Origin of the sequence: Providencia sp. PROV252 (assembly GCF_033676005.1) — a bacterium.
Taxonomy (GTDB): Bacteria; Pseudomonadota; Gammaproteobacteria; order Enterobacterales; family Enterobacteriaceae; genus Providencia; species Providencia vermicola.
Window position 1 is genome coordinate 3,740,838 of record NZ_CP096294.1, and the last position, 57,671, is coordinate 3,798,508.

The window sequence follows — 57,671 nt, forward strand, 5'->3', positions numbered from 1 at the left end:
TTGTGCCCCATCCCCCTTTTAATTCCGATGAAGCCCTGGCCTATAAAATCCAATCAGAGGGGAAAACCGTCGTTATCACGGGTGATATGATTGATAATAAACAAATTACTGAATTTGCCAAAGATGCCGACCTTTTAGTCAGTGAAGTCGTGCTGGTTTCTGGCGTTGAAAACTTAGCAAACCGAATTGGCAATGGCTCGACCCTTGCAAAAGCGATTATTTCCCATCACACCACCGCAGAAGAGGTCGGTAGAATCGCGAAGGAAGCCAATGTAAAACATTTGGTACTCACCCACCTTGTTCCCGCAGATGACCCATCGATTACTGATGAAGTTTGGATCAAGGAGGTTAGAAAGCAATACTCTGGCCCAGTCACCGTAAGTAAAGACTTACAACGGTTTGAATTAAAATAATGTAACCAAAATAGCCACAGGCTACCTTGTGGCTATGATTGGCTCTGATATTAACTCACACAATCGCTGATAAATCCCCTTCTGTTTCTTATATGAAACTAAACAACGCAATAAGCTCGACACACCCCACATTTTGAAACGAATATTTTACATATAGTCAACATTCGATTGACTATTAATCACCCCTACATTTAATCTGGTTTTAAATAATAAACAACGTTTCGTATATGAAACAAAATGTTACTGCGTATTAAGAGGAGAAAAAAATGAGCTGGATTGCTGTGTGCGATGTTTCACAAGTTCAAGAAGAATTTCCCTTTTCAGCCAAAGTTAATAACAACGAAATCGGTATTTTTTTGGTTGAAGACCAATATTACGCTTTAGAAGATGTATGTCCTCACGCTTATGCCCTACTCAGCCAAGGGTTTGTTGAAGATGGAAAAGTTGAGTGTCCCCTACATGAAGCCATCTTTGATATCAAAACAGGAAAATGTCTGCGAGAACCTGGTGGTCGAGATTTAAAAACCTATCAAACTCGCATTCATGAAAACCAAATCGAAATTAGCTTAATTGAGGAGTAAACATGGAACCGATTCAAAATATTAATCCTTACCTCCCGGCAAATAACCAAATTATTCCTGCACGAGAAGGTGGAAAAGGGAGTATTCAAGCACCTGGAAGTGCGCCAAATATTGTCTGGCAAACACGATCGCGACTTCCAGATGAATACGAAACAGCGTTGATCGCCGCATTAGAAAATTTATTTGCATCAGGAACGGAAACTCTCGAAGCCCTCGTTGAAGCTTTAAACCAACAACAATTATTTGACCGGCAAGGTCACGCATGGACATCCAGCAGTTTCCGCGAATTTTTGCTCGTTAATGGATATTAATACTTTGTAATTTATACAAAAATAAAAATAACCTTTGATAATCGGAAGCAAATTATGACAACGAATACACAACCTCAAAACTATCAAGCGTATTTAGATGTGGGGCTACGAGGACAGTGGTACCCCGTATTATCAAGCTGGGAAGTTAGCAGTAATCCCATCGGCATCACTCGCCTTGAAGAGCAAATTGTCTTATGGCGCGATGATAAAGGCCAAATTCATGCCTTAGAAGATAGATGCCCTCACCGCGGTGCACGTTTATCCATGGGCTGGAACCTTGGTGAGCGCATTGCTTGTTGGTACCACGGCGTTGAAGTAGGCGGAGATGGTATTGTCAAGGACGTTCCAGCGGTTAGCCAATGCCCTCTTGAAGGCCAAAAATGCTTAAAAACCTACCCAGTTCAGGAAGTTCACGGTGCGATTTTCCTCTATTTTGCTGTGATTGAAGGGGAAACGCCGCCAGCGCTTGAATTCCCTGAAGAATTAGCCGATAACGAAAACCACAGCCACTTCCTCTGCACTGCATCTTGGAAATGCAACTATCAGTATGCCCTTGAAAACGTGATGGATCCGATGCATGGCACCTATTTACACTCTTCGTCACACTCCATGGCTGAAGGGGATAAACAGTCTGAGATGATCCTTGAAGCCACTCAAACGGGTTTTATTTTTCGTAAGAATGATCAAATTGGTGTCAACTTCGACTGGGTGGAGTTTGCCAGCACAGGTGCAAACTGGCTTCGTTTATCCATCCCATATCAAAAACGTTTTGGACCAGGTGGGCACTTTTGGATCATCGGCATGGTCGTTCCAGAAGATAAAGATCACTGCCGCGTATTCTTCTGGCGAATTCGTAAAGTCAAAGACTGGCAACGCGATCTCTGGCGCTTTATGTACCGTAACCGCTTAGAGGGGCTGCATTGGGATGTGTTAGAGCAAGACCGCATTATTTTAGAAAACCTCGCACCAAATGCACGTAACCATGAGTTTCTCTATCAACACGATGTCGGTTTATCCCGTCTTCGTCGCATCATGCAGCGTGAAGCCAAAAAACAGTTTGAACTGATTTACAGTAAGGAAACTGAAAATGCATAACCTATTGGCGGGAAAACGTATTGTGGTCACTGGCGCAGCAAGGGGGCTGGGTTTTAGCTTTGCCCAAGCCGTCGCAGAACAAGGCGCTAAGGTCATTCTGTGCGACATTCTTGAAGAACGTTTGCAAGAAAGTACCGAAACATTGCGCCGCCAAGGGTTTGATGCACAAAGTTACTGTATCGATCTTGCTGATCCCGCCTCTATTCGCCGAGCCTTTGAACACATCTCCCAACAAGGTGCCATTGATGGGTTGATCAACAATGCGGCTCTTGCGACTGGCGTGGGGGGGAAAGCCTTAGATGAATACGATCTTGAGCTTTGGGATCGCGTCATGACTGTAAATGTCAAAGGAACATGGCTGGTAACAAAAGCGGCGTTACCGCTATTAAAGCAAAGCCAACATGGAAAAATCGTCAATATTGCGTCTGATACTGCCCTTTGGGGGGCGCCAAGGCTAATGGCCTATGTCGCCAGTAAAGGGGCAATTATCAGTATGACTCGCTCAATGGCCCGTGAGTTAGGCCAACACCGCATTTGCGTTAATGCGATCGCGCCAGGGCTGACAAAAGTTGAAGCCACTGAATATGTCCCTGAAGAACGCCACCAGCTTTATGAAAATGGTCGCGCCTTACAAGGGGAGCAATTACCTGAAGATGTCACTGGTACTGCATTGTACTTGCTTTCTGATATGGCTAATTTTGTGACGGGGCAGCTCATCCCCGTCAACGGCGGCTTTGTATTTAACTAATTGATGACCGCGTGGGCGGCGAGGTTAAGGCATTGAATTCAACATGTAAGTACTTGATACCTGGTCTGGAAAAAGGATTGCAACTTCTTCTCTTGCTCGCACAGCAGCACCGCGAGCTCACGTTTGCCGAAATCCTACGCTTAGTCGATATGCCTAAAGCCACGGCTTATCGCGCGATACAAACCTTGGTACATTTGGATTTCCTTGTCCAACACCCGAGAACAGGGGCATTTTCACTTGGTCGCAAAGTACTTAGCCTTGGTCTCGGTTATATCGCCTCTCTTGATTTAACCCAATTAGGCCAACCGATTATTGAACATTTGCGAGACCGAAGCCAGTGCAATAGCCATCTTGTAATTCGCGATGGCCGAGACATTATTTACATCGCTCGCGTCAGCGGTGCGGAATCAAAAATTAACCATGTCAGCGTCGGCACACGCTTATTAGCTCATCGAACATCTTTAGGGCGAATGCTATTAAGCGGGCTTTCTTCTACAGAATTTGATGCTCTTTACCCTGATGAAGAGCTACCTGATAACGCGGGCAGCAAACACGAATTCTGGAACATGATCCAAGCTGACAAACTGCGGGGTTATGTTATCGGTGAATCATTTTATCGCCGTGGCATCTCCTCCATTGTTTATCCTGTTTACAACCAAGACAATGGGGTCGAAGCGGCAATCAGTATCATGGTTCCCATGGACAGCATCCCTGTGCAGGAGCGCCAATATTTGCAAAATGAAGTGCGCAGTGCAGCACAAAAGCTAACTGAATTTATTGGCGGCATCATCCCAGCCAAAGTGATTTAGCGTTAGCGAAAAACTTACCCATTTTTCGGTTTATTGCCATAAGCCTCGGCTTTCCTTTGCCCAAAAAACGTATCAGGCAATAACACCAACCTACAGAGGATTAAGCTATGTCAGTGATTGGAATAGAAAAATTAGAATTTGGCGTTGAAGACCTTAAAGCCTGCCAAAAATTTTTACATGACTTTGGCTTACATGTTTCTAACAATAATCCAAACGTGTTTACCACTCTATCAGGCGCCGAGCTGGCATTATTCCCCCTTGATGATGCTTCCCTTCCTGCACCTTTTGAAACGGGATCAACCTTAAGGCGCATTACATGGGGCGTTGAGAACCTCACTAACCTAAATCAACTTATTGATAATATTCAGGAATGTGATGGATTTGAGCGAACATCTTCTGGCGCACAATGCCGCGATCCTAATGGCATGACTGTCGCTTTTTGCCTTTCACAACAAAAAGACGTCCAACTCGACGTCACAGGTATCAATCAATGGGGAGACATTCGCCGCATTGATGAACCTAGCCCAATTTATGAAAAAGCTACACCTATTAACGTGGGTCATGTTGTTTTCTTTGTTGATAACCTCCTTGAAACAGAAGCATTTTATTGCCAAAAGCTAGGTTTCCAAGTTTCGGATCGCTACATCGATCGCGCCGTTTTCCTACGCGCTCAAATTAATGGCTGCCACCATAATTTGTTCTTACTCAAGTTACCGCATCGCGGCAGTGGCTTGAACCACGTTGCCTTTACTGTTCGGGATATTCACGAGGTGATTGGTGGGGGCTTAGCTATGAACCGCCATCATTGGAGTACCTTTATTGGTCCAGGTCGCCACCCGATTTCGTCCGCTTATTTTTGGTACGTCAATAGCCCAACGGGCGGCGCATTCGAATACTACACCAACGACGACTACCTCACGGAAAAATGGCAGCCAAGGGAACTGGAACACTCACTGGTTTCATTTACCGAATGGGCGGTTGAAGGTGGCTTAGATTATGAAACACGCCGCCAAGTTAAACCCGCCAAGGAGTCATAAGATGAGCACTCTAATTCAAGGCGGTATTGTCATTATTGGCGGTGGCCAAGCTGGTGGCTGGGCTGCAAAAACGCTCAGAGAACAAGGCTATCAAGGCACTATTTCGGTGATCAGTGATGAAAACCACGATTTTTACGAACGTCCTCCACTGTCAAAAGCAGTTCTCACGCAAGAAGACGCTGTTTTATCGCGTTTATTTAGTGAAGATGATACCCGAGCATTGAACCTGCAGTGGTTTCGACCCATTCGAGCCGAGCGAATTGATGCGCAAGCTAAGTGTGTTTATCTCAATGATGGGCGGTTAGTTAGCTTTGATAAACTGCTTATTGCAACAGGTGGCCGTCCTCGTTATCTATCAAAAGCATGGCAACAACACCCTAACGTATTTGCCCTACGCTCATGGGATGATGCCCAAGCACTACGCTCCAGCCTCTTATCCGCAAAAAAAATTGCCATCATTGGCGGTGGATGGATTGGCTTAGAAGTCGCAGCTTCTGCACGGGAAATGGGTCTTGATGTGACGATTTTTGAACGCCAAAACCGTCTGTGTGAGCGCAGTGTTCCGCAAAGTGTCTCCGACGCATTAGCGCAGCGCCATCATGAGGCTGGCGTACAGGTCATTACAGATTGTGGCGATATTCAATTGGTTGATGACAACGACGCTTTACAAATCGGTTGTCAAAAATACCCAACTCAGTCCTTTGACCTTGCCGTTATGGGGATTGGTGTTGAGCTCAACCTTGAGCTCGCAAAAGATGCGGGGTTAACGGTCACACATGGCATCGTGATCGACGCTCAAGGGCAAACCTCCCACCCTGACATCTACGCCGCGGGGGACGTTGCATGCCACCCAACACTTTCTTTATGTTTGCAATCTTGGGCTTATGCGCAAAACCAAGCCATCACCACAGCAAAAGCGATGCTTAACCCGCAATCCGTAGGGTTTAATGAACCCGCTTGGCTTTGGTCTGATCAATACCAAGACAACATACAAATTTTAGGAGTCCCGAGCACACAGACTCTGCAACACATCCAACGCCACAGCGAAAATTCAGAGGTTCACTTTGCATTAAATGAAGCTAACGAATTGGTTCAAATGGTGGCGTTTAATGATGCTCGCGCGATCAAACTGGGTAAACGTTGGTTGCAAAGCCAGCGTAAATTGGTTCCCTCAGAGCTTGCCGACCCCACATTTTCACTAATGTCACTTAAATAGTGCCAGCGAGGAAAAAACATGGCAAATCAAAGTATCACGATACCCGCCAATGAAAATGCACAAAGTACGCAGGATACACCAGAAAAAGTGAACTGGCTGATCCCAATCGGCCTATTTTCCTGCGTTTTACTGGCATTTTTCGACAAAATTAGCATCGCTGCACTGTTTTCAGACGAAAAGTTCCAACAAGCGCTGGGGATCGATTTTGATCCCACTCGTTTAGGCTTATTGATGAGCGCTTTCTTATTCGCGTATGGCGTTTCATCCATGTTACTGAGTGGGATTGGTGACCGCTTTCACCCCACAAAAATGTTGTTATTTATGATCAGCAGTTGGTGCTTCTTAATGATCTTTATGGGATTTACCCACCATTATGGCACCATGGTTTTCCTACGCGTATTACTCGGCATAGCCGAAGGGCCATTGTTAGCCATCGCCTATGCCATTATCCGCCGCACCTTCCCGCCCAAAATGCAGGCTCGAGCCACGATGCTCTGGTTGCTGGGCACTCCGCTAGGTGCAGCACTAGGTTTCCCTATTTCGTTGTATCTATTAAATAATTTTGGCTGGCAAAGTACCTTCTTCGTCATGGCAGCCTTTACCGTGCCCGTGTGGTGGTTGGTGGTCTTCGGAATTCGCCACCCAAATTTGGTCAATCGGAGTGCTCAGTTAAAAACAGCATCAGGGGAAAAACGACCTGAAGAACAAATTGCAGAAATGAAAGCTCATAAAAAACGCCTATTTCAAAATAGCCATTTTTGGATTATCTGCATATTCAACATTGCGTTTTTAGTCTATCTCTGGGGCATGAATGGCTGGTTACCAAGCTACTTAATTAAAGGGAAATCCATTCACTTGGAACACGCAGGGATCCTCTCTTCCCTCCCATTCATTGCCATGCTGTTTGGTGAAGCAATTGGCGCGTGGCTTTCTGACCGCTACGACCGCAGAGCCTTAGTGTGTTTTATCTCGTTGTTGGGTGCCGTGCTTGGTTTGGCGGGCGTGCTGTTCCTCACTGAGACCTACAGCATCATTTTAATGATGGCATTCAGCATGTTTATGTGGGGAGCTGGTGCTCCTAACATTTTCGCATTACTCGCTAAAGCAACACAAAAACAAGTCAGTGCCCTTGCTGGTGGGATATTCAATGGCCTTGGAAACCTTGCTGGCGCTGCCGCACCGCTATTAATGGGTGTGTTGATTACCGTTACCCACACTATGGATAGTGGGCTGTTATTTATCGTCATTATTGGTTTAGTGGGTAGCTTGTTATTGCTCCCCTTACTGAAAAAATACTAAACACTGCCTTTTTAGGAGATAACGCCATGTCACAACCTCAAATCAAACCACAAGGGATCCCAATGGCACAGTGGATTGAATCCCGAGTAGCCCGCCTTGAAGGGCGCAAATACGATTGGAACGCATTGAAATTCCAAGCCGATTACGACCCGAAATATCGCCGCGCACAAATGCGTTATATCGGCACTGGCGCAACAGGAGTCGCAAGCGATGTAAATACTGTTCCTGCAGAAAACTTCACCTTTTCCACCATGGTCTTACCCGCTAAGTGTGAAGGGCCACTGCACTTGCACCCTGACGTTGAAGAAGTTTTTTTCATGCTAAAAGGCACCATCACGCTGTTTATCAAAGACGGTGATGAAGAATATGAAACGGTATTAAAAGAACGTGATTTGATTTCTGTCCCTGCGGGAATTTACCGCGGCTTATTCAATCACGGGGAAGAGGAGGCCTTAATGTGTGTGATGATTGGGACACAAAAACCCGCTATCCCAACATACCCAGAAGACCACCCACTATCAAAAGTGAAACGCGGATAACAGGAGTAATCAGTGATGAATCTGCCAATTGAAAATTTACCCGAGTTACAGCTTGCCAACTTTGGTCAATATCGCCTTAATTGGCGGGAGGCAGGCCAAGGTGAGCCAGTGATCCTCCTCCATGGTATCAGTTCAGGATCGGCCTCATGGATTTCTCAACTGACGGCGTCATCACTGACTCATCACTATCATCTCTATTGTTGGGATGCCCCTGGCTATATGAATAGCCTTGAATTGGCGACAAAAACACCTGTAGCGCTGGATTACGCCGATGCGTTAGAAGCCTTTCTTGATGGACTGGATTTACAGCAAGTGACCCTCGTTGGCCACTCGCTGGGGGCTTTAATGGCCTGTGCTTTTGCCTCTTTGCATCCTCAGCGCGTCAATGGCTTATTTCTCGCTAACCCCGCACAAGGTTATGGAACAAAAAGCCTTGAAGAACGCAACCGCGTGTATGACCAAAGGCACGATATTGTGTTTAGCTCAGGCATCGAGGCTTATGCACAAAACCGCGCGGCAGCCTTACTTTCACCCACTGCTTCACAAGAAAAAATCGAGTGGGTGCAGCAAAATATGAGAAAACTCAACCCACCAGGTTTTTTATCCGCCGCTTGGATGCTGGCTCATGACGATATCAGCCTGTATTTAAAGGCCTATACTGGTGCGCTCGAAATGCTAGTTGGTGAAGAGGACACCATCACTCCGCCTTCGCAAGTCAGCCGATTAGCGCAGCAGAAGCAGTGTCCGCTGTTTTATGTTCCACAAGCGGGTCATGCGAGCTACCTTGACCAACCCGCTGAATTTAACCAGCTCCTAACTCACTTTCTATCGGCCGCTTTGCAAAGGAAAAACGCATGAATTTACAATTAGATAACCGAGTGGCTGTCGTGACTGGCGGAAGCTCTGGCATTGGCTTTGCGACCGTCAAATTATTACTCGACGAAGGGTGCAAAGTGGCCTTTTGTGGTCGAAATAAAGATAAATTACAGGCTGCAACAACAAAATTAATGGCCTTATACCCACAAGGAAATTTTACCGCTGTAATCTGCGATGTATTAGATAAAACCCAAACAGAGGCCTTTGCTGAACAAGTTCGCCAGCAATATGGGCACGTTGATTTACTGATTAACAACGCAGGTCAAGGTTATGTCGCCAGCTTTTCAGATACCCCTGAAGAAGCTTGGCTACATGAAGCCCAACTGAAATTATTTGGGGTGATAAACCCAGTGAATGCATTCTTACCACTCTTAGAACAGTCCAATATCGCATCAATTACCTGCGTGAATTCATTGCTAGCATTGCAACCTGAGCCACACATGGTCGCAACCTCCGCTGCAAGAGCCGCATTATTAAACATGACACTGAATTTATCTAAGACATTGTTACCTAAAGGTATCCGTGTCAATTCCATCTTACTTGGCATGGTGGAATCAGACCAATGGCGACGCCGTTTCGAAAATCGCAGCGATACTGACCTCACATGGGAACAATGGATAGGCAACATCGCCAAAAACCGCGGCATTCCCATGCAGCGCTTGGGTAAACCTGAAGAACCTGCTCGTGCACTGGTTTTCTTAGCATCCCCGATGGCGTCGTTTACCTCAGGTGCCGCTTTGGATGTCTCTGGTGGCTTTGCCCATCAAATTTAAAGGATTGAAATATGAAAACGTTAATGCTAATTGGCTATGGCGCGATGGCAGAAGAGGTGATTACTCGCTTACCTCGTGGAATAACGCTGCGCTGGATTGTGGCACGCGCGCATCACCACGAAGCTATTCTTAAGCGCTTTCATGGGGAGGTCACCCCGATTGAGGATATCAACCAAGTTAATGAAAAACCCTCTCTTGTGTTGGAATGTGCCAGCCATCAAGCCGTTAAACAGTATGCCCCCCTCGTTTTACAAAAGGGCTGGCGACTAGCAATTATTTCAACGGGTGCACTCGCTGACACCACAACGGCACAACATTTAACCGCGTTAGCCAAACAACATCATGGGCAATTAATTCCGCTAACCGGAGCCATTGCAGGGCTTGATGGGCTGCGTGCAGCGAAAGAGGCCAATATTACGCAGGTAACTTATCAATCACGCAAAAGCCCAGCGAGTTGGCGTAATGGCCCCGCCGAACAATTTATCGACTTATCCCAAGTAACTGAAGCGACTGTATTTTTTACGGGTAGTGCTCGGGAGGCCGCACTTAACTTCCCAGCGAATGCCAATGTTGCTGCAACCGTTGCCCTTTACGGAATCGGTATGGATGACACACAAGTACAGTTAATTGTTGACCCAAACACGAGAAAAAATACCCATCGCATTGAAGTACAAGGTGATTTTGGGCAATTTTGCATCGAACTCAATGGCAACCCACTTCCCTCTAACCCTAAAACATCCATGTTGTCAGCACTGAGTGCGGTGGCGATTTGCCGCCATGTTGCTGAACAGGATGCCATTTGACGGAGTACATCATGAATAAAATGGATATTTTTGTCGGCGGAAAATGGCAATTGGGCCGTGGCAAAGAGATGCAATCGCGTTTTCCTGGCGACAACCATATTGTCGCAACCCTAAATAGCGCTAGCCTTGAAGATGTCGAGGATGCGGTTGTAGCCGCAGAAGCCGCATGGCGAGAGCCTTCATGGCGAAATATGCCCGCCCACCAGCGTGCGGCTATTTTATATAAAGTCAGCACCTTAATTGACGAACAGCGCGAAGAATTAACCCACTTACAAACATTAGATAACGGGAAACCCTGGGCTGAAGCCCGTGGCCTTGTGATAAGTGCAGCGGCTACCGCACGTTATTTTGCTGCGGTTTGTGAAGTGTTGGGTGGAGAGCTTCCCCCTCGCCGCCAGACGGATATCATGACAATAAGTACTTACCAACCTATTGGCGTTATTGCAGCGATCACGCCGTGGAACTCACCGATTGCCAGTGATATGCAAAAAATTGCCCCTGCAATTGCCGCAGGAAACGCCGTTATTTTGAAACCTGCGGAGGCAACGCCACTAATTTCGTTAAAACTCGCTGAAATCTTTGAGCAAGCGGGCTTACCTAGCGGCTTGTTAAGCGTACTGCCTGGAAAAGGCTCAATTATCGGGGATGCCCTCGTACGCCACCCTTTAGTACGAAAAATATCCTTCACAGGGGGCACCAATACAGGGCGACAACTGGCGCATATTGCGGCAGATAAACTGATCACCACCTCGTTAGAATTAGGCGGAAAATCCCCGACGATCGTGTTATCCGATGCCGACCTTGACCTTGCTGCTCACGGTGTTTGCTACGGCATTTTTAGTTCGATGGGGCAAGCGTGCATTGCAGGTTCACGTTTATTTGTCGCCCGTGATATCTACGATAAATTTATGGAAAAACTCACCGTATTAACCCAAAACCTAATTATCGGTGACCCTCGCCAAGAACGCGTACACATTGGCCCATTAATTTCCCCTGCTCACCGCGATAGCGTTCAGGCGTACGTTGATCTGGCCATTCAAGAAGGTGGAGAAATTCGTCTTGGCGGGAAAATCCCTTCAGACCCAGCCCTGCAATCGGGGAACTATTATTGCCCCACCATTATTGAAGGCTTAAATAACCAAACACGTGTTTGCCAAGAAGAAATCTTTGGCCCTGTTTTGGTTGTTATCCCCTTTGATAACGAAGATGAACTCATTCAAGAAGCCAATGACTCCGTGTATGGCCTCGCGGCAGGGATTTGGACGCGTGATTATACCCGCGCCTTTAAACTTGCTGATGCTCTTGAAACAGGCACCGTTTGGATCAACACCTACAAAGTTTTTTCTATTTCAACCCCATTTGGTGGCTTCAAGGAAAGTGGTCTTGGTCGCGAAAAAGGTATCGAAAGCCTCAAGGCCTATATGCAACAAAAAAGTCTGTTTCTGGCACTTAACCCACAACCAAACCGTTGGTGTGAATAACCAATCCGTTAAAGGATTATTCAAGCATTTAGGAGAATATAATGTCTGACATGATTACGGTTGGCGAAGCCGTCGCCAGAACATTAGAGCAATACCAAGTCACCACGGTTTACGGTGTCATTTCGATTCATAATTTACCCATTGCTGATGCAATTGGCCGCCGCGGGATCATCGACTTTACCCCAAGCCGTGGCGAAGCGGGCGCGGTGACAATGGCTGATGCCCATAGCCGTTTTCGCGGGTTAGGTGTGGCATTAACCAGTACAGGAGCGGGCGCAGGGAATGCCGTTGGTTCAATGATTGAAGCGATGAATGCGTGTTCACCGATGATCCATATTACGGGTCAGGTGGAAAAAGCCTATTTAGATATGGATGCAGGGTTTATCCATGAAACCCCAGATCAACTCAGCTTCCTGCGAGCAAGTTCCAAGCAAGCTTTTCGCGTACACAGTGCAGAGCAAGCGATCTCCGTCTTACACAAAGCTATCCAAGTCGCTCAAACTGTGCCTTACGGCCCCGTATCTATTGAAATCCCAATCGATATTCAAAGTGCTCAAGTGCCTATTTCCGTATTAAGCCCCCCCGTTGTTCCCTCGGTATTGCCTGCATGCAACGCATCTCACGTCGACACTATTTGGGAGAAACTTCAACAAGCCAAACAGCCATTATTGTGGATTGGCGCAGGGGCATTACAAGCCACTGATGCCGTAAAACGTTTAGCAAATCAAGGTATTGCCGTGATTAGTAGTACCCACGGACGCGGGATTCTGCCCGATGACCACCCTTTTAGCTTACGCGCCTTTCATAATGCAGATTCCATCGATGCCTTAATGCGCAGCTGTGATTTGTCCTTAGTAGTTGGTTCCCGTTTGCGCAGCAATGAAACCAAAACATGGTCATTGCCCTTACCGCGCCCGCTGATCCAACTTGATATTGACCCTCAAGCTGCCAATCGAAATTATATTGCTGATATCAATATTACTGGCGATGCTAAAGCCTTACTGGAAGCACTGGCAGACAAAATGGAGCTCGCCAAGCGCCCTGTTTCTGATTCTTGGAAAAAACAGGTACAAGACGCCGTTCAGCAAGCTGAGCAACAACTACGTGAACAATGCGGTGCTTATAGTGGCCTCAGTGATGCTGTCGAACAAGTTCTACCAAAAGACGGTATTTTTGTGCGCGATATTACGGTCTCAGGGAGCTTATGGGGCAGTCGGTTATTAAAAGCCACTGAGCCAATGCACAATATTCACTCCCTTGCTGGCGCAATTGGCTTGGGTCTCGCAATGTCGATTGGCAGCGCAAAAGCCAACCCAGACACCTCGGTTATTGGCCTTGTCGGTGATGGCGGTTTGATGTTAGGGATTGGCGAACTGGCCACCATGGCACAAGAACAACTTCCTATCGTATTGATTATTATGAATGATAATGGATATGGCGTGATGCGAGGCATTCAGGAAAAATATTTCTCAGGTAGGCAATATTACAATGAATTACTGACGCCTTCATTCAATCAATTAGCTCAATCTATGGGTATTACTGCATTTACCATCGACAAAGCCACTGATTTTAAACCCACTCTCCAGCAAGCTATTGATTTAAAAAAACCTGTCGTGGTCGAGGTTCTCATGGATAAAATCGGCAAAATGAATTTCTCAGGCCCACCACAGAAAAAGTTGTTTTAATTGATTTAGACCCAACCAGAGCAGCTAAAGGCTGCTCTTTTTGTTTGTATGCCAACCCATCAGATACAAAAAAGCCACTTACTAAGAAGTGGCTTAATGCGCTGATTTAACAGCTAAAATTTGGTGGCCCCTACTGGACTTGAACCAGTGACCAATCGATTATGAGTCGACTGCTCTAACCAACTGAGCTAAGGGGCCAAAGTGGGATGGATTATACGTGCAGTTTTATCGTAGGTCTAGTATTTCAAAACCGTATGGCGAAATTGTGTGCAAAACCGTTATCACACTTATATTTCAACGTAATAGCATTCCCCAAACATATCAATCGCACCATGATATTCCTTTTTTTTGCGCCACTGCTAATTTTTATTAAACTGGCTTTTATATATTTTATTTATATTTAGCACTGTTTTATATCAAATTCACTCTATAAATGGCCACATAAAGGCAATCAATTTTATTAAACATCCTTTATTCAATTAATTGATATAGAACAATAATTTTATACCTTAGATCTCTCAATATGATTCATAGATAATTCGCATATAGGACAAAAATGATGAAAAAAGTACGTGCAGTTCAATATGGTTGCGGAAAAATGGGCAAATTTTTAATCCGTTACTTGCAAGAGCATGGCGCTGAAGTTGTCGCGGCTTTTGATATCAACGATGCGGTCATTGGCAAAGATATCGGCGAAATTGCAGGTACTAAGCCGACAGGTGTAAAAGTTCAGCCTCTCCATGAAGCAGATGAGACCCTTGAAACCTTAAAACCTGATGTCGGAATTATTGCAACCCTCAGTACCATGGCTGACTTAGAAGACGCATTCTCATTGTTCGCTCGTCACGGCGTTAACGCAATCTCTACGGGTGAAGAAGCGCTTTATCCTTGGAATTCATCCCCAGAGATCACTCAAAAACTTGATGCATTAGCTAAAGCAAATAATTGTACTTTAGCGGGAAGCGGCTATCCAGATATGTATTGGGGTGTGTTGATTGATACACTGGCAGGATCAATGCACAAACTGGTGAAAATAAAAGGTTCTAGCTGTTATAACGTAGAAGATTACGGGATAGCATTAGCAGTCGGCCACGGTGCAGGGCTCACCGTCGATGAATTTAACCAACAAATTGGTAATTACAATGACTTGCCTTATGACGTCATTTCCCAAAAAATTGAGAGTGGAGAATATGCACCACCTTACATGTGGACACAAAATGGCTGGCTATGCAGTCGCCTTGGTTTAACCATCATCAGCCAAACACAGCGCTGCGTTCCACAAATCGCACAAGCCGATATTTATTCTGACACACTGAAAATGACGGTGAAAAAAGGTGATGTCCTTGGATTATCCGCAGTTGTCATCACACAAACGGCCGAAGGTGTGACCCTCGAAACTGAATGTATTGGTAAAATTTTAACTGCTGATGAGTGTGACAAAAATAGCTGGCAATTAATCGGTGAACCAGATACTGCCATCGAGGTGAATAACCCAGCAACGGTTGAGCTAACCTGTGCGAATTTGGTTAACCGTATCCCAGCGCTGATTAATAGTCCCGCGGGCTATACCACCACGGAAAAAATGCCAAATAATGTCTATATGACTAAACCGATGCATGAATACTTATAGTTAAACGGTAAAGCCCACTTCGACATGTACGAATGAAGTGGGCTTTTTACTCACAAGCGACTTAGCGCGGTTTTACCATCTGCCATTCTAAATGGTGTTTAATGGCAGGCCATTCAGATGCAATAATGCTGTAAACACAGCTATCACGCAGTTCACCCGTTTTGGTTCTCATATGACTACGCAAAATACCATCCAGTTTTGCGCCTAGACGCTCAATGGCTTTACGGCTCTGATGATTTAAAAAATGAGTGCGAAACTCCACCGCAACGCACCCTAACTCTTCAAAGGCATGCTTTAACAATAAGTATTTAGCCTCTGTATTAATTGCAGTGCGCTGAACCTCAACACCGTACCACGTTGCTCCCAGTTCAACCCGTTGCACGGCATTATCCACTTTATTATACGACGTGATGCCAACAGGTTTCCCCGTGCGTTTGTCGATAACCACAAATGGCAAACACTCTTTCTGTGCAAAACGTACAAGACGGCTTTCAACATCTTGAGGGAAATTATCAGGATCGGGAACTAAGGCATACCATAAATTATGCAGCCCATCACGACGGATAATCGCCGCAAGTTCTGCATCATATTGATGAGATAAAGGCTCAAGGCGAACACATTCACCTTCTAAAGTAATAGCTTGGCAAATCTCTTTCATCATGGTTTCCCTATGTGGCTTTTTTGCGATGTGTTTCTACTTTTTTAATCTTTTTATATGACATAAAAATAAAAGGACGTCACTTAACTGTGTTGACTTAGCAATTTAACCTAAAACATATGATAAAAATCACAAAATTTTAACATCTTTACCAATTTACGAGATCATTACGCTACAGTTAACTCATCTGACCTGTTAAATAAATCCCGAATGGGAGCATCATATGAGCAATTTTCCACACCTTTTTACCCCCCTTGATTTGGGGCATACGGTTCTTAAAAATCGGATATTAATGGGCTCTATGCATACTGGGCTCGAAGAACATCCTGAGGGTAGCGAGCGCCTTGCCCATTTTTATCGTTTACGTGCAGAAAATGGTGTCAGCCTGATTATTACAGGAGGCATCGCACCTAACCCTGCAGGTGCGCTAACCGCCCATGGTGCTGTATTGAATAACTCAGCTCAGCTGCCATTTCATCGCACAATTACCGATGCAGTACACCAAGCGGATGGCAAAATCGCCCTACAAATATTACATGCAGGTCGATATGGATTACATCCATTATTAGTGGCTCCAAGTGCTATTCAAGCCGAAATTATTCCATTTGCACCTAGAGCGCTTTCAGAGGATGAGGTTCAAAATACCATTGATGATTTCGTGAATACCGCAAAATTAGCCCAACAAGCAGGCTATGATGGTGTCGAAGTGATGGGCTCTGAAGGGTATTTAATTAATCAATTCATTGCAAAACGCACAAATCATAGAACTGATGAATGGGGTGGCAGCTACGTAAATCGCATTCGTTTTCCTATTGAAATTGTACGGCGCATTCGTGAAGCTGTTGGGGCTAACTTTATTATTATATATCGACTTTCGATGTTAGATTTAGTGGAGGACGGTTCAACGTGGGAAGAAATAGAATACCTTGCTAACGAAATTGAAAAAGCAGGTGCATGTATGATCAATACGGGTATTGGTTGGCATGAAGCCCGCGTCCCAACCATCGCAACACAAGTCCCTCGTCACGCATTCAGTTGGGTCACCCAAAAATTAATGGGCAAAGTGAATATTCCATTGATTACCACAAACCGTATCAATGACCCATTTGTTGCCGAACAAATTCTAGCTAATGGGCAAGCAAATATGGTGTCAATGGCTCGTCCATTCCTTGCAGATGAAGCTTTTGTCCGTAAAGCCGCCGAAAACCGTGCTGACGAAATCAATACCTGCATCGGCTGCAATCAAGCTTGCCTTGATTTGATTTTTAGTGGAAAGCTTGCCAGTTGCCTAGTTAACCCCCAAGCTGTCAGGGAAATGGATTATCCCAATGAAAAAGCGGCTAAAAGTAAGTCTGTTGCAATTGTTGGTGCAGGCCCTGCAGGGCTTTCATGTGCCATTTATGCGGCCAAACGCGGTCATAAAGTGACTTTATTTGAAAAATCGAACCAGATTGGCGGGCAATTTAATTTAGCCAAACAAATTCCTGGCAAAGAAGAGTTCCATGAAACCATCCGCTATTTTTGCCGCCAATTACAGCTGCTAAATGTAGATGTTCGCCTTGAGCAATACGCTGATGCACAAAGCCTCTCAGGGTTTGACGAAGTCATTATTGCCACTGGCGTCACTCCACGTAAAATTCAGCTAGAAGGCGTTGAGCATCACAAAGTGGTTTCCTATATTGACGTTATCACCCACCAGAAAACGGTTGGTAAAAATGTGGCCATTATTGGTGCTGGGGGAATTGGTTTTGACGTAGCAGAACTCTTAACGCAAGAAGGTAAAAGTAGCAGCCTAGATACTTCACTGTTTAATCAAGAGTGGAACATTGACCCAACTATTCATTCAACAGGGGGAATTTACCCGAAGAATAAAAATACCGTAGGGTCGCCTCGCCAGCTCTATTTATTGCAACGAAAAAATAGCAAGGTAGGGGCAGGACTAGGAAAAACAACGGGTTGGGTTCACCGATTGTCACTGATGAAGCGCGGTGTAAAAATGCTCAATGGCGTGGAATACATGCGTGTTGACGATGAGGGTTTGCATATTCGTTATCAAGATAAAACGCAGTGTTTGCCTGTCGATAACGTGGTGTTATGTGCAGGGCAAGAGCCTTATCGCCCATTAAAAATTCAGCTCGCTGAACATGGAATTGATGCCCATGTCATTGGTGGAGCAGATGTGGCCGCAGAGCTGGATGCGCGTAGGGCTATCGAACAAGGCATGAAAATCGCTTATCAGCTTTAACTCTCCCTCCCCCTTTTCCCTCTTGGTTGAATGTATTGAGCAAGAGGGAAAATTTAATACCTATCTCAAAGACCCAGTGCTATTTATATGTTTACCTCACTTCAACGCCACTAATTGTTATGTTATAACATATCTTTTGCATTCTAAATTACTGAGGCTCTATGTCATTGACTACCGAAACACTCACCACCCCACTCGCAGATGCACAACTACAAAGTGATACTCACAGCCAAATAGGGCTTGATTGGGTGGGTATGACAGGGATTGCCTTACCCATCGAGTTAGCAGGTCGCCCTGTTAATGCAAATGTCGATATTGGGATTAATTTCCAAGGACAAAAAGGCATTCATATGTCTCGTCTTTACCAATCCCTAGATGCACTTACCCAAAGTGAATTAACTTGTGATTTGCTAAGGCAAACGTTAGAACAGGCGTTGTCTTCTCATATTCAAACATCCTCTAAAGCTTATCTTCGTATTTATGGTGATATATTGCTATCTCGCCGCTCTTTAGTCTCTAATCAGTTTGGTTGGAAGTCTTATCCTATTGAAATAGATGTTAATTTTAAAAATTCATTCCCTATTATGTTAAAGGTTGGCGTGCCTTATTCTTCTACCTGCCCCAGTTCAACCGCGCTTTGTGCCCAAGTGATGCAACAGCAATTTGCACTGGATTTTGATAACCAAGCGCCCCTATTACCGCAAGCTCAAGTCCTTGATTGGCTGGTTAAGCAAGGCTTGCCTGCAACACCTCATAGCCAAAGAAGCTGGGCGTGGGTTACTGTAACCTTAAACGCCGAGGGGAAAGAACTGCCCGTTATTGAATTGATAAACCGCATCGAAAACATCCTTCTCACACCTGTTCAAACCGTGGTGAAACGCAGTGATGAGCAAGCATTTGCCATCACTAATGGGCAAAACTTAATGTTCTGTGAAGATGCGGCAAGAAGGTTAATCAATGCGTTTAGTCACCAATGCCAATTTGACGAAGTTACCGTTGAAATAGACCACCAAGAAAGTTTGCATGCACACAATGCAGCTGCACGCACAAGCTGGAAACGAGGTGACCATGCTGCGTAAAAACCCATCAGGCCATGTGCCTGTTGTTTCTGAAAAGGCTTACATTGACCCAACAGCGATTATTTGTGGCAAAGTCATTATTGAAGATTACGTGTATGTGGGGCCTTATGCGGTGATCCGCGCAGATGAACTGAATGAAGACGGAGATATGTCACCCATAGTGATAGGCTCGCACTCAAATATTCAAGATGGCGTAGTGATCCACTCCAAGAGTGGTGCTGGCGTACATATCGGGTCACACACGTCTATCGCTCATCGTGCCATTGTCCATGGGCCTTGCGAGATTGCACAGCGAGTTTTTATCGGCTTCAATAGCGTTTTATTTAATTGTGTGATTGGCGAAAACTGTGTAATCCGCTACAACGCGGTGGTTGACGGCCTAACACTTCCCCCTGCTCGCTATATTCCCTCTTGTGTACATGTTAACGGGCACAGTGATTTATCGGGTTTCAAACAAGTTGATCGCGCTTCATTGCAATTTTCGGAGGAAGTCGCGGCAACCAATGTTCAGTTAGTTGAAGGCTATCGCCGATTACGTAATGAATTTTAATTCAAAAACAAAAAAGGCAGAATATCTATTCTGCCTTCTCGTTTATCACATAAAACTATTAGTCGTTATGGGAGAACTGAGCCTCTGAATTTGCGAGTTTTTCATCTTCTGCCAAACAAACTGCTGCCGTAAATAAAACATCAGTGGAAGAGTTCACTGCAGTTTCCGCTGAATCTTGCAGTACACCAATCATCACACCAACAGCAACGACTTGCATCGCAACATCATTTGGAATACCAAACATATTACACGCTAATGGGATCAATAATAATGAACCACCCGCGACACCTGATGCACCACAAGCACACACTGCAGCCACGACACTTAACAATAATGCAGTCGGGATATCCACTGGAATACCTTTGGTGTAAACCGCAGCTAACGTCAGAACAGTAATCGTTACCGCAGCCCCTGCCATATTAATGGCTGCGCCTAATGGAATAGAAACAGAATAAGTGTCTTCATGGAGATTCATGCGACGGCACATTGCCATGTTCACAGGAATATTCGCTGCTGAGCTACGAGTAAAGAATGCGGTAACACCACTTTCACGTAAACACGCGAACACTAATGGATAGGGATTACGCTTTAATTTCCAATATACAATCAACGGGTTGACAACTAAAGCGACAATAATCATACAGCCTAATAAAACAGCTAATACATGGAAATAGCCTTTTAACGCTTCAAAACCCGTTGTCGCAATTGTTGATGACACTAAACCAAAAATACCTAATGGTGCCAATCTAATAATGACTCGAACTAATTGAGTCACACCATTAGAGAAATCAAGTAACAGTGTTTTTGTCGTATCCGTCGCATGTCGAAATGCAATACCTAAACCGATAGCCCACGCTAAGATACCGATATAGTTACCATTAATCAGCGCATCAACGGGGTTAGTAAATACATTGTTTAATAGGCCACTTAAAACTTCAGCAATGTTTCCTGGTGGATTCATTTCTGTTTCACTGCCCGCCAAGGCAAGTGTTGATGGGAATATAAATGAGGCAATTACCGCCACTAATGCAGCGAAGAATGTCCCTAAAATATACAGAACCAAAATTGGTTTAATACTGGTTTTTTGCCCTTGACGATGGTTAGCAATGGAAGACATTACCAATACCCACACCAAGACTGGTGCAACCGCTTTTAACGCGCTCACGAATAAATGACCTAACAGCCCTACGTTTTTTGCTGCCGATGGCCATAACCATGCCAATAAAATACCTGCAACTAAGCCAACCAATATTTGCTTGACCAAGCTACCGTGAGTGATCACTCGCCATAACCCTGTTTTATTTGTATCCATAGTAGACCTATATTATTTATCTTTATTAGGAATTAAATGTGTTTGCAGAGCCAGTATAAGGAATAAATACCTTGTGAAAAGGCTATTATTCAAAATATACACAATGATTGATTTTACTTAACAAATATTTTACATAACTGTGATCGCAATAGAGTTTTGTTTCTTATAGTAGAATGGCATAAAGAAGAATGGTTGAATCTTTTCAGAGGGTTAAAACAAAAATCCCCTACCTCATCGGTAAGGGATTTAAATTTTGAAGGGAATTATTTGCTTTTTGCTTCGTTACGTTTGTTAACAATTGTATTAATGATTAATGTTACCACCAATATTGCGGCAATCGTTCCCAACGAAATCGGCGTTGGAATATGGTAGATGTCAATAAGCAGCATTTTTATACCAATAAAGCTTAAAATTACCGCTAAGCCATATTTTAACATTGAGAACTTCTCTGCGACCCCTGACAGCAAGAAATACATCGCACGTAACCCTAAAATAGCAAACAAGTTAGACGTTAAAACAATAAACGGGTCAGTGGTCACTGCGAAAATAGCAGGAATACTATCCACTGCAAATATGACGTCGCTGATTTCAACTAAGATCAACACTAAAATCAGTGGCGTTGCAAACAACACGCCATTACGTTTAATAAAGAATTTTTCGCCATGCAGCTCATCCGTCATCCGAAGATGTGAACGCACCCACTTCACTAACGGTTTATCATTAATTGGCGAGTCATCTTCTTTGGCAAAAGCCATTTTAAGCCCCGTAAACAGTAAAAATAGGCCGAAGATATATAAAATCCAACTAAACTGTGTAACCAACCAGCTACCAGCAAAAATCATGATAGTTCTTAATACGATAGCGCCCAAAACACCATAAACTAAGACTCGGCGCTGTAAACTGGCTGGAATGGCGAAATAGCTAAATAACATCAACCAAACAAAAACGTTATCCACTGCCAAGGCTTTTTCTAACAAGTAACCCGTTAAAAATGCCATCGTTTGGCTATCAGCAAATTCACGGCTTACATTATCATTGAGATACCACCAAAAACCTGCCGCAAAAATTAGCGAAAGCGTGACCCACACAATACTCCAAGCTGCAGCTTGCTTCATCGACATGGCTTGGCCTTTGTGTTTACCCTGCCAAAACAAATCGATAAGTAACATAAGTAAAATAATAACTGCAAAACTACCCCATAAAACAGGGTTACCGACTGAGTGCATTTTCCTATCCCTTAAAAAACAAAAAACGGCTGATATCCAGAAGACATCAGCCGCTTAAAATTCTTTAACCTCAAGGAGTTATCTATTGGTTGTAAATTATGAGCAAACCTCGCCTTCTGGCAAGGTCTCACTTACAACACAATTAACCCAAGGACAGGCACTGTGGTGCTCGGCTACCGGGTGTAATGTGTACACCGTAATGACGATAAACCGACAAGAAGAAGTTACTCCCCTTTGCTATGCGCAAAATATACGGTAAATAATCTTAAAATGCAATAATTAGCTATCTTAGATTTAACGATGTTTTTTTGTGTTAAAAAACAAATTAACTTCAAATTTTTGCATTTTATAGCGAGAAACCTCTACTAATGTGCGTTTCTAGCCAGTTTCCCTTGTTACAATTGGTATGATTAATTGTAAAAATACGGCTCAACTTAAATGAATTCTAAAAATATGCTTAAAATTTGCTGTTTAGTTATTTTCTGTTTTGTTAAAGTGAGCGTGCTTTACACTAACAGCCTGAGGAAACAACGCTTTCACTCAGGTATTCACTTAATCCATTTCTCCCTGCCCAACAACAAGTTTGTTGCTGTTATTGCCGTTTAGGAAACATTAATGGAATTAGTTAAAGAACTTTTTTTTGCCCTTTGGCACCAAGATTATGTCACGCTCTCTAACCCATCATTGATGTGGGCTATCTACCTTATGCTGTTTGCTATCCTGTTTCTTGAAAATGGGGTTTTACCCGCAGCCTTTTTGCCTGGTGATAGCTTATTGATTTTAGTGGGTGTTCTGATTGCGAAAGGCACCTTGAGCTACCCTCTAACCATCGTGATTTTAACAGCAGGCGCAAGCTTAGGTTGCTGGGTAGGTTATATACAAGGTCGCTGGCTAGGAAATACAAAGATAGTCAAAGGCTGGCTCGCACATCTCCCTGAACATTATCACCAACGGGCTCATGGCTTATTCCACCGCCATGGTCTTGCTGCTCTGTTAATAGGTCGTTTTCTCGCCTTCGTAAGAACATTACTGCCGACCATTGCAGGTTTAGCAGGCTTGAAAAATGCTCGCTTCCAAGTGTTTAACTGGTTGAGTGGCTTATTGTGGGTGCTTATTTTAACCGCTATAGGTTATGGTTTTGGTAAAAGCCCGATTTTCCAGCAATATGAACATCGTATTATGAATGTATTGATGTTAATCCCTGTTTGTCTGTTAGTTATCGGTTTAGTCGGCAGTATTGCTGTCGTTGTAAAGAAAAAACTGTCAGGCAAAAAAGCAAACTAATTCAATTTGCGGGGGCGTTTTGCTTCCCCGCATTTTCACTTTTACTCATTTTTACTTTTCTGTTTATTCTCTGTAAAAAACTTCATTAATCTACTGATTAAACCGCTATTTTTTAGAATACTCTATTTGTCATTTTTTGTTTATTGCACATAACAATTCCGAATATTTGATTGCACTTAGTGTAAAAATCGCTATTGTTAATACTACGAATGCGCTTTTTCTATTGATAGGAGGTTGTATATGTCATCGAATCATTCATCAGACGAACTACGTGCGGAGCTCCGTGCTTTAGCCGATTCTCTGGAAGCGATGCTTAGTGATACCGGCGAAAAATCGAAAGAAGAGATCGAAAGCTTAAAATCAAAAGCACAAGAAGCACTGTGCTCATCTCGCGCAAAACTCGGTCAAACCACCGAAAGGATCACCGAGCAAACCAAAGAAATTGCGGGGCGCGCAGATAACTACGTAAAAGAAAACCCATGGACAGGCGTCGGTATTGGCGCAGCAGTGGGTGTTGTTCTTGGCGTGTTACTCGCTAAACGTTAATTGCTTATGGAACCAAACCAGCAACGCCAGGGCCCCGGTAAAGGGGTCCTTGAAACTTTACGGCGCATTGCCAATATTTCAGTGGGTATGGTGCAAACGCGTCTAGAGTTAATCGCCGTTGAGCTAGAAGAAGAAAAGCTCAACCTTATCCAACTTCTTTTATTGGTTGGTTTAACGCTACTCTTCACCGCATTTGGTTTGATGTGCTTACTCGGCTTAATTTTTTGGTCTGTTGACCCAATTTACCGTTACCAAGCACTGGCGATGACAACAGGTGCATTAATCCTGCTTGCCATTATTTTTGCCATTTGGGCGTTAAAAAAGGCAAAACAATCAACCTTACTAGGTGCAACACGGGAGCAACTCGCTCAAGATGCCAACGCGTTAGCGAGAAAGGATGATGAACAAAAATAAGCAGCAATTACTGGTAGCCAAAAAGCAGCGCTTAATTAGAAGAATTGAGCGCCAACGCCAAGAGTTGGCTGAAACGTCCTCTGACTGGCTACACACTACCGCACCTTATGACCGTGCTTGGCAAACGATCGTGACCTTTCGCCCTTTAGTCATTGCCGCCACAGGCTTGCTCTCTGTCTACTCCCTTCGCAAACCACAAAAAATTCTATTATTAGGTCGAAAAGCCATCACTATTTGGGGCTTAGTTCGTTCAATTCAAAGCGCAATTCAAACCAGCAAAAAATAACCGCCCCTCCATCTGAGAATAATTCATTATTATTCAATAGGATAAATAACATATCTTTCTAGTTTTTATTTCCCCAATAAGTTCATTCAATTTTTTTGTCTATCTTTGTTAATAACCTTAGCTTTTTATTGAATGAGCAAATAGCTACTATAAGCCCATCAAATGATTTCTAGCCAATTTGTGCTAAAAATAACTTTATAAAGCGACATATATCGCAATTAACTCATATTTAATGACTTATTAGTCTGGAGAATCTCGATGAAAAATTTAGAAAGTGGTGCGATATTATTGGCCCGTATCATGATGCCAATCCTGTTTATTGTCGCTGGATATGGAAAATTGGGTGATGCTTATGCAGGCACACAACAATATATGCAAGCCATGGGTGTTCCTAGCTTCTTATTACCTTTAACAATTTTATTAGAATTAGGCGGCGGATTAGCGGTTCTGTTTGGTTTCTTAACTCGTACCGTTGCTTTGTTCACTGCAGGTTTCACTGTATTAACCGCATTGCTGTTCCACATCGACTTTAGTGTGGCACCAAACAGCTTGATGTTTATGAAGAACTTTACTATCGCGGGCGGTTTCTTACTGTTAGCGGTTACAGGCCCAGGTAAATTCAGTATCGATCATTTACTCGGCAAAAAATGGTAATACGCGTTTCATATCACCCTTATTGATTTCTGATTTGTCTTCATTTGTTTGTCCAACTTACACCTCCCTCGGGAGGTGTTTTTTTATTCAAAATAATTGTTTTGAAGTTAATAGAAACTAAATCATCGTTATCAGTAAATGAAAATTAATCTGAGCAGCTTTATTTATTCTTGTTGAATCACCACTGATATCACGTGGCTCGTAAACTCTAAATAGTTTGGAGTTGTAGGTAGGCGGCAAATGGAGTCATCCCGTGAGCATACATAAGTATGTGACTCGGGTGACTCAATGAAGCCAACACCCCTACGACTCAAAATATGACGAGTTTACACCCTAAATAATTTAGGGATCTCACGCAAACACCACGACTTCGCCTCCCCCATACTATCCCTCCGCCACGCCATAATAATTGTCGTCTCATGGCTAAACTCGGCCCCGACAACTTTCAAGCGCCCTTCGCGAATATCTTGCTCCACCAACGGATACGGCATTGTCGCTACACCAAGTCCAGCTAATAATGCATTACGCTTATCTTCGATACTAGAAACCGTCAAACGCTGCTGTTTATCCAACAATTGTACGGTGATCACAGGACGTTCACGAGCTGTATCAGCAACGGCAATCCCACGGTATTTCACTCTCGTCACATCAGAAAGTGGCTCTGGCTCTTGATGGATGGGATGATCTGGACTCGCTACGTAAATATGGTTAATGGTGTATAACGGCTTCGAGTTAATTTCTGACGATGAACGAAAGTGCATATCGGGCGCAATCACAATATCTGCCTTACCACTTTCAAGACGCTCCCATGCGCCTGCCAGCACTTCTGTAATCAATGATAATTGCGTTTCTGACTTTTCAGCCAAACGCTCCACTAATGGGAACAACGACTGGGCTGGCACCAATGCCTCACAAACAATTGTTAAATGGGTCTCCCAACCTTTAGCAAGTGCTTCAGCATCTGATGTCAGCTTATCCGCCGCTTCGAGTAAAATACGGCCTCTATCCAGCAGCATTCTGCCGACATTGGTAAATTTAGTTCTATGTCCTGAACGGTCAAACAAAATTACATCGAGCTCTTCTTCTAACTTTTGCATGGTATAGCTTAGCGCGGATGGCACTCGACCTAACTCCTCTGCTGCCGCTGCAAAACTGCCACGTCGGTCGATTGCATCCATCACCCTTAATGATTCAAGCGTTAATGCTCTCTCTTTACTCATGATGTATCTCTTTCAGGAAATTTGAACAAGGGAAACAGATTAACTGGCTAACAATTCAACGTCCAGCTATTTATTATAACAATAGATTATTAACTTATTATTTGGATGAGGGTTAACCATTATGATGACATTAAGACCCGTTAACCATTGCGGAAAAGCAGACTATGGTTGGCTACAAGCTCGCTATGCTTTTTCTTTCGGCCACTATTTTGACCCAGACTTTATGGGATTCAAAACATTAAGAGTACTGAACCAAGAGGTTATAGCGCCGCAAAACTCATTACAGCCAAGAATGTATCCCCATGTCGATATATTAAACATCGTGCTAAAAGGGCATGCGCAATACCGTGATAGCTTAGGGAATACCATTGATGCAAACGAAGGTGATTGCGTACGATTTTCACCCCGCCCAGACCTGAGTTACAGCGAGCAGAATATCTGCCCACAGACGCCATTAACACGCCTACAACTTTGGTTAAATGCATGTCCACAGCAAGAGTCATTACCGTTGCAGAAAGTGACGATTTCTGAAAATGAAAATTGCCTTGTGGCATCGCCAGATGGCGAAAAAAACAGTATTCAGTTACGTCAACAAATTTGGATAAACCAAATTCACTTAGCGCCGAAGTCATCATCCACGATATCCATAAAAGGCCAAAATGCCTTTTTGCAATCAATACATGGTGGCGCCACTTTGCGCAATAAACACGGTGAGGCTTTAACCATGAATTGTAATGATGGGGTCTTTTTACAAAATGAAGACGAGTTTGAAATTACTGCTGATAAAGATTTTCGCGGTTTATTGATTGACCTAGGTGAACAAAACTAAGTTTACTGGCAACTTCCTGTCACCATTAATCCAGAATCCCTCATATTTAGTCGAGTATGAGGGAAAATTTGCGAGCCGTTTCGCAAATTTAATCATTTACATATCCTATATATTGACAAGCCTGTGATAGAGTCCAGCCATTAGCGAGTGAGAAATTTAACTATTTTTTACTCAATGGCTTTTTTCGTTTTGATTTTAAAGGTGTTTTCGTGGCGCTATTCACTCAACAACGGCACAATCAAATTTTTGCCCAAATTCTCAATGAGGTTGTTCCTCAAGATGAACTTGCTAAGCGTTTTTCCGTTTCAACGCGGACAATCCGTTCTGATATCAATGAAATCAATGAATTGATTGAAGAATATCACGCACATATCGTGTATGAACGGGGGCGTGGTTACCGTTTAAAAGTTGAAGATGAAACCCTATTTGCCACCTTTACACAACGTAGCGAAGAAGACAGCGTTATCCCTCGCACCAGCAAAGAACGTATTGATGCGTTATTATTGAAATTATTAATGTTGTCCCTTCCCGTCAAGCTTGATGACATTGCGGAAGAGTGGTTCGTCAGTCGCGGTACGCTGCAACAAGATATGGGTGCAGTCAGGGAGCAGCTACAAAAATACCAAATTGCGCTGGAAAGTATTCCACATCAAGGTATTCGCCTCAATGGCAGCGAATGGGCGATTCGTGCTTGCATGACAGAAACCTTATGGCGCCGTTATTCGGAGCAAATCACGCCTGATTTAACCACATTCCGCCCAGATAGCTTGGATAATTTGGATTTAACCTATATTGATAAAGTGCTTCATAACAGTATGAATCGCTTTGATATTCGTATTAGCAATGAGGGGCATCTCTACCTCGTTTTTAACTGCGCCGTGACCATTTTACGCATCACTCGGGGCCATGAACTCACCACCCCCGTCAAAAATGATGAAGCGGAAGAAGTGATCCGCAAAGCCAGTGATGAAATATCAAAAGGGCTAATTTACTTTCTGGGGAATGACCTCTCTAATGCGGAACTCAGCTATTTACATGACCAAATTATTGCCCAGCGCATTAGCCACCAAGACTCATCCACACAAAAAAGTGGCAGCCACAATGAGCTTTCAGAATATATCTTGAATTATATTAACGAGTTATATAACTATGATTTACGAAACGATGAAAAGCTTAAAAAAGATCTCAACACGCATCTTGCCGCGCTGATCACGCGCCTGCAGTACCATATTTCCACACCAAATCCGCTTTTATCTGATATTAAACAGTATTATCCGTTCGCCTATGATGTCACGCTCAGTGCGTTAACCAGTGCGAGTAAGCAATTACTTCCTCACCCCATCAGTGAAGACGAACTAGGCTACCTTGCAGTTCATATTGGTGTGAGCCTTGAGCGTAACTATGGTGCTGGCTCGATACGCCAAACCGAGGTGCTCGTTGTTACGGATGCGGGGAACTCAACGTTCCGTGTGGTTGAGTCAAAAATTATGCGCGAATTTCCACAATTGAAATTTAGCCGCGGGCTAACCTTGCAAGAATATGAATCGCTGAGTGAAGTGAGTGAAGATTTTGTGATCACGACAGTGAGAATTTCTGAAAAAAATAAACCTGTTATCAAAATCGCGCCCTTTCCAACGCCTTACCAATTAGAGCAAGTTGGGCGACTCGCGATGGTGGATCAAACGCGTCCTTACATTATCGAGCGTTTTTTTGACGAACGATTTTTTATGGTGATTAACGAAAAAATCAGCCAAGAAGCGTTATTTCAAACGGTTTGCCATAAATTACAGCAAGAAGGTTACGTCACACCTGAATTTTACCCATCTTTGCAAGAGCGTGAGTCCATCGTTTCCACCCTTTTAGGTGAAGGTATCGCCCTGCCCCATTCATTAGGTTTATTGGCAAACAAGACCGTTGTTGCAACGGTTGTCGCACCCAAAGGCATTGAATGGAATCAAGAAACCAAAGAAAATGCCTATGTTATTTTCCTACTCGCCATCAGTAAGGCAGATTATGAAGAAGCGATGGCGATTTACGATTTATTCGTCACCTTTGTGAAAGAAAAAACCACGCGCCGCCTTATTAGTGTAAAAAACTTCAATGAATTCCAAGTGATCGCCAAGGACAGCTTGGCAAGGGTGCTGTAGCCCTCGTGCAACTTCCACTTCCAGGTGGAAAAGTGGGAGTTGCCGTCTTTTACGTGATCCTAACCACAACTCTACGAAATCTTTTTCTCGTCATACTTGCAGGTTTTACCCCCTAAACGGCTAAGTGGAAACAATAACCACCAAAAGTAACCGACTCTAATTTTCTATTTCCACTTATCCTTCCAATTGTATGCTCCATTTCCAGTTATACCACAAAAAATATATCCATTTGATTTTATTAAAATTAATTGTATCCCCTCATCAGTCTAGTCGCTTACTGATGATTGATACATGTCAATTTTTCCATTTAACTTCCAAATAGTCTAAATAATAAACTAATTTTACTTAGTTTGATTTCCAAATTATTTCCACTTCTAAGTGGAAATTCACTGCCTGCAAAAAGTGCCAATAAGCGTCTAATGTATAAGACATGAAGGAACAGAGTAGTCTAACTAGCAATATTACTTTGGATTTTAAATAGTTATGAGTGAATCAGTTGTCGTTTTTCAAATGTTAGAGCACGATCTTGATATTGATGAGGTCACACAAAAACTGCTGGCAGTGATTACTGACTGGCTCAAGCAAGAGGACTGCTACACCACCGATGTACAACAACAAATGTTGGAGTCTCATCTACGTGCCATGGTAGCGAGAGCGAAAACTGGCGAAGCATTACCTGAGGTTGATATCAGTCTATTCGATGAGATATCTCAACATTCGATTGCATTAGCTCAGCGAGTTGTCGATACGCTCCCTGGCTTAGCACCAGAAGAGACATATTTGCTTTCTGTTCACTTTGAAGTCGTTCGTTCAAATGATTAATTTTTAAGTTGTAGGATTGGAGAATATTTATATGAAACAGATCGTTATTGTGATCGGAGACCGTTTAGGTAAAGGGCAAAAAGTTGCCGCAGGCGTTGAAGCAGCTGGCGGAAAAGCGATTGTTGTCCCAGGTGTGGCAGCAGATATGAAACTCGGTGATGTCATGAACGCAGAGCAAGCCGACCTTGGGATTTCATTTTGTGGCAGTGGCGGCGCAGGCGCTATCACCGCTCAAACCAAATATGGCTATAAAGCTCGTTATGGGATGCGCTCTATTGAAGAGGGAGAAACCGCCATTGCAGAGGGCTGCAATGTATTAGGTTTCGGTTTTATGGACAAGGAAGAGTTAGGCGAGCGCTTAGTTAAAGCATTTAATAAAAAATACGGCAACGCTTAATGAAAAAATCGATCGAAACGACAGTACGGGTGACAGGGCAAGGCGACACCAAGCAAAAAGCCATTGCGGACGCCTTAAATTCGATTCAAAAAACCGTACTGAAAAACAGCACAGACATCATCCTGCGGATAGAACCAAAGGATGTTGAGGTTGTTAGTGCTCACTCGCACTCGCGGACAGAAAAATTTCTTTTCATCTTTTTGCCACGCAAACGTGAACATTTCCGTGTTGTACTCGACGTTTCGCTGGATGTCACCTTACTTTCTGTCAACGAAATACCATTTACAGAACAATAATAGCAATCAGGTCTGGAGTTAATTCCATGAGTGAAACTGCATCTTTTTTAGAAATATTGGGCATGTCCCTCATTATCGGTGGGCTCTGCGGCTTCGGTTTAGGCGCAGGCGCGGCACGTATGTTCCACGCACCGACCGTGCAAGGGATGGGGGCATTTCGTACATTGGGCGAACTTAACGCATGTGAAGGCGACCCTGCATCTCACTTCTCTTTCGGCTTAGGGTTCTTCTTTAACGCATGGGCATCGTCCGTTGCTGCGGGTGCATTCACGCAAGACGTTGACCACCGTATCATCCCAAACTGGGGGGCTGCGGCACTTTTAACTAAAAACCGTAATGTAGCAGAAACCCTACATAACCCGAAAAAAATGGCCATTGCCTGTGCCATCATCGGGGCATTTGTGGTGGCCTTCTTAAATACCACCGCATCCGCTGTTCCTGCAGCACTGCAAACCACGGCAATTAACGTTCTCGTTCCTGCAGCAAACCTGCTGGTGAATACGGTGATGCCAGTGATTTTCTGGTTAGCAGCGATGGATGCAGGCCGCCGTTCTGGTTTCTGGGCAACGCTGTTCGGTGGTTGTGCTCAGCTAATCATGGGTAATGCTATCCCTGGTTTAGTATTAGGTATCTTGATAGGTAAAGGCGTTGATGATAACGGCTGGAACCGCATCACACGCACAATGATGATAACAGTCGTTCTATTGTTCGTTCTGAGTGGCTTCTTCCGTGAGTTTGACCTGAAGATGATCACCTCTTTCAACCTAGACAAACCACTGTGGCTTGAATACGTCCACGGACTGCTGAGCGGGAAATAATCATGACAACTGAAATTAATAAAGACGATTTTTGGTACGCCGAGTGGTCATTCCCCATCTTTGTTGGGCTGCTATCAGCAGGGATCTTCGCAGGTACTCATATGTACGTGGTTTACGGGTTCGGCGCATTTAACGAAGTGGCTTTTGTCGCCATGTTACGCGCAGGGCTCGACACTGGGGTTTACGGTGCAGTAGCGGCATTCGGTGCGAGTTTCTTATTCGCTCGAATTATCGAAGGTTCACTGGTAGGGATTTTGGATATCGGTGGCGCATTGCAAACAGGGATTGGCCTTGGTGTCCCCGCTCTGTTTCTCGCGGCTGGCTGGGATATTTTAGTCACTAACTTTTGGATTTCGTTACTGACAGGCTTATTCCTTGGCGTATTAATCGGTTTACTAATTGTTTTTGCACGTAAATTCACTATTGCTCAAGCCAACTCAACCTTTGGCGCTGACGTCATGATGGGTGCAGGTAATACTTCAGGCCGATTCTTAGGCCCACTGATTATCTTAGCGGCAATGGCAGCATCCATTCCAATCGGGATCGGTTCACTGATTGGCGCTCTAATTTTCTATGTATGGCAAAAACCCGTTGCTGGCGGGGCAATTTTAGGCGCGATGTTATTCGGTTATTTCTTCCCTATCGTTGCTTAATGCGCATTATCCCGGGGCATATGCCCCGGGTCACTAGGCAGCAAAAACACTGCGGTTTGCATCATTTAGAACACACTTTTAAGCATGATCTAAATAATTCAAATTGCAGCTAGGCAGCAAATGACGATAACCCTAGGCGCATATATCTGCATGTGGTTAGGGCCTTGAAAAACTGCGATTCGTATCATTTAGAATAAACATTTAAGCATACTCTAAATAATTCAAATTGCAGCTAGGTGGCAAACGACGATATCCCTAGGAGCATACAAAAGTATGTGACTAGGGTAGCGGAAGAGCAGCCAACAACGCTGCGGTTTGAAGTATGACGAGTATGAAGAAGGTAACTACATGTACACACTCATCATCAAACACGGTAAACGTATCGACGGCACAATTATCGATATACTGATTAAAGACGGAAAAATCGAGGCAGCAGGCCCAGAGTTAGCCTGCAACCAACAAGCTGACAAAGTGATTGACTTGAAAGGGAAAACGTATGTCAGCGCGGGATGGATTGATTCTCATGCACACTGTTTTGCCGAATCACCAATCTACTTTGATGACCCCGATTTAGCAGGCGCTGCGGGCGGCGTTACCTCACTGGTTGATGCGGGGAGTGTGGGCGCTGACGATATTGATAAATTTTATCAATTAACCAAAAAGTCCAAAACCAACGTCTTTTCTTTGTTGAATATTTCACGAATTGGCATCATTGCACAAAATGAATTGTCCGATATGAACAATATCAACGAAGTGTGTTTTCAAGAGGCTATCGAACGCCACCAAGGCTTTGTCGTGGGAATGAAAGCCCGTATGAGTAAAAGCGTTGTGGGTGAAAATGGCATCGCACCACTGATTCAAGCCAAAGAGATGCAGAAAAAACACCATCTCCCATTGATGGTGCATATCGGTAATAACCCACCAGATATTGATGAAGTCGCTGATTTGCTCACGCGTGGCGATATCATCACACACTGCTTTAATGGTAAACCCAATAAAATTTTAGGTGACGATGGCTATCTTAAACCCTCAATTGCTCGAGCTCTGGCACGTGGTGTGATTTTAGATGTCGGCCATGGCGGTGAAAGTTTTAGCTTTAAAGTCGCTGAACAAGCCATGCGTATTGGTACATACCCTGACATTATCAGCTCCGATATTTATCATCGCAACCGTGTGAATGGCCCTGTTTACAGCCTTGCATTTGTGATGACTAAATTCCTGTGCATGGGCTTTAGCGCAGAGCAAATTTTACGTTGTGTTACAGAAAAAGCCGCTAATTTCTTATCGCTGCCTGCGAAAGGGTATTTAAGACCTGGTTTCGATGCAGACATTACGTTGTTTGATCTGAAAGAAGAACAAACTGAACTCACTGACGCAGAAGGCGAACATCGCGTAGGTACGCACCGCTTTGTTCCTATTGCCGCTATCGTTGGTGGTAAACATATTATTCATGCACAAGGCGAATCCGAATATGCAATCGATTTATGAGAAATATCAGTTAAAACACGTTATCAACGCGTCTGGCCGCATGACCATTCTAGGCGTATCGACACCAACGCCTGAAGTTGTTGAACGTGTCGCTTACGGACTTAATAATTACTTTGAAATTAAAGATTTAGTCAATAAAACAGGTGAATACATCGCCAATTTATTGAATGTCGAAGCTGCTGTTGTGGTCTCTTGCGCCTCAGCAGGTATTGCCCAAGCCGTTGCGGGTGTGATTGTGCAAGACGATGATGACTTATTATTGAACCTGCATTCATCGGAAAAAGTTGTTCCGCGTGAAATTATTTTACCGAAAGGCCATAACGTCAACTTTGGTGCGCCAGTTGACACAATGGTGTCTTTAGGCGGCGGAAAAGTCATTGAAGCGGGCTTTGCAAACGAATGCAGTGCAGCCCAATTAGCCGCAAAAATCACCCCAAATACGGCAGCAATTTTGTATATCAAATCCCATCATACCGTGCAAAAAAGTATGTTAACCGTCGAGCAAGCGGCTAAAGTGGCACATGACCACCAGCTGCCATTGATTGTTGATGCTGCAGCAGAAGAAGAGTTAACCGCTTATTACCAAGCGGGTGGCGATATTGTGATTTACAGTGGTGCAAAGGCCATTGAAGGGCCGACCAGTGGCTTAGTCGTTGGTAAAAAACAGTATATTGAGTGGGTAAAACGCCAAAACCAAGGTATTGGCCGTGCCATGAAAGTGGGTAAGGAAGGCATTTTGGGCTTAACCCTTGCCATCGAACAGTACTTAACTGCACAAAAAGAAACTGGCGCAGAAATGGTCACGCGAATGGCGAAGTTTATCAGTGATCTAAATGCCATAAAGGGCATTTCAGCCCAAGTCGTCTGGGACGCCGCAGGGCGCGACATCGCCCGTACCGAAATCAGCTTCGATGAAAAAGTGATTGGTAAAACAACCTACCAAATTATGGCTGACTTAAAACAAGGCGATACCGCGATTTACTTCCGTGAATATAAAGCCAACGAAGGGAAAGTCGAGGCGGATATCCGCAGCGTCAGTACTGATCAACTTGATGTTATTTCAAAGAATATTCGCTTGTTAGTAGAAGGAATTTAAGATGAAATTGTCACCGAATTTTTACCGTGACCGCGTTTGTTTAAATGTATTGGCTGGCAGCCACCAAAATGCCAAAGATATCTATGCCGCCGCAGAAACCTTTGTTGTCGTCGGTGTATTATCTAAAAACTACCCTGATTTAGACAGTGCTATCGCTGATATGCGCATTTATGCCAAAGAAACGGACAATGCATTATCTGTGGGTCTCGGTGCAGGTGACCCGAATCAATCCACAATGGTCTCCTTGATTTCAAAAGAAATTCAGCCACAGCACGTCAACCAAGTGTTTACAGGAGCGCCAATCAGCCGTGCGTTATTAGGCCAAAATGAGACATTTGTGAATGCGCTGATTTCCCCAACGGGCACAATTGGCATGGTGAAAATTTCCACGGGCCCATTAAGCTCCCAAGCCCCTGACGGTATCGTCCCTATCGAAACCGCAATTATGATGCTAAAAGACATGGGGGCTGACTCTGTTAAATTCTTTAATATGAAAGGGTTAACCTATATTGAAGAATATAAAGCTATCGCTCAAGCCTGTGCCAAATTTGATTTTTCTTTAGAGCCGACGGGCGGCATTGACCTAGACAATTTTGCCGAAATTTTGCAAATCGCCCTCGATGCAGGCGTGAAGAAAATCATTCCTCATATTTATAGTTCAATTATTGATAAAGATACGGGCAATACACGCCCAGAAGATGTGCGTCAGTTATTGCAGATGGTTAAGCAAGCGGTTAATTGATGCGTTAAAAGCAGTAAAAAGAAGTCAGAAAATAAATATAAGCGAACGTTACAAACTGAGTCATTGTGACAAAGTGACCAAGACAACAAATGCCCCACTCATCTTGTCTGTGTGGGGCTTTTTTTCATTCTCTATCAATGACCTATGCTTCGCGCATTCGGTATAATATGAAACCAATAATTATCTGGCACAGGGCTATCCCATACCTCGAAGAAAGCAGCAATACCAATCATGATAAATAAAATTGCCAAGGTCAAAGCCATCATAACAATCCCTGATAATGGAAATTGACGTTTTTGCGTGGGTATTTGCAGTGAAAAATCCAGCGTTGACGCAACTGGGCAGGATTCCACACAAGTCATACACCCCGTGCACTCCGCCGTTCTTACCTGAATGAGTTTATCCACTGGAATACGTGATGGGCAATTTTTTGCACATTTTCCACAATCAATACAACTTTCCACATTTCGGCGAATTTTAACGGGAGAAAGTAGTGAGAATAGCCCCAACAGCGCGCCATAAGGGCAGAGATAACGGCACCAAGCATTGCGAATAAACACACTCAGCACCACCAAAACTACCACACTAATCAATGCAAAATCGCTAATATGGCGAAAGAAATCCAACATTTTCACATCAATAATGATCCCATAAGGCGACATCATAAAGTATTGAATCATCTGCGCTGACATAGAAAATGCAATATAAAGAAAGAAGCTTAACAGCACATACTTTAGGCCTCGCAGGGGAATATCTAGCCATTTAGGGAGATTGATTTGATAGCGAAACAGTTTTTTCCCTAATTTCCCTGTATATTCCGATACTGTGCCTATTGGGCACATCCATGAACAAAAGGACTTTTTCAGCAATAAACTGATAAGAATAAAAGCCACTAACAGAAACATCGACGCCGCATGAATAGGTGGGAAGCTCCCTGTTTCTAATGTGTATTTTAAGTTCATTAACCCCGCAATGGGTAGCCAGCCTTCAATACCTCCAGGACGTGGAAGGTACAACGTTTCCCCTCCAGTTTCGAAGTAACGTACCCAGTAATAGAAAGTAATACCGATATAAAGGTTTATCGCCAGCAGTATAATTTGGACGACTTTTCGCCATGTTGAGGCATTTCGCCAGTCATTCCAAGGAAGCTTACCGCCCACCGTACCAGGGCGACGTTGGTACCTTACACGTGGTTTTTCTATCATGTCCACATATCTCTTTAACATGCATTATAAATACCACTATTGTATTTACATATTCACAAAGCGTATTGATTTACATCAGAGGGTTGTGACGTTGATGATTTGATGTAGCAAATGGTGAAGACAAACCAGAAAAGAAAGAAGAAAAGTGTTTTTATATTAAATCAAAAGATTATGATTTTTTCTAAATAGTTCGTGTTGTACCGAGGCGGCAAAATGAAGACAACGCGGGGAGCATACAAAAGTATGTGACCCGTGTGGCTGAATGCAGCCAACAAAGGTACAACGCGAAATATGACGAAAAAATAACAAAATCAGATTTTTTCTAAATAATTCGAGTTGTGCCAAGGCGGCAAAATGAGGAAATCCCTAGGAGCATACACCAGTATGTGACTAGGGTTGACGAATGACGCCAACACAGGCACAGCTTGAAGTATGACAAAAAAATAACAAAATCAGATTTTTTCTAACATAATTCGAGTTGTGCCAAGGCGGCAAAATGAGGAAATCCCTAGGAGCATACACCAGCATGTGACTAGGGTTGACGAATGACGCCAACACAGGCACAGCTTGAAGTATGACAAAAAAATAACAAACTAAGATTTTTTCTAAATAGTTCGTGTTGTACCGAGGCGGCAAAATGAAGACAGCGCGGGGAGCATACAAAAGTATGTGACCCGTGTGGCTGAATGCAGCCAACAAAGGTACAGCGCGAAATATGACGAAAAAAGGGAGTTGGCCGATAAGCCGGGTTCTGTCGTGGACAACCATTCATCTAGGCCAGCACTTGCGCACTGGCTCCAGCAACCTACCCGAGTTCAATGCGGGCCGCACCATATGAACCCCTATTTGGTCTTGCTCCGGGTGGAGTTTACCGTGCCACGAACTGTTGCCAGTCGCGCGGTGCGCTCTTACCGCACCCTTTCACCCTTACCTGATCCTGTAAACAGGCCATCGGCGGTTTGCTCTCTGTTGCACTAGTCGTAGGCTTGCGCCTCCCAGACGTTATCTGGCACCCTGCCCTATGGAGCCCGGACTTTCCTCCCCTCTACCCGTCTCCCGAAGGGACTACGATAAAGCAGCGGTTGTCTGGCCAACTCCGCGGCGAATTATAGGCACTTTGCTACGGCTTGTACAGACTTTCGAACAGGCAATTGACGACTTAAGCCCTTGATAGCGCTATTTGCTTAAAAGTTATTCATCACCTTGATTATCTAACATCAATTTATACAGCATATTTTTCTTTAAACCGTAAATTTCGGCAGTAATCGCTGCTGCTTTTTTCGGGGGGAGCTCTTTTTGCAATAAATTGAGAGTGCGGATAACATCAGGTGAAATTGCTGAGTCATCTTCAGGTTTCTTATAACCCTCTACAACCAACACCATCTCACCTCGATGGCGGTTTTCATCTTCTTGCACCCAAGCTAACAACTCCCCCACAGGACGTCCCTCAATAGACTCCCACGTTTTTGTCAGTTCACGGGCTAACACAACATGGCGATCTGGTCCCCAGACTTCCACCATATCTGCTAAACTGTCTAGTAAGCGATGGGTTGATTCATAAAAAATTAGCGTTCGTGTTTCTTGTTCGAGTGATTGTAAAACGTCCTTCCGGCCTTTTGTTTTCGCAGGTAAAAAACCCTCATAACAAAAACGGTCTGATGGTAAGCCCGCAGCTGATAGTGCAGTAATCGCCGCACAAGCACCAGGTAAAGGTACCACTCGAATACCCGCTTCACGACAGCGATTGACCAAATGATAACCTGGATCATTAATTAAAGGTGTACCTGCATCTGAGACTAATGCGATACTATCACCTTGATGAAGTTTGCTAATTAATTGATCTGCCTTTTGCTGTTCATTATGATCATGCAGAGCAAACAGTCGTGCATTTATCGCAAAATTTTGTAATAAAATGCCTGAATGCCGAGTGTCCTCTGCCGCAATAAGGTCAACATGTTTAAGAACATCCAGCGCGCGTTGCGTGATGTCGCCCATATTCCCAATCGGTGTTGGGACGATATACAGCGTGGATGCCATAACCACAGCTTGATTAGGTTGGTTCATTGTTTCATCCGAATAGCCGGTTTAAAATTAAGCAATTGAAAAATACACCATTGGATACAGTATGCGTCCTTCAATTTTTTTGCATTTGAAAAAAGGGTTAATCTGCACAGCAATGCTGTCCACATTTGCACTCTCTGGGTGCCAAATTGTCTCAGATTATTTTCCTTCCACCCAAAAAACACCTGAGCAAAGCACGTCCGATGCCAGCGGCTACCAAGCTATCATTGATGCGGCTCAAGGCAAACCCTCTCTGGAAGCACTTCGTGCCTACATTAGCCAAGAACCATTATTAAAGACAGCTGCCGAGCGCCAAGTTAACATCGATGGATTATGGAAGATGTTAACACAGTTGACACCAGATCAGATTCACGGAATTGGCGCAGAGGAAAATATTCTCCAAGGCTGGGTTGATCTGCTCGATATTTATCAAAATAACCAAGATGACCCTGATGCCCTCCGTGCGGGTTTTAACGACTGGAAAATGCGCTACTCCAACAACCCTGGTGCTGCGCTAGCCCCAACTCAGCTAATTCAAGCAATGTTACCGCGCGTCGGTAATAGCCCCAAAATTGCATTATTTCTCCCAATGAGCGGCCAAGGCAAAGTATTTGGTCAGGCCATCATGCAAGGGTTTATGGATGCACAAAAAGGCATTCCTCAAGGTTCAGCAACGCCAGCAAGAACAGCCCCGCAGCCGAGTAGCGGCAACGATGTGCTAGACCAAATTTATGCAGAAGTTGCGAATACCGCAGGCGACGTCCCCACAGATACAGACATCGTCTCCTCTAGCCTACAAATTGATGCTACACCTGTGAATACACAAACAATCAAAGTGTTTGATACCACAGGCAAGCAAATGCCCCAATTACTGGAACAAGCGAAAAACGAAGGTTTCAACCTCGTTGTTGGCCCGCTATTGAAAAATGATGTTCAAACTATCGCACAAATGGGTGCACCTGTTAGCGTATTAGCCTTGAATGAGTTGGATGCTAACCAATTACAGCCACGTCCAAATCTTTGCTACTTTTCGCTTTCTCCTGAGGATGAAGCGCAAAATGCTGCTGCGTATATGCGAGCACAAGGCAAGCAAATGCCTTTGGTTTTAGTACCTGCTAATGCATTTGGAGATAGAATCGCCAAAGCCTTCGCTCAAGGGTGGCAATCAAAAGGTGGCGGTACGGTATTAATGCAAACCTTCGGTTCAGTGCCTTCTTTAAAAGAATCCATTAACCGTGGTGCAGGAATTCGAATGACGGGAACGCTGGTTAACACGGGTAACCCGCTAGGCGAAACAAGTGATGCAATTGACTCTGTTTATATCGTTGCAACTCGTGATGAACTCACACTGATTAAACCGATGATTGAAATGGCGATCAGTTCTCGCTCTCGCCCTGCACTTTATACTAGTTCTCGTAGCAACCAAGCAGGTTCAGGTGCAGACTACCGTTTTGAAATGGATGGCGTAAAATTTAGCGAAATCCCACTGCTTGCGGGAGCAAATAATAACCTACGCAAACAGGCGCAACAAAAACTGAATAATGACTATTCGTTATTCCGCCTGTATGCAATGGGTATTGATGCATGGTCATTAGCAAATAGCTATGACAAACTGCAACAAGCAGGACAAGTGAGAATCAATGGTGCATCAGGAACACTAAGTACACAAGCTAACTGCGTGGTATTCCGAGAACTGCCATGGTTACAGTTTAAACAAGGGCAAGTTGTCCCTGCGCAATAAAAAAAGATGAGCCATCAGGATGATGGCTCAAACTGCTGACAAACCGATTAGGTTTGACTGCAGGTTGGATAGGTTTTGAAAATAAATTAGAAAAATCAATTTATTGGTTTTCGGCTGATAACACAAAGTAGGAAAAACCACGCTTTTATCCTGCTTTGTCAACAACCTCAGCCATCAGGATGATGGCTTTTTTCAGACAAGGACGTCATGAAAGCAATTCAAAAACCCTTAAGATGGTTAACAGGCCGATATTACGAAAATCAAGCTCTCGCATTTTTGAAAAAACAGGGACTAACCTTTATTGAACGCAATGCGAGAAATCGAGGAGGGGAAATTGACCTCATCATGCGTGATAAAACAGGTTGGATATTTATTGAGGTTCGATTTCGCAAAAATTGTGATTACGGTGATGCGCTTTTATCAGTAAACTGGCATAAACGTAGAAAGTTATTAGCCGCAGCCAAAATTTGGCTTGCACAGCGACAAGAGAGTTTCGAAACCAGTGCCTGTCGATTTGATATTTGTGCTATTACAGGTAATCAATTCGAATGGATACAAAATGCCTTTAATGATGAAGGCTAATATTCGTCAATAAGCTATTATATTCTTTATCATTAGCGATTTCGGTCAACACAGCGACAGCGCGAACATGACGGGTTTACCCTAAATAATTCGTGTTGTCATAAGGCGACAAGTGAGCTAATCCCTATGAGCATACAAAAGTATGTGATTAGGGTTAGCGATTGCAGTCAACATAGCGACAGCGCAAACATGACGGGTTTACCCTAAATAATTCGTGTTGTCGTAAGGCGACAAGTGAGCTAATCCCTATGAGCATACAAAAGTATGTGATTAGGGTTAGCGATTGCAGTCAACACAGCGACAGCGCAAACATGACGGGTTTACCCTAAATAATTCGTGTTGTCGTAAGGCGACAAGTGAGCTAATCCCTATGAGCATACAAAAGTATGTGATTAGGGTTAGCGATTGCAGTCAACACAGCGACAGCGCGAAGAATGACGGGTAAATTTTTACAGGAAAAAACCAGTGCTAGATAGAATAAAAGTTTGTTTTACCGAAAGTATTCAAACTCAAATTGCAGCCGCTGAGGCGCTGCCCGATGCGATTTCTAGAGCCGCTATGATGATGGTTCAGTCTTTGCTTAATGGCAACAAAATTTTATGTTGTGGCAATGGCGCATCTGCTGCTACTGCACAACGTTTTGCTGCGAGTATGATCCACCGATTTGAAACTGAGCGCCCTAGTCTTCCTGCTCTTGCACTGAATACCGATAATGCGGTACTTACCGCAATTTCAGGTAGCAAGCAACCTACTGAAATTTATGCGAAACAAGTGAGAGCATTAGGCCAGCATGGTGATGTTTTAATGGCAATTTCCACCCATGGTAATAGTAGCGATATTATTAAAGCTGTTGAAGCCGCTGTTACACGGGATATGACCATTGTCGCTCTTACTGGCTACGATGGAGGAGAGCTTGCTGGCCTGCTTGGCCCACAAGATGTTGAAATTCGTATTCCTTCTCAGCGCAGTGTTCGAATTCAAGAAGTTCATCTTCTTACTGTAAATTGTCTATGTGATCTTATAGATAATACCCTTTTCCCTCATCAGGATGATTAAGGAGACAAAATGCGATTAATACCCATTTTTGCCATAGTAATCAGTACGATTCTTTTACAAGGCTGTATTGGTGCTGCAGTTGTTGGCTCTGCCGCTGTTGCCACGAAAAGTGCTTCTGACCCACGGACCGTTGGCCAGCAAGTTGATGATGGCACATTAGAAGCTCGAGTGAGCGGGCAGCTCAATAAAGATAAAGAAATTACGGGTAAGGCACGAATTATTGCCACTGCATATAAAGGTAATGTGCTATTAACTGGGCAAAGTCCTGACATGTCATGGGCTGAACGCGCCAAACAAATCGCCTCGAATGTTGATGGCACCGTATCCGTTTATAATGAAGTGCGTAACGGTGAACCTGTCGATTTAGGTACTGCTTCCAAAGATACTTGGTTAACCACTAAAGTTAAATCAAAAATCTTAGCGAGTGACAGCGTTAAATCGGGTAGTGTAAAAGTGATTACTGAGAATGGTGAGGTTTTTTTACTTGGCGTATTAACAAGGCAAGAGGGTGATGCTGCAGCTAAAATCGCCAGTGAAACTGATGGTGTTCGTCGAGTGACGACGGCTTTCACTTATCTCAATTAATCATAAACAATAATATATCCGAATAAGAATAAGAGCCATTAGTGAAAAACTATGGCTTTTTTCTTATTCAGACAAAATATCATTTACTTTCAGAAAATTCTTACCGCCCAAAAGGTGCATTTGGTTCAATATCCACGCCTGCCGTCTCAACACATAAGAAGATGGTGATTTCGCACTATATCGGTGTGGATTAGGAAGAACTGCTGCTAAAAGTGCAGCCTCACTCATGGAAAGCTGACTAGCAGGCTTATTAAAGAATTTATTTGAGGCTTCTTCAACACCAAAAACCCCATCACCAAACTCAGCAATATTAAGATAAATGGTCAGTATTCTCTGCTTAGACCACATAAGCTCCATTATTGGTGTCATCACTGTTTCTAGGCCTTTTCTAACCCAGCTTCTACCATCCCATAACCATAAGTTTTTAACGGTCTGCTGGGATATTGTTGAGGCACCTCTAATTGATTGTTTATTGTTCACATTATGTTTATAAGCACGTTCTATTGCATCAAGATCAAAACCCCAATGATGTGGAAAATTTTGATCTTCAGATGCGATAACCGCTAAATAAATATACGGAGAGATCTGTTTTTCACTGACCCAAGTAGAGCTAGATACATAAGAAAAATTTAAGTTTAACCATGCACTAATTTGGCGTTCAAACATAACCGCTGAGAATGGCACGGGCACATATTTAAAGACAATGACAGTACAAAACCACACCAGAAGTAATGAAATTGTGATCTTCTTTAACCCGCGCCATAATCGAGAAACAATAGTTAGCATTCAAATAATCACGCCATTTCCAATACTTTCTTAACGAGTTTATTAATCCCTGTATTTGCTTCAGAAATTGATTGTGCCAGCATATAAGCAGGGGTTGTTATAACTCGGTTAACTTCATCAACAACAATGTCATCTACTGAACATTTGATGTGTTCTCCTCCCATATTTTCTATTTGAGCAATCGTTTTGCTGTCATCACCAATAGTTAATTTCACTGATGTATTTAACATTTTCGGAAGCATAACAGGTGCAATACACATCAGCCCTAGAGGCTTTTTTTGTTGGTGCATTTGGCGAACTAAACTTAATAGTTCTTTATTAATCTCACAGTCACTTCCTTTAACTGCAAAATCACATAAATTTTTTGCCGCACCAAACCCACCAGGAATAATGAGCGCATCCAGCTTAGAGGCATCCGCAGAGGACAAAGGGGATATTTTACCACGTGTAATACGGGCCGATTCCTCTAGTTGATTACGTTTTTCTGTTTTTTCTTTTCCATTTATATGATTTATAACAGTCGGTTGTAATTCATCAGGTGCAAAAAAATGAACTTCAGCATTATTTTGACTCAATGCTAACATTGTTAATACTGACTCATGAACCTCACTTCCATCAAATACACCACAGCCACTTAAAATAACCGCAATTGATTTCATATCTTGCTCCATTTGTAGTAAATTATCTCTCAAGCGATAAGGCAGGCAAACATCAATCTTCATCACAGATTTTAATGAATCTTGTAACAGATTCGCTAAATTTTGGTATCTTGATGTTATTGCTTACCGCGATTAACCTAATTTAATGATTTGCCTAGAATGAAAACCACATGCAAATCAACGATTTCCCTGGTGTTGGCGCAGTATTCGCGCACCCCAACTTCGGTTGGGGTTATTTTTTTGTGCGCACATCAACCCAGTTTCTTAAAGTTTCTATATCGTCTTTCCAATCCTGTTTTAATTCATCAACCCATTCTTGTACATTATCCCACCAAGCTGGTAAATCAGGAGATTGGATTTGCTGAGCTATTTTCTGTAAATTCCTTAAGCCCACAGAACCCGCTGCACCTTTAATCTTATGGGCCTCTTCCACGATACCCTTTTGATCTTTTGCAACCATATTAGAATCGAGAATTGCTAAGTAGCCTGGAAGCATTTTTTCAAATACGTCTAGCCCATCATAAATTAATTTAGGGCCAACCAATTCAATATATTGCTCCAACATTTCACAATCTAACCTTGATTCATCAACCGTTGATTTAGGGATATCGCTTTGAACCTCGTCTTCAGAGTGAGCGGCTTGCTCGCCCCAAAACTGCTCAATAACTTGAGTCAGCGCTGGAACAGATAATGGTTTGCTTAAAACGCCATCCATACCTGCATCAAAGTACTCTTTTTTATCTTTAAGCACATTTGCGGTCAGTGCGATGAGTGGAGGTAAATCCTCCTTGTCATATTGCTGTTTCAGTTGCCTTGAAATATCCAACCCTGTCATATCTGGTAGCTGAATATCTAATAAGACTAAATCGTACTCACCAGGTGCGAACATGGATAACGCATCTTTGCCTGTCATTGCGACATCAACTGTATTCCCTAAATTTTCTAATACAGAGCACGCCACAACAACGTTTAGCTCAATATCTTCCACTAATAAAATATGCAAAGCAGGTAATGGGTAATCATCATCATTTTCTTCAAATTCCACAACTTCATCGTCAACAACAGGCGCAGAAATAGATAACGTAAATGTAGAACCTTCGCCTATTTGACTTTCAACTTGGATGTCTCCCCCCATATTTTGTGCTAGCCGGCGAGATACAGAAAGTCCAATCCCCGTTCCCGTTGCAGGCTTACCACCCGCAGAATCTGTTACTTGGTAGTACATTGCAAAAATTTTATCTAGCTCATCTTTGGGGATACCAATTCCGCTGTCTTGTACCCTAAAAAACAACTTATTTTCAGACTCTTGCCAGATGCTGAGTTTGACTTCCCCTTGTTGTGTAAATTTGACTGCATTACCAATTAAGTTCCATAATATTTGGCGCAAGCGCGTCCCGTCAGTTAGTACTTTTTTCGGCAATGCTGGGGCGACATCCATGACAAATTTAAGCCCTTTTGGCTGAACTAATAAGCCACTTAAATTTTCGAGATCATTCACAAACTCAGATAATGTGATTGGCTGGTTATCCAACTGAACTTTACGGCGCTCGATCTTATCCATCTCAATGACATCGTTGAAAATATTTCCTAATGTCACTGCACTGACATGAATCGTTTTTAAATAGCTAGATTGTTCCGAAGTTAACTCAGTGTCTAACAATATTCGGCTCAAGCCAACAATGCCGTTAAGGGGAGTACGAAGCTCGTGGCTGATTGTTGAGATAAATGTGGTCTTCTCCCTACTCGCGCTCTCTAATGCCTCTTGGTAACGTTTACGCTCTGTTATATCGCGACCAAAACCCATGAGGCCATGACGTTTGCCAACTCGGTCATAAAATGGCACTTTTCGTAGCTCAAAACAGGCTTTTCTACCGTCTGGGTAAACCAACCATTGCTCATAGGTTAGAGAAACATTATGGCGAAAAACTTTTTCATCGGTTTCCATCACTTTAGAAGCGATTTCCACATCATAAATATCTAGAGGGGTTAGCCCAACTAAGTGTTTTTCACTTTTCCCAGTCAGAAGTTCCATTGCCCTATTACAACCCGAAAATTCGTTATTTTCATTACGGTAATAAACTAAGTCAGGGGAGGCATCAAGGAATGAGCGTAACAATACCGATTGCTGCTCAAGTTCAATTTGAGTTTGCTCACGGTATTTCATTTCTTGCTTAAGTTGTTCAAGTAATTCTAAATGTGCACGTTCCGCTTTTTCACGCTCAAGTATTTCGAGGTTGAGCTGCTCTATATTCCCTTGTAATTGCGTGTTTAATTCAGCGTCACGCTTGCGCATTACCTCAAGCTTATCCACCATACGCGATAATCGTTGGCGTGACTCTTCCAGTTGTTCCACCACAACAGACAGGAAGTAAACCGCAAGTGGAGTGATAATAAGCCCAAAGAAAATAGACCCGACCATATCTAAACTATCTACATGCCCGCGCAAGAAGATAGCGACCGCCATTTGCATTATCATGGCGAGTACAACAAGTGCGGATGCAAGTAATAGTGAAAATCGCACCAATCCAAGTTTCATCATCAAATCGACATAGTATTGCGCAAGGCCGCGAAGTACTTTCATAACCACCCCTTAGTAAAATTCTCTTTGAATCATATATCAAACAGGGCAGATTCGGATGTTTATTAATACAAAATGTCGATCCTGCTCATTCAATAGCCATTTTTTATCATTAATGATAAATAACAATCAGGTATTTTCTTTGTTTTAGCTCGAGTAAAAATGTATCTCGGGTTACTTTTCATCATAATCGTTTGAAAAATAGATCAATCGTGCGACTTATACTGACTTTTGTCGTGCTAAGCTTTAGGTTTCAAAGCGCACTGTATGATGTAAAATCAGACTAAGTTCAGTAAGGACTACCATGAACGCCAAAATTATCGGTCTCCCGCGAAATGAACCGCAAAAAAAAGCAGTCAATATTCGAAAAATAGATTTCGTCGAAATTTATGAGCCTGATGATGTCAACAATACGCAGCAACAGGCAAGTCGTTGTCTCTCCTGCGGTAGTCCGTTCTGTGAATGGAAATGTCCTTTGCATAATGCCATCCCTAAATGGCTAAAATTAGCAGAGGAGGGTCGTATTATTGAAGCCGCTGAATTATCTCATCATACCAATAGCTTACCTGAAATCTGTGGCCGCATTTGTCCACAGGATAAACTGTGTGAAATGGCCTGTGTATTGAACGATACCTTTGGCGCTGTCACCATTGGACACATAGAACGTTATATCAATGACACAGCATTCTCTCTAGGTTGGCGGCCTGATCTTTCCCATGTCACGCCAGTGAATTTCCGTGTTGCTATTGTTGGTGCAGGCCCTGCTGGCCTTGCGTGTGCAGATGTTTTAGCGCGTAATGGTGTACAAGTGACTGTATTTGATAGACACCCCGAAATTGGTGGTTTATTAACCTTTGGGATACCCGCATTTAAATTAGAAAAACAGGTCATGATACAACGACGCGACATTTTCACTAAAATGGGAATTCAATTTCAACTTAACATCGATATCGGCAAGGATATACATCTCAATACGCTTGAGACGGATTATGACGCGATTTTCCTCGGAACAGGTACATACAGTGCAATTAAAGGTGAACTGCTCAGGAATGACGCTCAGGGCTGTTATGATGCCCTACCTTATTTAATTGCTAACACACGTCATTTGATGCAACTCCCACCTTTACCTCTTGAACCTTATATCGATTTACAGGGAAAAAATGTGGTTGTGCTCGGCGGAGGTGATACTGCAATTGACTGTGTGCGAACAGCGATTCGCCAAGGTGCTTCGCAGGTGGCCTGTATATATCGGCGTGACAAACAAAGTATGCCTGCTTCACTAAAAGAGATAAATTATGCAATTGAAGAAGGGGCTGAATTTTATTTTCATTTACAAGCCACTGAGATTCTTTTGAATGAGGCTCAAAAAGTCCGCGGAATTTCTGTCGTCCGCACCCAAAATGGTGAACTCAAAGAGGGACGAAACGCCGTAGAGCCTATCAAAAATTCAGATTTTACAATTGAAGCGGATGCCGTCATTGTTGCTTTCGGTTTTCGCCCGCACAAACAACCTTGGGTTGAAGATAGCCTTGTACAATTTGACTCGCAGGGGCATATTTGTGTAAATCGCAATAGCCCGTTTCCTTTCAAAACTTCCCATGAAAAAATATTTGCTGGGGGGGATGCCGTTCGAGGTTCAGACCTGGTTGTCAATGCAATTGCCGATGGACGCAGTGCCGCCGAGGGTATTTTACTTTTTTTAGGGGTATAGAAGAACATAAAAAAACAGAGGAAAATCCCTCTGTTTTTCTATCAACATGAAGTGAATTTGCTACTTAACCACTCTTAACGCAGGTCTGCCTTTTGGTGGTCTTGGTGGCTCATCATCCGAAGGTTCTTCAGCGCTATGCTCAACTAATGAGCTATCTTGAACTAATGAAATCCCTTCTTCTTGCGAATCATCTACGTCTTCAAAATCAGAAGATATTTGTGCATCATAGGCTGCTTCAGGTTCAAACATCATCCCTGCACCATTCTCACGCGCATACACAGCCATAATTGCGGCCATTGGGACATACACTTGACGAGGAACTCCACCAAAACGTGCATTAAAACGCACTTCGTCATTGGTAATTTCAAAGTTACCCACAGCACGTGGTGCAACATTCAATACAATTTGCCCATCCCGAGCAAATTCCATTGGAACGTTAACAGTAGGAACAGTGACATCAACCACCAAATGCGGGGTCATATCGTTATCGAGTAGCCACTCATAGTGGGCACGTAACAGATAAGGGCGACGTGGTGACATTGCTGTCATTTCCATCATACTTTTAGCCTCTTGCTGACAGACGCATTTCGCGTTCTAATTCCGTCAAAGATGCTAAGAATGCATCACGCTCAAATACACGTTGCATGTACATCTGTAAATGTTTGCTATTAGCAGGTTTCAATTCAATACCCAGTACAGGTAAACGCCATAACAGCGGCGCTAAGTAGCAATCAACCAAGCTAAATTCATCACTCATAAAGAATGGCATTTCAGCAAAAACAGGCGAAACGGCAATTAACTCTTCCGTTAGTTGACGACGGGCGCTATCCGCTTCCTGAGCACTGCCTTTTTCTACTTTGTGCATCAGAGAATACCAGTCTTTTTCAATGCGATGCATTAATTGACGGCTAGTTCCACGCGCGACAGGGTAAACAGGCATTAATGGGGGATGAGGAAAACGCTCATCAAGATATTCCATGATAATCAGCGGATCATATAAAGTCAGCTCACGATCAACGAGTGTCGGAACGCTTTGGTACGGGTTGAGATCAATGAGATCTTGAGGCGGATGACCAGGTTCAACATGTTCAATTTCGACGCTAACCCCTTTTTCTGCCAGGACGATACGTACCTGATGGCTAAAAATGTCAGTTGGGCCTGAGAACAATGTCATTACCGAACGTTTGTTAGGAGCGACAGCCATTAAAACCTCCAAATTACAAAAATGGACGAAATGTAATTAATTTTTAATTACCCGTTACCCATTTTAAAATCCCCTGTGTCCTACTTTCATTTATCCATACTGAAAGTCAACACAACCCTCCCGCACAGAAAGGCGAGAAATGATGAAATAAAAAAACAGGGGCATATTCTAACAGATTTTGTACAGCTTAGGGGGGAGTGATAGGAAAAATCATAGGTTTATTTCATTGAAGAAGAACAATTACACAAAAATCAAAATAAAAAATAAAACTAACCAAAATTAAAAAACAATAAACCTTAAAGCTAACTCCATAGTTATCTAAATAATATGATAAAAAAAACAATTTTTATTACCAAAGAGTGATTATTTTAAATTTTAGACTAATTCGTTGTCTTTTTCTGCTAATTATATTTAATTCTTTTTTAAATTATCTTTAAACGTCAGTTTATTAATTTTTAGGCAATAAAAAACCCGCCATAAAGACGGGTTTTTTCATCAATTTTATGCCCACAGGGCAATAAATTAACGTTTGGAGAACTGTGGACGACGACGAGCTTTACGCAGACCCACTTTCTTACGTTCAACAGAACGCGCATCACGGGTAACGAAACCAGCTTTACGCAGATCAGAACGAAGAGTCTCATCATAAGCCATCAGTGCACGAGTAATACCGTGACGGATTGCGCCTGCTTGACCTGAAATACCACCACCTTTAACAGTGATGTACAGATCCAGTTTTTCCAACATTTCAACCAATTCTAACGGCTGACGAACGACCATGCGCGCAGTTTCGCGACCAAAGTACTGTTCCAGCGTACGCTGATTGATTGTGATGTTACCGCTACCCGGCTTAATAAAGACACGAGCAGATGAGCTTTTGCGGCGACCAGTGCCGTAGTATTGATTTTCAGCCATTGCTATAATCCCGATTAAATGTCAAGAACTTGCGGTTGTTGAGCCGCGTGGTTGTGCTCATTACCTGCGTAAACTTTCAGTTTACGGTACATTGCACGACCCAGAGGTCCTTTTGGCAACATGCCTTTAACCGCGATTTCAAGCACACGCTCAGGACTGCGAGCAATCATTTCTTCGAAAGTTGCTTGCTTGATTCCACCTACATGGCCAGTGTGGCGATAGTAGATTTTGTCTTCGCGTTTTTTGCCGGTAACAGCAATTTTTTCTGCATTCAGAACGATGATGTAATCACCAGTATCCACGTGCGGAGTGTATTCCGCTTTATGCTTACCGCGCAGACGGCTAGCAATTTCTGTTGCAAGACGGCCTAAAGTTTTGCCATCTGCATCAACAACGTACCAGTCGCGTTTTACGGTCTCTGGTTTAGCTGTAAAAGTTTTCATTAAAACTTACCCAATATTGAAGTTACACGTTGGTGAACACTCATGTTCATAAGCTTTCTGAGGTTCACACGACTCTTTGTCCAGTAAACCTACCCCTTCGAGCAGCCTAACTGGCATTATGCGTTATTTTTTGGGAAATAAAAAATAGCGCTGTAACGTGGGGTCGCAAGATTATAGAGAAGTCAGAAACAAAAATCGACCCCAAATGCATTTTTTTTACGTTTGTGTGAATATCAAACGCCATTTGTACTTAATTTAAACGTTTTAGCTTATTTTTGCGCTGAAACTCGCATGCAAGCAAAAAACTTAAGCCAAATGTGGAATTTTTAAGTATTCTTCGCTTTGCATTTCTTGTAAGCGAGATAAACAGCGTTGGTATTCAAAGGCCAAAAGTTGCCCTTGATATAATGATTCCATCGGGACTTCTGCATTAATCACCAATTTCACTTTACGCTCATAAAACTCATCCACCAGCGCAAGAAAACGCCGTGCAGGATTTTCATCTCTCGACCCCATCGAAGGGACATCGTACAATAAAACCGTGTGGTAACAGTTTGATAAGTAAATATAGTCATTTTGACTACGCGGCTCTTCACATAGCACTTTAAACTCTACGGCTAAAACGCCTTCCGCTGAGCGAAGCACTTGCATTTTCCGATGGTTGACCTCTAAAACTGGGTTTAACTTACCTTCCTTACCCGCCAATTTGACAAAAATCTCATCCAAGTGCTGGCGATTTTGTGCATTTATCGGAGATAAAAAGAGGTGAGCTTGCGTCAAAGTCCGTAAGCGGTAGTCAATCCCTGCATCAACATTCATTACATCACAATATTTTTTGATTTGTTCGATAGCAGGTAAAAACCGTGCCCTCTGTAAGCCATTGCGATATAAATTGTCAGGAATGATATTTGACGTGGCAACCAGCGTGATCCCGCGGGCAAACAAACCTTCTAGCAGTGTTCCCAGTATCATCGCGTCAGTAATATCAGAGACAAAAAACTCATCAAAACACAGCACATCAGTTTGCTTTTTAAATTCATCCGCAATGATATCTAGCGGGTTCTCCTGCCCTTGTAAAGCCATCAAATCTTCCTGCACTTTCTTCATAAAACGATGGAAATGCAACCGAAGTTTACGATCACCAGGTAAGCTTTCATAAAACATGTCCATAAGCCATGTTTTACCGCGACCTACCCCGCCCCACATATATAAGCCTTGAACAGGCTCTATTGATTTATTGGCCGCGTTTTTCCCTAATAATCGGCTAAAAAAACCGTTATTCTTTCTATTTGGCACAGCTAAAACAACTTGAGTCAGTTGCTGATAAATTTTATCTAAACGTTCTACGGCAAGCTTTTGCACGTCATCTGGCTGATAATTGCCATCCGCTAGCGCTTGTTGATAACGCATTGTAGGGGTCATCGGTGACATTAACTGAATAATCCTTAAAAAATTTTCGGTTTTTTTACCGTTATTTGATATACACTGCCTTTATTATAACCAGATTCAGTTACCATTTAACTTTCGGTTAACGAATCACCATAGAGTAAGGAAATTCACCTTAAGATTCTACTCTTAAAAAAGCGGTTAATTGTTTTACAATTACTCGATTCAAGCGCTGTGGGTTTTATCATCACTTAACGGCCAAATTACAATATGTTGAGATGCTTTACTTGACGTCTACATGCAACTTGAATTATTTAAGGTATAGTAACGGTAACGACGCTTAATTTCTGCGAACATTGAAGTAATGAAGGAGTCAGCATGACCTGGGAGTATGCATTAATCGGATTGATTGTTGGTTTTATCATCGGTGCATTAGTTGTCCGCTATGGTAATCCAAAACTTCGCCAACAAAAAACAGCGCAAGCTGAGCTAGACAAAAAAAGTACTGAACTGGAAGAGTACCGTAAAGAATTAGTCAGCCACTTTGCTCGTAGCGCAGAATTATTGGATAAAATGGCGCGTGATTACCGTCAGCTTTACCAACATATGGCACAAAGTTCATCTGAATTAATGCCAGATATGCCAGCACAAGATAACCCGTTTAACTATCGTTTAACGGAATCTGAAGCCGATAACGATCAAGCGCCAGTAAAAATGCCACCAAGAGATTATTCGGATAGCGCATCAGGCTTATTTCGACCTATCGAAGAGAAAGAAAAATAGTTTCTAATTGTATATCACCAGTAAGTCTCACTTGCTGGTGATTTCTTGTTGTATTAACTAAAACCCCCCATTCAACTCGCATCATCTGCTGTGAAATAATCATTTAATAATCTTGAACAATATTTCCATCTAAATTTAATTAGACAATTTATTTAACTACCGTATAGAAGTTAAAGTCTTACTTAAATTACATGTAAATAGATGTAAAAGAGTGGTTAATTGCTATCCGTAAGTGGAACTTTTGCGCATAATCTGTGGTCATAGTCATCAGTAAAATTGAATCTTATACCAACCAAATAGAAACGCATTGTGCTTGCCTAATAAAAGGCTCCACAGTGAATTGAACCTTTATTCTTGAGAGAATTAACTGAATTATGAAAAGAAAAAACTTTTTTCTTACCGCTGTAGCAATGAGTTTAGGCTTATCACTGGCCACTATCCCAACGATAAGTAGCGCGGCGCTACCTGCAACATTACCAGCAACAGCGCAAAGCCAAAACATGCCAAGCCTTGCACCTATGCTTGAAAAAGTTCTGCCTGCGGTGGTGAATATTCATGTGTCAGGAACACGTGTGCAAAATCAACAAATTCCAGAAGAGCTGAAATTCTTCTTTGGCCCAAATGCACCTTCGCAACAACAAAGCGTGCGTCCTTTTGAAGGCCTCGGTTCGGGCGTGATTATCGATGCGCAACAAGGCTATATTTTAACTAACAACCATGTCATTGATGGTGCAGATAAAATTCAAATTCAACTCAATGACGGCCGTGAAATCGCTGTAAAGCTGATTGGTAAAGATCCACAAACAGATATTGCATTGCTTAAAATCTCTAACGATAAAGATATCAAAAACTTAACTGCAGTTAATATCGCAGACTCTGATAAGTTACGAGTTGGTGATTTTGCTGTCGCGGTTGGTAACCCATTCGGGTTGGGGCAAACGGCAACGTCAGGTATTATCTCAGCATTAGGCCGTAGTGGCTTAAATCTTGAAGGCTTAGAGAACTTTATTCAAACCGATGCCTCTATCAACCGGGGTAACTCTGGTGGTGCTTTAGTCAACTTAAATGGTGAACTGATTGGTATCAATACCGCTATTTTAGCGCCAGGTGGTGGTAATATCGGCATTGGTTTTGCTATTCCAAGTAATATGGCAAAAAATCTCAGTGAGCAGCTGATTAAACATGGTGAAGTTAAGCGCGGTATCCTCGGTATTAAAGGGACTGAGATGAATTCTGATATCGCAAAAGCCTTTAATATTGATGCTCAACGTGGTGCATTCGTCAGTGAAGTTCTACCGAAATCCTCTGCTGCAAAAGCGGGTATTAAGTCTGGGGACGTATTAGTCTCTGTTGATGGCAAACGCATCAATAGCTTCGCAGAATTAAGAGCCAAAATCGGCACTAGCCAAATCGGTAAAGAAATTACTATCGGCCTGATCCGCTCGGGTAAACCGATGGACGTGAAAGTCGTCCTTGAAAATGATGAAGGTTCAGCAACAAGAGCTGAAAAATTAACTGAGTCATTATTAGGTGCAACTATTTCTAATGCAACCATTAGCAATACACGTGGTGTTCAAGTCGATAGCGTCGCGCCTAAGTCTCCAGCTGCCGCAATTGGTTTAGTCAAAGGGGACTTAATCTTTGGCGTCAATGACCAACGAGTTGAAACTATTGATCAATTCCGTAAAATTATCGATGGCAAACCACCCGTGTTGGCAATGAAAGTATTACGTGACGGCGAAACCTTATATTTATTAATGCGTAATTAATTGATAAAAATCGGTCTTAAAGTCAATAAAACAGGCTCAGTATCACTCTACTGTGCCTGTTTTTTTATGTTATGCTCAGTACATGTTTAAGAAATAACTGAATCTCCAATATTTTATGGTAAAGAAGCTTACTATTTCTGTCATGCTAGGCCTATTAGCTGCATTGATTATCATCATTGCGGTACCTTCATTGCGTCCGCAAGGTTTAGCTGATTTACTGTATGGCAAAACGGATAGTGAGCCTGTTAGTTATAACAAAGCTGTACGCCGTGCAGCCCCTGCCGTGGTTTATGTCTACAGTAGCTCCAAAGGTAGCTTCTCCCAGTCTGGTCGTGAACTTAAATCGTTAGGCTCTGGTGTCATTATGAGCCCGAATGGCTATATCATTACTAACAAGCATGTTGTTGATAACCCAGACCAAATTTTAGTCGCACTGCAAGATGGCGCAATTTTTGATGCGTTACTGGTAGGCTCTGATACGCTCACCGATCTTGCGGTATTAAAAATTGATGCCGATAACCTCCCAGTGATCCCAATTAATACTCAACGTGTCACCCATGTGGGGGATGTCGTCTTAGCCATTGGCAATCCGTACAATATTGGTCAAACTGTGACTCAAGGTATTATCAGTGCGACAGGTCGTGTTGGCTTAAGCTCCACTCGTCGGCAAAATTTCTTACAAACAGATGCTTCGATTAACTCAGGTAACTCAGGTGGAGCACTGATTAATACCGAAGGTGAGTTAGTGGGAATTAACACTCTGTCCTTTACCGCGGGGCAAGGCATTACCTCTGAAGGCCTCAGTTTTGCTATCCCAACCGCGCTTGCAACAAAAATTATGGATAAGCTGATCCGTGATGGCCGCGTGATCCGTGGTTATATTGGTATTACTGCACGTGAACTACCGCAAATAAGGTCAAACAACAATAATATCAATCAGATACAAGGACTGCGTATTTTCCAAGTTGCCCCAAATGGCCCAGCCGCTAAGTCGGGTATTATGCAAGGGGATATTATTTTATCTGTTGATGGAAAACCTGCAGTTTCTGCCGCTGAAACGATGGACTTAGTTGCAGAAATTCGCCCTGGCAGTAAAGTGTCGGTGCAAATATTACGCGATGGTGAAATGAAAACGATCGATGTGATTATAGAAGAAAATCCTGAAGGGCAAGCAGGATGATGCTACCAAATGAATTTTAATATAAAAATGCCGTTCAATTCAGTTTGAACGGCATTTTTGTTTCAATTCAATAAACGAGAAAACTAGTCGTCTGAATGAACACGCTGAATATCTGCCCCTAAGCCACGCAGTTTATCTTCAATATGTTCATAACCGCGGTCAATGTGGTAAATACGGTCAACCGTTGTAGTGCCTTCCGCAATACAGCCAGCAATCACTAGACTTGCAGATGCGCGTAAATCTGTTGCCATCACTTGTGCACTAGTTAATTTCTCAACTCCATGACATAGCACTGTATTACTTTCAATTTCTGCATGAGCCCCCATACGGATAAGCTCAGGGATGTGCATAAATCGGTTTTCGAAAATCGTTTCAGTAATAAGCCCTGCACCTTCAGCCACTAGGTTAAGTAAGCTAAATTGTGCTTGCATGTCCGTTGGGAACCCTGGGTGTGGTGCAGTACGAATAGTGACCGCTTTAGGGCGCTTACCTTCCATATCTAGGCTAATCCAGTCATCACCTATTTCAATCGTTGCACCCGCTTCACGCAGTTTTGCTAATACCGCATCTAGGGTGTCTGGACGTGCATTGCGGCAAATGACTTTACCACGAGAAACAGCAGCTGCGATTAAGAATGTGCCTGTTTCAATACGGTCTGGCAGAACTTGGTATGTCCCACCGCCTAAACGTTCCACCCCTTCAATCACAATACGGTCAGTTCCTGCACCTGTAATTTTTGCACCAAGAGTGTTTAAGAAGTTGGCAGTATCTTCAATTTCAGGCTCACGCGCAGCATTTTCAATGACGGTAGTGCCTTCAGCTAATGTGGCTGCGGTCATAATTGAAACAGTTGCTCCAACACTGACTTTATCCATCACGATGCATGCCCCTTTCAGGCGGCCATCGACGGTAGCTTTCACATAACCATCTTCCAAAACAATATTTGCACCTAACTGTTCTAAACCAGAA

56 protein-coding genes, 1 tRNA gene, 1 other RNA gene and 1 pseudogene (2 of these 59 cut by a window edge) are annotated in these 57,671 nt (G+C 43.2%); 42 read left to right on the forward strand and 17 right to left on the reverse strand.

Annotation, left to right across the window (positions count from 1 at the left end; genetic code table 11):
* From M1F05_RS17190 to M1F05_RS17260, 15 genes are all read left to right on the forward strand, one after another.
* A protein-coding gene (locus M1F05_RS17190; RefSeq protein WP_206083627.1) for an MBL fold metallo-hydrolase crosses the window boundary here: on the forward strand, window positions 1-413 show its end. It extends 517 nt beyond the left edge of the window; the window shows 413 of its 930 coding nt (coding positions 518-930); its start codon lies beyond the left edge, outside the window; it ends in the stop codon at window positions 411-413.
* Window positions 414-679: 266 nt separating this feature from the next.
* Complete coding sequence (locus M1F05_RS17195) at window positions 680-994, forward strand: non-heme iron oxygenase ferredoxin subunit (RefSeq protein WP_206083626.1); 315 nt, start codon at window positions 680-682, stop codon at window positions 992-994.
* Window positions 995-996: 2 nt separating this feature from the next.
* Window positions 997-1,305 (forward strand): recombinase-like helix-turn-helix domain-containing protein, encoded by a 309-nt coding sequence (locus M1F05_RS17200; RefSeq protein WP_206083625.1) that lies wholly within the window; start codon window positions 997-999, stop codon window positions 1,303-1,305.
* Between the two features lie 54 nt (window positions 1,306-1,359).
* Window positions 1,360-2,400, forward strand: a complete 1,041-nt coding sequence (locus tag M1F05_RS17205) for an aromatic ring-hydroxylating oxygenase subunit alpha (protein WP_206083624.1) — start codon at window positions 1,360-1,362, stop codon at window positions 2,398-2,400.
* Window positions 2,393-3,148: an SDR family oxidoreductase gene (locus tag M1F05_RS17210; RefSeq protein ID WP_206083623.1), complete on the forward strand. Its 756-nt coding sequence runs from the start codon at window positions 2,393-2,395 to the stop codon at window positions 3,146-3,148. The genes M1F05_RS17205 and M1F05_RS17210 overlap by 8 nt, the downstream gene beginning before the upstream one ends.
* Before the next feature lie 32 nt (window positions 3,149-3,180).
* Entirely contained in the window at window positions 3,181-3,957 is a 777-nt protein-coding gene (locus M1F05_RS17215) for an IclR family transcriptional regulator (RefSeq protein ID WP_206083622.1), read from the forward strand.
* A 107-nt stretch (window positions 3,958-4,064) separates the two neighbouring features.
* On the forward strand, window positions 4,065-4,994 hold the full coding sequence (locus tag M1F05_RS17220) for a VOC family protein (protein WP_206083621.1): 930 nt from the start codon (window positions 4,065-4,067) through the stop codon (window positions 4,992-4,994).
* A gap of 1 nt (window position 4,995) precedes the next feature.
* On the forward strand, window positions 4,996-6,210 hold the full coding sequence (locus tag M1F05_RS17225) for an NAD(P)/FAD-dependent oxidoreductase (RefSeq protein WP_206083620.1): 1,215 nt from the start codon (window positions 4,996-4,998) through the stop codon (window positions 6,208-6,210).
* 18 nt (window positions 6,211-6,228) lie between these two features.
* On the forward strand, window positions 6,229-7,509 hold the full coding sequence (locus tag M1F05_RS17230; RefSeq protein WP_206083619.1) for an MFS transporter: 1,281 nt from the start codon (window positions 6,229-6,231) through the stop codon (window positions 7,507-7,509).
* 26 nt (window positions 7,510-7,535) lie between these two features.
* Window positions 7,536-8,048, forward strand: coding sequence for a cupin domain-containing protein (locus M1F05_RS17235; protein ID WP_206083618.1), 513 nt, complete (start codon window positions 7,536-7,538; stop codon window positions 8,046-8,048).
* A 15-nt stretch (window positions 8,049-8,063) separates the two neighbouring features.
* Complete coding sequence (locus tag M1F05_RS17240) at window positions 8,064-8,906, forward strand: alpha/beta fold hydrolase (RefSeq protein WP_206083616.1); 843 nt, start codon at window positions 8,064-8,066, stop codon at window positions 8,904-8,906.
* Window positions 8,903-9,697, forward strand: a complete 795-nt coding sequence (locus M1F05_RS17245) for an SDR family oxidoreductase (protein WP_206083614.1) — start codon at window positions 8,903-8,905, stop codon at window positions 9,695-9,697. Before M1F05_RS17240 ends, M1F05_RS17245 begins: the two co-directional genes overlap by 4 nt.
* Window positions 9,698-9,708: 11 nt before the next feature.
* Complete coding sequence (locus M1F05_RS17250; RefSeq protein ID WP_206083613.1) at window positions 9,709-10,500, forward strand: aspartate dehydrogenase; 792 nt, start codon at window positions 9,709-9,711, stop codon at window positions 10,498-10,500.
* Between the two features lie 11 nt (window positions 10,501-10,511).
* Window positions 10,512-11,981 (forward strand): aldehyde dehydrogenase, encoded by a 1,470-nt coding sequence (locus M1F05_RS17255; protein ID WP_206083612.1) that lies wholly within the window; start codon window positions 10,512-10,514, stop codon window positions 11,979-11,981.
* A gap of 41 nt (window positions 11,982-12,022) precedes the next feature.
* Window positions 12,023-13,666: a thiamine pyrophosphate-binding protein gene (locus M1F05_RS17260; protein WP_206083611.1), complete on the forward strand. Its 1,644-nt coding sequence runs from the start codon at window positions 12,023-12,025 to the stop codon at window positions 13,664-13,666.
* A 121-nt stretch (window positions 13,667-13,787) separates the two neighbouring features.
* On the opposite strand, the gene M1F05_RS17265 is transcribed toward M1F05_RS17260, so the two are convergent.
* A tRNA-Ile gene (locus M1F05_RS17265) sits at window positions 13,788-13,864 on the reverse strand.
* Window positions 13,865-14,222: 358 nt separating this feature from the next.
* Between M1F05_RS17265 and M1F05_RS17270 the strand changes: the two genes are divergently transcribed.
* Complete coding sequence (locus M1F05_RS17270) at window positions 14,223-15,296, forward strand: dihydrodipicolinate reductase (RefSeq protein WP_206083610.1); 1,074 nt, start codon at window positions 14,223-14,225, stop codon at window positions 15,294-15,296.
* A gap of 61 nt (window positions 15,297-15,357) precedes the next feature.
* Here M1F05_RS17270 and M1F05_RS17275 read toward each other — a convergent pair whose 3' ends face one another.
* Entirely contained in the window at window positions 15,358-15,954 is a 597-nt protein-coding gene (locus tag M1F05_RS17275) for a GNAT family N-acetyltransferase (protein WP_206083803.1), read from the reverse strand.
* Between the two features lie 223 nt (window positions 15,955-16,177).
* Here M1F05_RS17275 and M1F05_RS17280 point away from each other — a divergent pair, with 223 nt between their 5' ends.
* The 3 genes from M1F05_RS17280 to M1F05_RS17290 all read left to right on the forward strand — a co-directional run bounded on the left by M1F05_RS17280 (window position 16,178) and on the right by M1F05_RS17290 (window position 19,828).
* Window positions 16,178-18,199, forward strand: a complete 2,022-nt coding sequence (locus M1F05_RS17280; protein WP_206083609.1) for an NADPH-dependent 2,4-dienoyl-CoA reductase — start codon at window positions 16,178-16,180, stop codon at window positions 18,197-18,199.
* A gap of 161 nt (window positions 18,200-18,360) precedes the next feature.
* Window positions 18,361-19,278, forward strand: a complete 918-nt coding sequence (gene folE2 / locus M1F05_RS17285; protein ID WP_206083608.1) for a GTP cyclohydrolase FolE2 — start codon at window positions 18,361-18,363, stop codon at window positions 19,276-19,278.
* The gene (locus M1F05_RS17290) at window positions 19,268-19,828 is read left to right on the forward strand and encodes a carbonate dehydratase (protein ID WP_206083802.1); all 561 of its coding nucleotides are present in this window, start codon (window positions 19,268-19,270) and stop codon (window positions 19,826-19,828) included. Before folE2 ends, M1F05_RS17290 begins: the two co-directional genes overlap by 11 nt.
* A 58-nt stretch (window positions 19,829-19,886) precedes the next feature.
* Here the strand turns inward: M1F05_RS17290 and sstT are convergent, their stop codons facing one another.
* Window positions 19,887-21,140 carry a serine/threonine transporter SstT gene (gene sstT, locus M1F05_RS17295; protein ID WP_206083607.1) on the reverse strand — a complete coding sequence of 418 codons (1,254 nt, stop codon included), beginning with the start codon at window positions 21,138-21,140 and terminating at the stop codon, window positions 19,887-19,889.
* Between the two features lie 263 nt (window positions 21,141-21,403).
* Window positions 21,404-22,366: a TerC family protein gene (locus M1F05_RS17300; protein ID WP_206083590.1), complete on the reverse strand. Its 963-nt coding sequence runs from the start codon at window positions 22,364-22,366 to the stop codon at window positions 21,404-21,406.
* 615 nt (window positions 22,367-22,981) lie between these two features.
* Here M1F05_RS17300 and M1F05_RS17305 point away from each other — a divergent pair.
* From M1F05_RS17305 to M1F05_RS17325, 5 genes are all read left to right on the forward strand, one after another.
* The gene (locus M1F05_RS17305) at window positions 22,982-23,650 is read left to right on the forward strand and encodes a DedA family protein (protein WP_206083589.1); all 669 of its coding nucleotides are present in this window, start codon (window positions 22,982-22,984) and stop codon (window positions 23,648-23,650) included.
* A 240-nt stretch (window positions 23,651-23,890) separates the two neighbouring features.
* Entirely contained in the window at window positions 23,891-24,196 is a 306-nt protein-coding gene (locus M1F05_RS17310) for a DUF883 family protein (protein WP_206083588.1), read from the forward strand.
* A gap of 6 nt (window positions 24,197-24,202) precedes the next feature.
* Window positions 24,203-24,610, forward strand: coding sequence for a phage holin family protein (locus tag M1F05_RS17315; protein WP_206083587.1), 408 nt, complete (start codon window positions 24,203-24,205; stop codon window positions 24,608-24,610).
* Window positions 24,597-24,896, forward strand: coding sequence for a YqjK-like family protein (locus tag M1F05_RS17320; RefSeq protein WP_206083586.1), 300 nt, complete (start codon window positions 24,597-24,599; stop codon window positions 24,894-24,896). The genes M1F05_RS17315 and M1F05_RS17320 overlap by 14 nt, the downstream gene beginning before the upstream one ends.
* 258 nt (window positions 24,897-25,154) lie before the next feature.
* Window positions 25,155-25,550: a DoxX family protein gene (locus M1F05_RS17325; RefSeq protein WP_206083585.1), complete on the forward strand. Its 396-nt coding sequence runs from the start codon at window positions 25,155-25,157 to the stop codon at window positions 25,548-25,550.
* A 326-nt stretch (window positions 25,551-25,876) separates the two neighbouring features.
* Here the strand turns inward: M1F05_RS17325 and M1F05_RS17330 are convergent, their stop codons facing one another.
* Window positions 25,877-26,770 carry a LysR family transcriptional regulator gene (locus M1F05_RS17330; protein WP_206083584.1) on the reverse strand — a complete coding sequence of 298 codons (894 nt, stop codon included), beginning with the start codon at window positions 26,768-26,770 and terminating at the stop codon, window positions 25,877-25,879.
* A 121-nt stretch (window positions 26,771-26,891) separates the two neighbouring features.
* Between M1F05_RS17330 and M1F05_RS17335 the strand changes: the two genes are divergently transcribed.
* From M1F05_RS17335 to dagF, 10 genes and pseudogenes are all read left to right on the forward strand, one after another.
* Window positions 26,892-27,599, forward strand: a complete 708-nt coding sequence (locus M1F05_RS17335; protein WP_206083583.1) for a pirin family protein — start codon at window positions 26,892-26,894, stop codon at window positions 27,597-27,599.
* A 197-nt stretch (window positions 27,600-27,796) separates the two neighbouring features.
* A pseudogene (locus M1F05_RS17340) lies at window positions 27,797-29,746 on the forward strand (BglG family transcription antiterminator); the annotation flags it as partial.
* Window positions 29,747-30,229: 483 nt separating this feature from the next.
* Window positions 30,230-30,568 (forward strand): transcriptional antiterminator, encoded by a 339-nt coding sequence (locus tag M1F05_RS17345; protein ID WP_206083581.1) that lies wholly within the window; start codon window positions 30,230-30,232, stop codon window positions 30,566-30,568.
* 31 nt (window positions 30,569-30,599) lie between these two features.
* Window positions 30,600-30,965 carry an SFCGS family glycine-rich protein gene (locus M1F05_RS17350; RefSeq protein WP_206083580.1) on the forward strand — a complete coding sequence of 122 codons (366 nt, stop codon included), beginning with the start codon at window positions 30,600-30,602 and terminating at the stop codon, window positions 30,963-30,965.
* Window positions 30,965-31,261, forward strand: a complete 297-nt coding sequence (locus M1F05_RS17355) for a DUF4312 family protein (protein ID WP_047756106.1) — start codon at window positions 30,965-30,967, stop codon at window positions 31,259-31,261. The genes M1F05_RS17350 and M1F05_RS17355 overlap by 1 nt, the downstream gene beginning before the upstream one ends.
* A 26-nt stretch (window positions 31,262-31,287) precedes the next feature.
* Complete coding sequence (locus M1F05_RS17360) at window positions 31,288-32,079, forward strand: DUF4311 domain-containing protein (protein ID WP_206083579.1); 792 nt, start codon at window positions 31,288-31,290, stop codon at window positions 32,077-32,079.
* A 2-nt stretch (window positions 32,080-32,081) separates the two neighbouring features.
* Entirely contained in the window at window positions 32,082-32,732 is a 651-nt protein-coding gene (locus tag M1F05_RS17365; RefSeq protein WP_206083578.1) for a DUF4310 family protein, read from the forward strand.
* A gap of 348 nt (window positions 32,733-33,080) precedes the next feature.
* Window positions 33,081-34,220, forward strand: a complete 1,140-nt coding sequence (locus M1F05_RS17370) for an amidohydrolase/deacetylase family metallohydrolase (RefSeq protein ID WP_206083577.1) — start codon at window positions 33,081-33,083, stop codon at window positions 34,218-34,220.
* Window positions 34,204-35,316, forward strand: coding sequence for a DgaE family pyridoxal phosphate-dependent ammonia lyase (locus M1F05_RS17375; RefSeq protein WP_206083576.1), 1,113 nt, complete (start codon window positions 34,204-34,206; stop codon window positions 35,314-35,316). The genes M1F05_RS17370 and M1F05_RS17375 overlap by 17 nt, the downstream gene beginning before the upstream one ends.
* A 1-nt stretch (window position 35,317) precedes the next feature.
* Entirely contained in the window at window positions 35,318-36,058 is a 741-nt protein-coding gene (dagF, locus tag M1F05_RS17380; RefSeq protein WP_206083575.1) for a 2-dehydro-3-deoxy-phosphogluconate aldolase, read from the forward strand.
* A 134-nt stretch (window positions 36,059-36,192) separates the two neighbouring features.
* Here the strand turns inward: dagF and M1F05_RS17385 are convergent, their stop codons facing one another.
* From M1F05_RS17385 to rsmI, 3 genes are all read right to left on the reverse strand, one after another.
* Window positions 36,193-37,263, reverse strand: a complete 1,071-nt coding sequence (locus M1F05_RS17385; protein WP_241016814.1) for a 4Fe-4S binding protein — start codon at window positions 37,261-37,263, stop codon at window positions 36,193-36,195.
* A gap of 724 nt (window positions 37,264-37,987) precedes the next feature.
* An RNA gene (gene rnpB, locus M1F05_RS17390) (RNase P RNA component class A) lies at window positions 37,988-38,361 on the reverse strand.
* 93 nt (window positions 38,362-38,454) lie between these two features.
* Window positions 38,455-39,327 carry a 16S rRNA (cytidine(1402)-2'-O)-methyltransferase gene (gene rsmI, locus M1F05_RS17395; protein ID WP_206083573.1) on the reverse strand — a complete coding sequence of 291 codons (873 nt, stop codon included), beginning with the start codon at window positions 39,325-39,327 and terminating at the stop codon, window positions 38,455-38,457.
* 61 nt (window positions 39,328-39,388) lie between these two features.
* On the opposite strand from rsmI, the gene M1F05_RS17400 reads away from it, so the two are divergent.
* From M1F05_RS17400 to dolP, 4 genes are all read left to right on the forward strand, one after another.
* Entirely contained in the window at window positions 39,389-41,065 is a 1,677-nt protein-coding gene (locus M1F05_RS17400) for a penicillin-binding protein activator (RefSeq protein ID WP_206083572.1), read from the forward strand.
* Window positions 41,066-41,272: 207 nt separating this feature from the next.
* Window positions 41,273-41,647 (forward strand): YraN family protein, encoded by a 375-nt coding sequence (locus M1F05_RS17405; RefSeq protein WP_206083571.1) that lies wholly within the window; start codon window positions 41,273-41,275, stop codon window positions 41,645-41,647.
* Between the two features lie 465 nt (window positions 41,648-42,112).
* Complete coding sequence (gene diaA, locus M1F05_RS17410; protein ID WP_004925390.1) at window positions 42,113-42,703, forward strand: DnaA initiator-associating protein DiaA; 591 nt, start codon at window positions 42,113-42,115, stop codon at window positions 42,701-42,703.
* Window positions 42,704-42,712: 9 nt separating this feature from the next.
* On the forward strand, window positions 42,713-43,288 hold the full coding sequence (gene dolP / locus M1F05_RS17415) for a division/outer membrane stress-associated lipid-binding lipoprotein (protein ID WP_206083570.1): 576 nt from the start codon (window positions 42,713-42,715) through the stop codon (window positions 43,286-43,288).
* Window positions 43,289-43,351: 63 nt separating this feature from the next.
* Here the strand turns inward: dolP and mtgA are convergent, their stop codons facing one another.
* The 3 genes from mtgA to arcB all read right to left on the reverse strand — a co-directional run bounded on the left by mtgA (window position 43,352) and on the right by arcB (window position 47,314).
* Window positions 43,352-44,074, reverse strand: a complete 723-nt coding sequence (gene mtgA, locus M1F05_RS17420; RefSeq protein WP_206083569.1) for a monofunctional biosynthetic peptidoglycan transglycosylase — start codon at window positions 44,072-44,074, stop codon at window positions 43,352-43,354.
* Window positions 44,075-44,082: 8 nt separating this feature from the next.
* Complete coding sequence (gene elbB, locus M1F05_RS17425) at window positions 44,083-44,733, reverse strand: isoprenoid biosynthesis glyoxalase ElbB (RefSeq protein ID WP_206083568.1); 651 nt, start codon at window positions 44,731-44,733, stop codon at window positions 44,083-44,085.
* Between the two features lie 232 nt (window positions 44,734-44,965).
* Window positions 44,966-47,314, reverse strand: a complete 2,349-nt coding sequence (gene arcB, locus M1F05_RS17430) for an aerobic respiration two-component sensor histidine kinase ArcB (protein ID WP_206083567.1) — start codon at window positions 47,312-47,314, stop codon at window positions 44,966-44,968.
* A gap of 301 nt (window positions 47,315-47,615) precedes the next feature.
* Between arcB and M1F05_RS17435 the strand changes: the two genes are divergently transcribed.
* Window positions 47,616-49,022, forward strand: a complete 1,407-nt coding sequence (locus M1F05_RS17435; protein ID WP_206083566.1) for an FAD-dependent oxidoreductase — start codon at window positions 47,616-47,618, stop codon at window positions 49,020-49,022.
* 60 nt (window positions 49,023-49,082) lie between these two features.
* On the opposite strand, the gene sspB is transcribed toward M1F05_RS17435, so the two are convergent.
* The 5 genes from sspB to zapE form a co-directional block, all read right to left on the reverse strand.
* Window positions 49,083-49,562 carry a ClpXP protease specificity-enhancing factor gene (gene sspB / locus M1F05_RS17440; RefSeq protein WP_206083801.1) on the reverse strand — a complete coding sequence of 160 codons (480 nt, stop codon included), beginning with the start codon at window positions 49,560-49,562 and terminating at the stop codon, window positions 49,083-49,085.
* A gap of 22 nt (window positions 49,563-49,584) precedes the next feature.
* A complete protein-coding gene (gene sspA / locus M1F05_RS17445; RefSeq protein WP_206083565.1) occupies window positions 49,585-50,226 on the reverse strand; it encodes a stringent starvation protein SspA in 642 nt (213 codons plus the stop codon).
* Between the two features lie 522 nt (window positions 50,227-50,748).
* On the reverse strand, window positions 50,749-51,141 hold the full coding sequence (gene rpsI / locus M1F05_RS17450; protein ID WP_004258235.1) for a 30S ribosomal protein S9: 393 nt from the start codon (window positions 51,139-51,141) through the stop codon (window positions 50,749-50,751).
* 14 nt (window positions 51,142-51,155) lie between these two features.
* Window positions 51,156-51,584, reverse strand: a complete 429-nt coding sequence (rplM, locus tag M1F05_RS17455; RefSeq protein ID WP_006814213.1) for a 50S ribosomal protein L13 — start codon at window positions 51,582-51,584, stop codon at window positions 51,156-51,158.
* A 306-nt stretch (window positions 51,585-51,890) separates the two neighbouring features.
* Window positions 51,891-53,015: a cell division protein ZapE gene (gene zapE, locus M1F05_RS17460; protein WP_206083564.1), complete on the reverse strand. Its 1,125-nt coding sequence runs from the start codon at window positions 53,013-53,015 to the stop codon at window positions 51,891-51,893.
* Between the two features lie 333 nt (window positions 53,016-53,348).
* On the opposite strand from zapE, the gene zapG reads away from it, so the two are divergent.
* From zapG to degS, 3 genes are all read left to right on the forward strand, one after another.
* Entirely contained in the window at window positions 53,349-53,753 is a 405-nt protein-coding gene (zapG, locus tag M1F05_RS17465; protein ID WP_206083563.1) for a Z-ring associated protein ZapG, read from the forward strand.
* 374 nt (window positions 53,754-54,127) lie between these two features.
* Window positions 54,128-55,522, forward strand: a complete 1,395-nt coding sequence (locus M1F05_RS17470) for a Do family serine endopeptidase (RefSeq protein WP_206083562.1) — start codon at window positions 54,128-54,130, stop codon at window positions 55,520-55,522.
* A gap of 115 nt (window positions 55,523-55,637) precedes the next feature.
* Window positions 55,638-56,702 (forward strand): outer membrane-stress sensor serine endopeptidase DegS, encoded by a 1,065-nt coding sequence (degS, locus tag M1F05_RS17475; RefSeq protein ID WP_206083561.1) that lies wholly within the window; start codon window positions 55,638-55,640, stop codon window positions 56,700-56,702.
* An 83-nt stretch (window positions 56,703-56,785) separates the two neighbouring features.
* On the opposite strand, the gene murA is transcribed toward degS, so the two are convergent.
* Window positions 56,786-57,671: the 3' portion of a UDP-N-acetylglucosamine 1-carboxyvinyltransferase gene (gene murA, locus M1F05_RS17480; RefSeq protein WP_206083560.1), read on the reverse strand. 377 nt of this gene lie beyond the right edge of the window; 886 of the gene's 1,263 nt are visible here — the last part of the coding sequence; its start codon lies beyond the right edge, outside the window — the gene reads right to left on this strand; its stop codon occupies window positions 56,786-56,788.

Bases quoted from the DNA above. Each gene is read 5' to 3' on its own strand.
- M1F05_RS17195 (WP_206083626.1), top strand. From the start codon at position 680: ATGAGCTGGATTGCTGTGTGCGATGTTTCACAAGTTCAAGAAGAATTT.
- M1F05_RS17200 (WP_206083625.1), top strand. From the start codon at position 997: ATGGAACCGATTCAAAATATTAATCCTTACCTCCCGGCAAATAACCAA.
- M1F05_RS17205 (WP_206083624.1), top strand. From the start codon at position 1,360: ATGACAACGAATACACAACCTCAAAACTATCAAGCGTATTTAGATGTG.
- M1F05_RS17210 (WP_206083623.1), top strand. From the start codon at position 2,393: ATGCATAACCTATTGGCGGGAAAACGTATTGTGGTCACTGGCGCAGCA.
- M1F05_RS17220 (WP_206083621.1), top strand. From the start codon at position 4,065: ATGTCAGTGATTGGAATAGAAAAATTAGAATTTGGCGTTGAAGACCTT.
- M1F05_RS17225 (WP_206083620.1), top strand. From the start codon at position 4,996: ATGAGCACTCTAATTCAAGGCGGTATTGTCATTATTGGCGGTGGCCAA.
- M1F05_RS17230 (WP_206083619.1), top strand. From the start codon at position 6,229: ATGGCAAATCAAAGTATCACGATACCCGCCAATGAAAATGCACAAAGT.
- M1F05_RS17235 (WP_206083618.1), top strand. From the start codon at position 7,536: ATGTCACAACCTCAAATCAAACCACAAGGGATCCCAATGGCACAGTGG.
- M1F05_RS17240 (WP_206083616.1), top strand. From the start codon at position 8,064: ATGAATCTGCCAATTGAAAATTTACCCGAGTTACAGCTTGCCAACTTT.
- M1F05_RS17245 (WP_206083614.1), top strand. From the start codon at position 8,903: ATGAATTTACAATTAGATAACCGAGTGGCTGTCGTGACTGGCGGAAGC.
- M1F05_RS17250 (WP_206083613.1), top strand. From the start codon at position 9,709: ATGAAAACGTTAATGCTAATTGGCTATGGCGCGATGGCAGAAGAGGTG.
- M1F05_RS17255 (WP_206083612.1), top strand. From the start codon at position 10,512: ATGAATAAAATGGATATTTTTGTCGGCGGAAAATGGCAATTGGGCCGT.
- M1F05_RS17260 (WP_206083611.1), top strand. From the start codon at position 12,023: ATGTCTGACATGATTACGGTTGGCGAAGCCGTCGCCAGAACATTAGAG.
- M1F05_RS17270 (WP_206083610.1), top strand. From the start codon at position 14,223: ATGATGAAAAAAGTACGTGCAGTTCAATATGGTTGCGGAAAAATGGGC.
- M1F05_RS17275 (WP_206083803.1), bottom strand. From the start codon at position 15,954: ATGAAAGAGATTTGCCAAGCTATTACTTTAGAAGGTGAATGTGTTCGC.
- M1F05_RS17280 (WP_206083609.1), top strand. From the start codon at position 16,178: ATGAGCAATTTTCCACACCTTTTTACCCCCCTTGATTTGGGGCATACG.
- folE2 (WP_206083608.1), top strand. From the start codon at position 18,361: ATGTCATTGACTACCGAAACACTCACCACCCCACTCGCAGATGCACAA.
- M1F05_RS17290 (WP_206083802.1), top strand. From the start codon at position 19,268: ATGCTGCGTAAAAACCCATCAGGCCATGTGCCTGTTGTTTCTGAAAAG.
- sstT (WP_206083607.1), bottom strand. From the start codon at position 21,140: ATGGATACAAATAAAACAGGGTTATGGCGAGTGATCACTCACGGTAGC.
- M1F05_RS17300 (WP_206083590.1), bottom strand. From the start codon at position 22,366: ATGCACTCAGTCGGTAACCCTGTTTTATGGGGTAGTTTTGCAGTTATT.
- M1F05_RS17305 (WP_206083589.1), top strand. From the start codon at position 22,982: ATGGAATTAGTTAAAGAACTTTTTTTTGCCCTTTGGCACCAAGATTAT.
- M1F05_RS17310 (WP_206083588.1), top strand. From the start codon at position 23,891: ATGTCATCGAATCATTCATCAGACGAACTACGTGCGGAGCTCCGTGCT.
- M1F05_RS17315 (WP_206083587.1), top strand. From the start codon at position 24,203: ATGGAACCAAACCAGCAACGCCAGGGCCCCGGTAAAGGGGTCCTTGAA.
- M1F05_RS17320 (WP_206083586.1), top strand. From the start codon at position 24,597: ATGAACAAAAATAAGCAGCAATTACTGGTAGCCAAAAAGCAGCGCTTA.
- M1F05_RS17325 (WP_206083585.1), top strand. From the start codon at position 25,155: ATGAAAAATTTAGAAAGTGGTGCGATATTATTGGCCCGTATCATGATG.
- M1F05_RS17330 (WP_206083584.1), bottom strand. From the start codon at position 26,770: ATGAGTAAAGAGAGAGCATTAACGCTTGAATCATTAAGGGTGATGGAT.
- M1F05_RS17335 (WP_206083583.1), top strand. From the start codon at position 26,892: ATGATGACATTAAGACCCGTTAACCATTGCGGAAAAGCAGACTATGGT.
- M1F05_RS17345 (WP_206083581.1), top strand. From the start codon at position 30,230: ATGAGTGAATCAGTTGTCGTTTTTCAAATGTTAGAGCACGATCTTGAT.
- M1F05_RS17350 (WP_206083580.1), top strand. From the start codon at position 30,600: ATGAAACAGATCGTTATTGTGATCGGAGACCGTTTAGGTAAAGGGCAA.
- M1F05_RS17355 (WP_047756106.1), top strand. From the start codon at position 30,965: ATGAAAAAATCGATCGAAACGACAGTACGGGTGACAGGGCAAGGCGAC.
- M1F05_RS17360 (WP_206083579.1), top strand. From the start codon at position 31,288: ATGAGTGAAACTGCATCTTTTTTAGAAATATTGGGCATGTCCCTCATT.
- M1F05_RS17365 (WP_206083578.1), top strand. From the start codon at position 32,082: ATGACAACTGAAATTAATAAAGACGATTTTTGGTACGCCGAGTGGTCA.
- M1F05_RS17370 (WP_206083577.1), top strand. From the start codon at position 33,081: ATGTACACACTCATCATCAAACACGGTAAACGTATCGACGGCACAATT.
- M1F05_RS17375 (WP_206083576.1), top strand. From the start codon at position 34,204: ATGCAATCGATTTATGAGAAATATCAGTTAAAACACGTTATCAACGCG.
- dagF (WP_206083575.1), top strand. From the start codon at position 35,318: ATGAAATTGTCACCGAATTTTTACCGTGACCGCGTTTGTTTAAATGTA.
- M1F05_RS17385 (WP_241016814.1), bottom strand. From the start codon at position 37,263: ATGATAGAAAAACCACGTGTAAGGTACCAACGTCGCCCTGGTACGGTG.
- rsmI (WP_206083573.1), bottom strand. From the start codon at position 39,327: ATGAACCAACCTAATCAAGCTGTGGTTATGGCATCCACGCTGTATATC.
- M1F05_RS17400 (WP_206083572.1), top strand. From the start codon at position 39,389: ATGCGTCCTTCAATTTTTTTGCATTTGAAAAAAGGGTTAATCTGCACA.
- M1F05_RS17405 (WP_206083571.1), top strand. From the start codon at position 41,273: ATGAAAGCAATTCAAAAACCCTTAAGATGGTTAACAGGCCGATATTAC.
- dolP (WP_206083570.1), top strand. From the start codon at position 42,713: ATGCGATTAATACCCATTTTTGCCATAGTAATCAGTACGATTCTTTTA.
- mtgA (WP_206083569.1), bottom strand. From the start codon at position 44,074: ATGCTAACTATTGTTTCTCGATTATGGCGCGGGTTAAAGAAGATCACA.
- elbB (WP_206083568.1), bottom strand. From the start codon at position 44,733: ATGAAATCAATTGCGGTTATTTTAAGTGGCTGTGGTGTATTTGATGGA.
- arcB (WP_206083567.1), bottom strand. From the start codon at position 47,314: ATGAAAGTACTTCGCGGCCTTGCGCAATACTATGTCGATTTGATGATG.
- M1F05_RS17435 (WP_206083566.1), top strand. From the start codon at position 47,616: ATGAACGCCAAAATTATCGGTCTCCCGCGAAATGAACCGCAAAAAAAA.
- sspB (WP_206083801.1), bottom strand. From the start codon at position 49,562: ATGTCACCACGTCGCCCTTATCTGTTACGTGCCCACTATGAGTGGCTA.
- sspA (WP_206083565.1), bottom strand. From the start codon at position 50,226: ATGGCTGTCGCTCCTAACAAACGTTCGGTAATGACATTGTTCTCAGGC.
- rpsI (WP_004258235.1), bottom strand. From the start codon at position 51,141: ATGGCTGAAAATCAATACTACGGCACTGGTCGCCGCAAAAGCTCATCT.
- rplM (WP_006814213.1), bottom strand. From the start codon at position 51,584: ATGAAAACTTTTACAGCTAAACCAGAGACCGTAAAACGCGACTGGTAC.
- zapE (WP_206083564.1), bottom strand. From the start codon at position 53,015: ATGTCACCGATGACCCCTACAATGCGTTATCAACAAGCGCTAGCGGAT.
- zapG (WP_206083563.1), top strand. From the start codon at position 53,349: ATGACCTGGGAGTATGCATTAATCGGATTGATTGTTGGTTTTATCATC.
- M1F05_RS17470 (WP_206083562.1), top strand. From the start codon at position 54,128: ATGAAAAGAAAAAACTTTTTTCTTACCGCTGTAGCAATGAGTTTAGGC.
- degS (WP_206083561.1), top strand. From the start codon at position 55,638: ATGGTAAAGAAGCTTACTATTTCTGTCATGCTAGGCCTATTAGCTGCA.